Origin of the sequence: Vibrio sp. WZ-1 (assembly GCF_052037695.1) — a bacterium.
Lineage (GTDB): Bacteria > Pseudomonadota > Gammaproteobacteria > Enterobacterales > Vibrionaceae > Vibrio.
The window spans coordinates 346,029-403,699 of record NZ_JBQEQR010000085.1 but is presented as its reverse complement, the minus strand read 5'-3'; the positions used below and the strand labels follow the sequence as shown (position 1 = coordinate 403,699).

Annotated in this window: 48 protein-coding genes and 1 pseudogene (2 of these 49 cut by a window edge); 23 read left to right on the top strand and 26 right to left on the bottom strand. The window is 43.6% G+C overall.

Going from position 1 to position 57,671, the window contains the following annotated elements; all coding sequences use genetic code 11:
• Positions 1 to 329 carry the start of a D-serine transporter DsdX gene (dsdX, locus tag ACTS60_RS22550; protein ID WP_440890063.1) on the bottom strand. Its footprint begins 1,009 nt before the window's first position, so the window shows 329 of its 1,338 coding nt (coding positions 1–329); it begins with the start codon at positions 327 to 329; the stop codon falls past the left edge of the window.
• A gap of 209 nt (positions 330 to 538) precedes the next feature.
• On the opposite strand from dsdX, the gene dsdC reads away from it, so the two are divergent.
• Positions 539 to 1,477, top strand: a complete 939-nt coding sequence (gene dsdC / locus ACTS60_RS22545) for a DNA-binding transcriptional regulator DsdC (RefSeq protein ID WP_440890062.1) — start codon at positions 539 to 541, stop codon at positions 1,475 to 1,477.
• Between the two features lie 57 nt (positions 1,478 to 1,534).
• Here dsdC and ACTS60_RS22540 read toward each other — a convergent pair whose 3' ends face one another.
• From ACTS60_RS22540 to ACTS60_RS22525, 4 genes are all read right to left on the bottom strand, one after another.
• Entirely contained in the window at positions 1,535 to 3,469 is a 1,935-nt protein-coding gene (locus ACTS60_RS22540; RefSeq protein WP_440890061.1) for a sensor domain-containing diguanylate cyclase, read from the bottom strand.
• Positions 3,469 to 4,638: a sugar ABC transporter substrate-binding protein gene (locus tag ACTS60_RS22535; protein ID WP_440890060.1), complete on the bottom strand. Its 1,170-nt coding sequence runs from the start codon at positions 4,636 to 4,638 to the stop codon at positions 3,469 to 3,471. The genes ACTS60_RS22540 and ACTS60_RS22535 overlap by 1 nt, the downstream gene beginning before the upstream one ends.
• Before the next feature lie 159 nt (positions 4,639 to 4,797).
• Positions 4,798 to 5,892, bottom strand: a complete 1,095-nt coding sequence (gene serC, locus ACTS60_RS22530; RefSeq protein WP_440890059.1) for a 3-phosphoserine/phosphohydroxythreonine transaminase — start codon at positions 5,890 to 5,892, stop codon at positions 4,798 to 4,800.
• Between the two features lie 161 nt (positions 5,893 to 6,053).
• On the bottom strand, positions 6,054 to 7,316 hold the full coding sequence (locus ACTS60_RS22525; protein WP_440890058.1) for a DUF945 family protein: 1,263 nt from the start codon (positions 7,314 to 7,316) through the stop codon (positions 6,054 to 6,056).
• Between the two features lie 186 nt (positions 7,317 to 7,502).
• Here ACTS60_RS22525 and ACTS60_RS22520 point away from each other — a divergent pair, with 186 nt between their 5' ends.
• From ACTS60_RS22520 to ACTS60_RS22510, 3 genes are all read left to right on the top strand, one after another.
• A complete protein-coding gene (locus ACTS60_RS22520; RefSeq protein WP_440890057.1) occupies positions 7,503 to 9,446 on the top strand; it encodes an ATP-binding protein in 1,944 nt (647 codons plus the stop codon).
• On the top strand, positions 9,439 to 9,936 hold the full coding sequence (locus ACTS60_RS22515; RefSeq protein ID WP_440890056.1) for a response regulator: 498 nt from the start codon (positions 9,439 to 9,441) through the stop codon (positions 9,934 to 9,936). The genes ACTS60_RS22520 and ACTS60_RS22515 overlap by 8 nt, the downstream gene beginning before the upstream one ends.
• A 207-nt stretch (positions 9,937 to 10,143) precedes the next feature.
• Entirely contained in the window at positions 10,144 to 10,692 is a 549-nt protein-coding gene (locus ACTS60_RS22510; RefSeq protein WP_088880623.1) for a hypothetical protein, read from the top strand.
• A 160-nt stretch (positions 10,693 to 10,852) separates the two neighbouring features.
• Here the strand turns inward: ACTS60_RS22510 and ACTS60_RS22505 are convergent, their stop codons facing one another.
• On the bottom strand, positions 10,853 to 11,434 hold the full coding sequence (locus tag ACTS60_RS22505; RefSeq protein WP_440890055.1) for a TfoX/Sxy family DNA transformation protein: 582 nt from the start codon (positions 11,432 to 11,434) through the stop codon (positions 10,853 to 10,855).
• A 370-nt stretch (positions 11,435 to 11,804) separates the two neighbouring features.
• Here ACTS60_RS22505 and ACTS60_RS22500 point away from each other — a divergent pair, with 370 nt between their 5' ends.
• The 5 genes from ACTS60_RS22500 to ACTS60_RS22480 all read left to right on the top strand — a co-directional run bounded on the left by ACTS60_RS22500 (position 11,805) and on the right by ACTS60_RS22480 (position 17,296).
• Positions 11,805 to 12,725 carry an HDOD domain-containing protein gene (locus tag ACTS60_RS22500; RefSeq protein WP_440890054.1) on the top strand — a complete coding sequence of 307 codons (921 nt, stop codon included), beginning with the start codon at positions 11,805 to 11,807 and terminating at the stop codon, positions 12,723 to 12,725.
• Between the two features lie 64 nt (positions 12,726 to 12,789).
• Positions 12,790 to 13,695 carry a lysine exporter LysO family protein gene (locus ACTS60_RS22495; RefSeq protein WP_440890053.1) on the top strand — a complete coding sequence of 302 codons (906 nt, stop codon included), beginning with the start codon at positions 12,790 to 12,792 and terminating at the stop codon, positions 13,693 to 13,695.
• A 156-nt stretch (positions 13,696 to 13,851) separates the two neighbouring features.
• Positions 13,852 to 14,364, top strand: a complete 513-nt coding sequence (locus tag ACTS60_RS22490; RefSeq protein ID WP_440890052.1) for a hypothetical protein — start codon at positions 13,852 to 13,854, stop codon at positions 14,362 to 14,364.
• Between the two features lie 119 nt (positions 14,365 to 14,483).
• A complete protein-coding gene (gene panP / locus ACTS60_RS22485; RefSeq protein WP_440890051.1) occupies positions 14,484 to 16,130 on the top strand; it encodes a pyridoxal-dependent aspartate 1-decarboxylase PanP in 1,647 nt (548 codons plus the stop codon).
• Positions 16,131 to 16,441: 311 nt separating this feature from the next.
• A complete protein-coding gene (locus ACTS60_RS22480; protein ID WP_005444542.1) occupies positions 16,442 to 17,296 on the top strand; it encodes a MurR/RpiR family transcriptional regulator in 855 nt (284 codons plus the stop codon).
• A gap of 99 nt (positions 17,297 to 17,395) precedes the next feature.
• Here the strand turns inward: ACTS60_RS22480 and ACTS60_RS22475 are convergent, their stop codons facing one another.
• Complete coding sequence (locus ACTS60_RS22475; protein WP_440890050.1) at positions 17,396 to 18,634, bottom strand: iron-containing alcohol dehydrogenase; 1,239 nt, start codon at positions 18,632 to 18,634, stop codon at positions 17,396 to 17,398.
• A gap of 367 nt (positions 18,635 to 19,001) precedes the next feature.
• Between ACTS60_RS22475 and ACTS60_RS22470 the strand changes: the two genes are divergently transcribed.
• Both ACTS60_RS22470 and ACTS60_RS22465 read left to right on the top strand, forming a co-directional pair.
• Positions 19,002 to 19,268, top strand: a complete 267-nt coding sequence (locus tag ACTS60_RS22470) for a GrxA family glutaredoxin (RefSeq protein ID WP_010448562.1) — start codon at positions 19,002 to 19,004, stop codon at positions 19,266 to 19,268.
• A 182-nt stretch (positions 19,269 to 19,450) separates the two neighbouring features.
• Positions 19,451 to 21,133 carry an aspartate:alanine antiporter gene (locus tag ACTS60_RS22465; RefSeq protein ID WP_440890049.1) on the top strand — a complete coding sequence of 561 codons (1,683 nt, stop codon included), beginning with the start codon at positions 19,451 to 19,453 and terminating at the stop codon, positions 21,131 to 21,133.
• A gap of 109 nt (positions 21,134 to 21,242) precedes the next feature.
• Here the strand turns inward: ACTS60_RS22465 and fabV are convergent, their stop codons facing one another.
• The 8 genes from fabV to ACTS60_RS22425 form a co-directional block, all read right to left on the bottom strand.
• Positions 21,243 to 22,445, bottom strand: coding sequence for an enoyl-ACP reductase FabV (fabV, locus tag ACTS60_RS22460; protein ID WP_440890048.1), 1,203 nt, complete (start codon positions 22,443 to 22,445; stop codon positions 21,243 to 21,245).
• Positions 22,446 to 22,625: 180 nt separating this feature from the next.
• Positions 22,626 to 24,908 (bottom strand): acyl-CoA dehydrogenase, encoded by a 2,283-nt coding sequence (locus tag ACTS60_RS22455; RefSeq protein ID WP_440890047.1) that lies wholly within the window; start codon positions 24,906 to 24,908, stop codon positions 22,626 to 22,628.
• Positions 24,909 to 24,976: 68 nt separating this feature from the next.
• On the bottom strand, positions 24,977 to 25,603 hold the full coding sequence (locus ACTS60_RS22450) for a TetR/AcrR family transcriptional regulator (RefSeq protein ID WP_440890046.1): 627 nt from the start codon (positions 25,601 to 25,603) through the stop codon (positions 24,977 to 24,979).
• Positions 25,604 to 26,077: 474 nt separating this feature from the next.
• On the bottom strand, positions 26,078 to 27,250 hold the full coding sequence (gene nhaA, locus ACTS60_RS22445; protein ID WP_440890045.1) for a Na+/H+ antiporter NhaA: 1,173 nt from the start codon (positions 27,248 to 27,250) through the stop codon (positions 26,078 to 26,080).
• Positions 27,251 to 27,579: 329 nt separating this feature from the next.
• A complete protein-coding gene (locus ACTS60_RS22440) occupies positions 27,580 to 28,704 on the bottom strand; it encodes a lipocalin-like domain-containing protein (protein ID WP_440890044.1) in 1,125 nt (374 codons plus the stop codon).
• Positions 28,704 to 31,157, bottom strand: a complete 2,454-nt coding sequence (locus ACTS60_RS22435) for an ABC transporter permease (RefSeq protein ID WP_440890043.1) — start codon at positions 31,155 to 31,157, stop codon at positions 28,704 to 28,706. The genes ACTS60_RS22440 and ACTS60_RS22435 overlap by 1 nt, the downstream gene beginning before the upstream one ends.
• Entirely contained in the window at positions 31,138 to 31,809 is a 672-nt protein-coding gene (locus ACTS60_RS22430; RefSeq protein WP_440890042.1) for an ABC transporter ATP-binding protein, read from the bottom strand. The genes ACTS60_RS22435 and ACTS60_RS22430 overlap by 20 nt, the downstream gene beginning before the upstream one ends.
• A 132-nt stretch (positions 31,810 to 31,941) precedes the next feature.
• Entirely contained in the window at positions 31,942 to 33,318 is a 1,377-nt protein-coding gene (locus tag ACTS60_RS22425; RefSeq protein ID WP_440890041.1) for an MATE family efflux transporter, read from the bottom strand.
• Positions 33,319 to 33,412: 94 nt separating this feature from the next.
• Between ACTS60_RS22425 and ACTS60_RS22420 the strand changes: the two genes are divergently transcribed.
• A complete protein-coding gene (locus tag ACTS60_RS22420) occupies positions 33,413 to 34,855 on the top strand; it encodes a DUF2867 domain-containing protein (RefSeq protein ID WP_440890040.1) in 1,443 nt (480 codons plus the stop codon).
• Here the strand turns inward: ACTS60_RS22420 and ACTS60_RS22415 are convergent.
• Positions 34,842 to 35,396 carry a NapC/NirT family cytochrome c gene (locus ACTS60_RS22415; RefSeq protein ID WP_440890039.1) on the bottom strand — a complete coding sequence of 185 codons (555 nt, stop codon included), beginning with the start codon at positions 35,394 to 35,396 and terminating at the stop codon, positions 34,842 to 34,844. The two genes, ACTS60_RS22420 and ACTS60_RS22415, sit on opposite strands and share 14 nt — an antisense overlap.
• A gap of 21 nt (positions 35,397 to 35,417) precedes the next feature.
• A complete protein-coding gene (locus ACTS60_RS22410; RefSeq protein WP_440890038.1) occupies positions 35,418 to 36,041 on the bottom strand; it encodes a cytochrome c-553 in 624 nt (207 codons plus the stop codon).
• A 585-nt stretch (positions 36,042 to 36,626) separates the two neighbouring features.
• On the opposite strand from ACTS60_RS22410, the gene ACTS60_RS22405 reads away from it, so the two are divergent.
• From ACTS60_RS22405 to ACTS60_RS22395, 3 genes are read left to right on the top strand one after another with little or no spacing between them, the layout of a single operon-like run.
• Positions 36,627 to 38,888, top strand: a complete 2,262-nt coding sequence (locus ACTS60_RS22405) for an OmcA/MtrC family decaheme c-type cytochrome (RefSeq protein WP_440890037.1) — start codon at positions 36,627 to 36,629, stop codon at positions 38,886 to 38,888.
• A gap of 49 nt (positions 38,889 to 38,937) precedes the next feature.
• Positions 38,938 to 39,912: a DmsE family decaheme c-type cytochrome gene (locus tag ACTS60_RS22400; protein ID WP_440890036.1), complete on the top strand. Its 975-nt coding sequence runs from the start codon at positions 38,938 to 38,940 to the stop codon at positions 39,910 to 39,912.
• Between the two features lie 9 nt (positions 39,913 to 39,921).
• The gene (locus tag ACTS60_RS22395; RefSeq protein WP_440890035.1) at positions 39,922 to 41,904 is read left to right on the top strand and encodes an MtrB/PioB family decaheme-associated outer membrane protein; all 1,983 of its coding nucleotides are present in this window, start codon (positions 39,922 to 39,924) and stop codon (positions 41,902 to 41,904) included.
• Between the two features lie 122 nt (positions 41,905 to 42,026).
• On the opposite strand, the gene ACTS60_RS22390 is transcribed toward ACTS60_RS22395, so the two are convergent.
• The 3 genes from ACTS60_RS22390 to rsuA form a co-directional block, all read right to left on the bottom strand.
• Positions 42,027 to 42,686, bottom strand: a complete 660-nt coding sequence (locus tag ACTS60_RS22390) for a DUF2913 family protein (RefSeq protein WP_440890034.1) — start codon at positions 42,684 to 42,686, stop codon at positions 42,027 to 42,029.
• Positions 42,686 to 43,888 carry a Bcr/CflA family multidrug efflux MFS transporter gene (locus tag ACTS60_RS22385; RefSeq protein ID WP_440890033.1) on the bottom strand — a complete coding sequence of 401 codons (1,203 nt, stop codon included), beginning with the start codon at positions 43,886 to 43,888 and terminating at the stop codon, positions 42,686 to 42,688. The genes ACTS60_RS22390 and ACTS60_RS22385 overlap by 1 nt, the downstream gene beginning before the upstream one ends.
• Before the next feature lie 467 nt (positions 43,889 to 44,355).
• On the bottom strand, positions 44,356 to 45,057 hold the full coding sequence (gene rsuA / locus ACTS60_RS22380) for a 16S rRNA pseudouridine(516) synthase RsuA (protein WP_005529225.1): 702 nt from the start codon (positions 45,055 to 45,057) through the stop codon (positions 44,356 to 44,358).
• A 74-nt stretch (positions 45,058 to 45,131) separates the two neighbouring features.
• Between rsuA and ACTS60_RS22375 the strand changes: the two genes are divergently transcribed.
• From ACTS60_RS22375 to ACTS60_RS22360, 4 genes are all read left to right on the top strand, one after another.
• The gene (locus ACTS60_RS22375) at positions 45,132 to 46,883 is read left to right on the top strand and encodes a DEAD/DEAH box helicase (RefSeq protein WP_440890032.1); all 1,752 of its coding nucleotides are present in this window, start codon (positions 45,132 to 45,134) and stop codon (positions 46,881 to 46,883) included.
• A gap of 77 nt (positions 46,884 to 46,960) precedes the next feature.
• Positions 46,961 to 47,389, top strand: coding sequence for a PepSY domain-containing protein (locus ACTS60_RS22370; RefSeq protein ID WP_038886169.1), 429 nt, complete (start codon positions 46,961 to 46,963; stop codon positions 47,387 to 47,389).
• A gap of 31 nt (positions 47,390 to 47,420) precedes the next feature.
• Positions 47,421 to 48,080: a response regulator transcription factor gene (locus ACTS60_RS22365; RefSeq protein WP_005442273.1), complete on the top strand. Its 660-nt coding sequence runs from the start codon at positions 47,421 to 47,423 to the stop codon at positions 48,078 to 48,080.
• Positions 48,070 to 49,419 (top strand): ATP-binding protein, encoded by a 1,350-nt coding sequence (locus ACTS60_RS22360; RefSeq protein ID WP_440890031.1) that lies wholly within the window; start codon positions 48,070 to 48,072, stop codon positions 49,417 to 49,419. Before ACTS60_RS22365 ends, ACTS60_RS22360 begins: the two co-directional genes overlap by 11 nt.
• An 83-nt stretch (positions 49,420 to 49,502) precedes the next feature.
• Here the strand turns inward: ACTS60_RS22360 and ACTS60_RS22355 are convergent.
• Both ACTS60_RS22355 and ACTS60_RS22350 read right to left on the bottom strand, forming a co-directional pair.
• Positions 49,503 to 49,655 (bottom strand): annotated as a pseudogene (locus tag ACTS60_RS22355) (LssY C-terminal domain-containing protein); the annotation flags it as partial.
• The gene (locus ACTS60_RS22350) at positions 49,643 to 50,356 is read right to left on the bottom strand and encodes a glycosyltransferase family 2 protein (RefSeq protein ID WP_440890030.1); all 714 of its coding nucleotides are present in this window, start codon (positions 50,354 to 50,356) and stop codon (positions 49,643 to 49,645) included. The gene ACTS60_RS22350 and the pseudogene ACTS60_RS22355, both read right to left, overlap by 13 nt.
• Before the next feature lie 418 nt (positions 50,357 to 50,774).
• On the opposite strand from ACTS60_RS22350, the gene rplY reads away from it, so the two are divergent.
• Positions 50,775 to 51,053: a 50S ribosomal protein L25 gene (gene rplY, locus ACTS60_RS22345; RefSeq protein WP_010449038.1), complete on the top strand. Its 279-nt coding sequence runs from the start codon at positions 50,775 to 50,777 to the stop codon at positions 51,051 to 51,053.
• Between the two features lie 226 nt (positions 51,054 to 51,279).
• Here the strand turns inward: rplY and ACTS60_RS22340 are convergent, their stop codons facing one another.
• Together ACTS60_RS22340 and ACTS60_RS22335 are read right to left on the bottom strand one after the other, a co-directional pair.
• Positions 51,280 to 51,795: a GNAT family N-acetyltransferase gene (locus tag ACTS60_RS22340; protein WP_029561008.1), complete on the bottom strand. Its 516-nt coding sequence runs from the start codon at positions 51,793 to 51,795 to the stop codon at positions 51,280 to 51,282.
• Between the two features lie 14 nt (positions 51,796 to 51,809).
• A complete protein-coding gene (locus ACTS60_RS22335; protein ID WP_440890029.1) occupies positions 51,810 to 52,514 on the bottom strand; it encodes an N-acetyltransferase family protein in 705 nt (234 codons plus the stop codon).
• Between the two features lie 350 nt (positions 52,515 to 52,864).
• Here ACTS60_RS22335 and ushA point away from each other — a divergent pair, with 350 nt between their 5' ends.
• Both ushA and ACTS60_RS22325 read left to right on the top strand, forming a co-directional pair.
• Positions 52,865 to 54,580: a bifunctional UDP-sugar hydrolase/5'-nucleotidase UshA gene (gene ushA / locus ACTS60_RS22330; RefSeq protein WP_440890028.1), complete on the top strand. Its 1,716-nt coding sequence runs from the start codon at positions 52,865 to 52,867 to the stop codon at positions 54,578 to 54,580.
• A 439-nt stretch (positions 54,581 to 55,019) separates the two neighbouring features.
• The gene (locus tag ACTS60_RS22325) at positions 55,020 to 55,241 is read left to right on the top strand and encodes a hypothetical protein (RefSeq protein ID WP_010449052.1); all 222 of its coding nucleotides are present in this window, start codon (positions 55,020 to 55,022) and stop codon (positions 55,239 to 55,241) included.
• 124 nt (positions 55,242 to 55,365) lie between these two features.
• Here the strand turns inward: ACTS60_RS22325 and ACTS60_RS22320 are convergent, their stop codons facing one another.
• Entirely contained in the window at positions 55,366 to 55,614 is a 249-nt protein-coding gene (locus ACTS60_RS22320) for a DUF1289 domain-containing protein (RefSeq protein WP_010449053.1), read from the bottom strand.
• Positions 55,615 to 55,834: 220 nt separating this feature from the next.
• Here ACTS60_RS22320 and ACTS60_RS22315 point away from each other — a divergent pair, with 220 nt between their 5' ends.
• The gene (locus ACTS60_RS22315; protein ID WP_038887289.1) at positions 55,835 to 56,281 is read left to right on the top strand and encodes an META domain-containing protein; all 447 of its coding nucleotides are present in this window, start codon (positions 55,835 to 55,837) and stop codon (positions 56,279 to 56,281) included.
• 79 nt (positions 56,282 to 56,360) lie between these two features.
• Here ACTS60_RS22315 and ACTS60_RS22310 read toward each other — a convergent pair whose 3' ends face one another.
• On the bottom strand, positions 56,361 to 57,671 hold the 3' portion of the coding sequence (locus tag ACTS60_RS22310) for a SulP family inorganic anion transporter (RefSeq protein WP_440890027.1). It continues 180 nt past the right edge of the window; only the last 1,311 of its 1,491 coding nucleotides appear in the window; its start codon lies off the right edge, out of view — the gene reads right to left on this strand; the stop codon is at positions 56,361 to 56,363.

The window sequence follows — 57,671 nt, the reverse complement described above, 5'->3', positions numbered from 1 at the left end:
AGGCCAATCAACACCATGATGACTTCAGGTGAAAGCCAGCGAATTTTTTGAAGAGTAATCCCTATTCGCTCTGCAGCCCCTGACACTTCCATCATTTTGCCCAGGATAGTGCCCAAACCAATGACAACGGCAAGAAAACCTAACGTACCACCGATGCCACTTTCAATTGCACTGACCATCTCTAATGGCTGCATGCCCATCATGCCGCCAACATAAAAACTGGCGAGTAACAGAGCTAAAAAAGGGTGGAGCTTAAACTTAACGATAGCAAAAACGATCATCAAGATGCTCGATATGAGGGTTGCGATAACCCATAGATTGGATTCCATGTTCAGACCTATGTTTTTGTTTTAATTGCGGTCAATTAAACGAGGAATCAGCAGCGCTGACAAACGATCAAAACTCACCTTTAGATGAGCTAATTTGAAACAAAAACGTGATTAAGGCGACATTTAGCAACTTCTAAAGCAAATAAGTGAGTCTAGGTTAAACAACAGTATTAACATTGTATCTATCAATAGTTAAGTCGTTCTCCGTTATGTACACTAAAGACAATATTTTCGCCAAAAGCCAGCGTATCAATAGCTTTCAACTTTCTAAACTTCATACCTTCGAAGTAGCCGCCAGACACAGCTCGTTTTCCCTTGCGGCAGAAGAACTGTCTATGACACCAAGTGCCATTTCGCACCGTATCAACAAACTTGAAGAAGAGCTCGGTATAAGCCTATTTAGGCGTTCTCATCGAAGAATAACGCTGACAGAAGAAGGGGAACGTATTTATATTGCATTAAATCGCACGCTCAACGAGCTAAATCAAGAAGTGATGGATGTTAGGAGCGGTGAAGTATCCGGAGAGTTGACGATTTACTCTCGACCTTCATTTGCCCAATGCTGGTTAGTTCCACGCCTTTATTCATTTAAGCAGCTTTACCCATCCATCGAGTTAAACATTTTAACTGGCAATGAGAACATCAGCTTTCAAGGTTATGGCATTGACGCAGCTATTTATTTTGATGAGCACATTCCTGATAAACTATGGTCTCAGGTACTTATGGAAGAAAGCATACTTCCTGTATGCACGCTTGAATACGCAGATAGGTTTGATCTGATCGGAAAGCCTGAGAACTTAAAGCACGCAACCCTTTTACATGATAACCAGGCTTGGGAATACAATTCACACCATGATGAGTGGACGTTATGGGCAAATGAAAACGGCGTATCAGGTATTGATGACATTCCCAGTATTTCATTTGATCGCTCAGATTTAGCGGTAACTGCGGCCATGCATAATGCAGGGGTTGCGATGGGGCGGCTCTCTTTAGTAAATAAAAGACTGGCTTCCGGTGAGCTCATTACTCCGTTATCCAGCGCTGTCCTCAAGTGTAAACAAAAGTATTACGTAGTCAGCGCAAGCCAGAAGCCTTCCCAAAAGCTCGAGTTATTTATTTCCTGGTTAGTTGAAGAGATTGAGAAGTAGTTAAGAGAGTTCGTAATACCCAAGTAATCTCAAACTACTTGGGTATCGTTTTGCAAATCAAACCGAGTAGAACTCTCTTTTCTTACAGTACATGGCTTCATCGGCAATGGATACTAGCTTATCCAATGATACGGTTTCACTTGAAGCCCCTCCTACAGAGAACTGAATAGGGTGGCGGTGATTATCTGATAACTCTATCCATTTATCTTCTTGAGCCAATTCTAGTGAGCTTACCAAACCATCCAGTCGTTTTACTCCACAGTTTTTTGCAATAACAGTAAACTCATCACCACCAATCCGGTAGAGTTTAGAGTCATCGCCTAGCACTGTACGAATCAACTGAGTGCTCTTTGAGATCAACAAGTCACCTCTATCATGGCCATAGTTGTCATTGAGCACTTTCAGTCCATTAATATCGACAACAAGAACCGACATCGATTCCCACTTTGAACGTACTACCGACTGACAAGCATATTCAAAATCTTCATCAAATGCTTTTCGGTTCGAACACTTAGAGAGTTTATCTCGCCTAGCAAAGTCTTCTAACTCTAGCCATGAATAAAGCTGCTTCTTAAACAACTCAATCAAAATTATTTCATCTTCATTAAGACTGCTCTTGCCGTAGTTAAAATACCCCAGCGTAGCCCCGGTTGAAGAGCGCATGGTCTTCACCCTTTCACCTATCACTTTATAAAAACTAAAACGCATTTCAGTGCCAGGAAATAGCTTGTCTAAGCCCGTATTTATCACCTCCGGTATCGCGTGATATCCAATTCCCGCGTGGCTAGTAGCAAAGTTGATCAGCGACATTAGCTTCGTTTGATAGGCTTCTTCTTTTGCCAGCATGTCTCTGAGCTCTGCGGTTTTCTCTTCAACTATTAGCTCTAGTCCTTGGTTGAACTCAGCCAACTGAGCATTAGAATCATGAACTTGTTGGTTTGCTTGACGAAGCGCTCTGTTGCGTATTTCAAGCTCTTCCATATTCGAACTCAACTGGCACCACATAGAATCCAGCAATGACATTAGCTGTTTGAACTCTTTAAACTGATACCTATTTGATTCTAAATCAGGTCTTTGATTGTTCTTAAAGCTTCTTACAACCCGCTCCATTTCTCTAATAGGCTGCGTTAACCAACGGCTCACCAATATCGCGATACACAAAGTCACAACTAACGTAGCGATGATGATATTAAGCAGTTGTTGCTTTGACTTGGTTAACTCTTGATTCCTCGCCATATCGGAAAATGTATGCACCATAGTTACCGTCAAAGGTGTCACAAAGCTATCTGTGTCGATCTCTATTTGGCTAAGGTTTCGATTCGCTTCCCCTTTTACCTTTTTTAGGCTTCCATAATGAAAATCAACACTCTCCTGCGCAAATAAGAATGGTTGAGACACTTTCATTAGGTCTTTATAAGAAACAAGAACCACTAAATACCCTTGGGGCTCATACTCTGAATTCGGTAATAAGGTATAAGGCAGTAAAGGGCTTACTAACGCGATGCCTGCTTGCCCGCCTTTCATCACCAAGCTCTCATCAAAGTATGTAGTGTGGTACATTTTCCCTTGTTTATAAATGGCCTGTGCAGATCTTATTTTCTGAAGTAATTTACTGTTTTCTATGTGATAAACCGAACCATTACTCTCATACATGGGTTTCCAGTTTTTGTCGATAATATAGGTAGCGCTTACATTGGTCGCCAACTTTTCAAACGTTTGAATCTTCTGCCAAATGATGCTTGAGTACAGAACATTATCCATACCTTGAACCAAGAGACGATCTTTCGAGTACCAACGAGTAAGGTTTGCAACAAATGTAAGGTCGTCTTTGACGGTTTTTCGAATACCTTGGTTACTGTTTTCAAGTTTTACTGCTTTTTGTTTTAGCAAGTCTTCCTGGTGCTTTTCGATCATGCTGGTACCCACCCAATAGGCGGGTAACAATGACCCAATCACCACAATCAGGGTTAAGATGCTTCGCAAACTGACCATTACTGTGACTTCCTACTCTGATGAATGTGTTGAGAGTGTTCGTTAATAAAGTTGGCAACAAACTGAGCTGACTCTTTGGCTGGCATCCCTGCTTTATAGCGTTTGTAGCCTCTAATAAGTGCTTCCCAAGTAACGGCCATCTCTACTGAACTTGGCATCGCGTAAGCAGGACTCAATTGTTTATAAAGATCACTGTAGTAAGTGTTCTCATTGTCATACCATTTGCGATTGATTGAACGATTAGTCGAAATCAAATTCTGATTAATGATCACGTCTTCAATAAATGCGGGCTTTTGAACAATTATCGCGAGTGTACGCATCGCTGTTCGCTTTTCAGGATTAGCCATAGCCTCCGCGTTGAAAGCTAAAACTTTACCACCACTCAATGAATGCATGTGATGGTTGTTATAGGTTGGTAGGCTACTGACTTTGAGCTCTTTGCCAAAGTTCTGTTTCAGTTCTCCCAACGCCCAGTCACCATCAATGAGGTAAGCAACCTCACCATTGATAAACTGTTTGCGAGCTTGTTCTTGGCTGCACTGGTCTTTCACAATCCCATTCGTTGAAAGTGCCCCATAGAACTTTAAAGCAGCCGCCAACGCTCCGACATCAATATCCGTGACCGATGGTGCCCGAACATCGGAAAACATCGGAACAAACGACATCAAGAAGTACATATTTGGGTATTGCATCGCCAATGGAAAATTACCTCGCTTAGCATCTTCCAGTAGGACCTCCCAAGTTGGTTGAGTATCTTGGGTTAGCTTGGTGTTCACATACAGAACGAGATGATTACCCAAACCTAGCGGCACACCATAAATACCATCATCAACCGTTACAAGTTCAAGAGCTTTGGGCTCCATACTTGCTTCATCAATCCAGCTTGTTGGAATTTTTGCCAAATCGAAATAATCGTGTAAACCTAAAAAGTCGGAAGGTACCCAAATAACATCAGGTAAAGTGATACTGGTCTGCTTCGCTAGCAACAGTTCTGAGCGAATATTATTCACATCGAATTCTCGAATTGCCAACGTGTTTCCCGTCTCTGCTTCAAATCGTTCTTTGATCTCAGCGACCGTTGAATACTCAATACCGCTCCACACTTGGATCTCTTGAGCGTGAACGATAGAAGACAAGCAAAATAGAATTGTCAGAAAGAGGTTTTTCACTAAGGTTCTCATAAGTTGACGGTGCCACAAAGATAGCGAACCGATGGTAGTTGTTCAAAATTCACACATTAAAATGTGGAGGTGCTTCCATGAGATTACTCTGAAAAGCAAAAAGCGCCGCAATAGCGACGCTTTTTAAAATTATATCACAGCTCTTAGTTAAGCGTACTTTTGTTCAAACTCACGCATGAAGTCCACTAGGGCTTGTACCCCCTCAAGTGGCATCGCGTTGTAGATTGATGCTCGCATACCACCTACCGCGCGGTGACCTTTAAGCGCTTTCAAACCCTTCGCATCGGCCAACTCTAAGAATGTCCCATCAAGTTCTGGCTTCGCCAACTGGAAAGGCACGTTCATTAAAGAACGGTTCGCAGAGTACACACCATTACGATAGAAATCTGACTGATCGATGTAATCGTACAAAAGCGCAGCTTTTTCTCGGTTAACTTGCTCAATCGCTTTTACGCCGCCCTGCTCTTTTAGCCATTTGAACACTAGGCCTGATAGGTACCAAGCGAATGTTGGTGGCGTGTTAAACATTGACTCTTTTTCTGCCAACACTTTGTAGTCAAGAATACTTGGTAGTACTTCTTTCGCCAAACCAAGAAGATCGTCGCGAACAATCGCAATCGCAATACCAGAAGGACCGATATTCTTTTGGGCACCTGCGTAAATTACGCCGTATTGAGATACGTCAATTTCGCGAGAAAGAATGGTTGACGACATATCTGCAACGATCGGCTTATCCGTTACTGGCAAATCATTGATTTCAATACCATCAATGGTTTCGTTCGGACAAAAATGGACGTAAGCCGCATCTGGTGAGATTTTCCATTCCATCGCTGGTAGAACCGCAGCCTTACCGTCAATAACCGTTTTCGCGTTGAACACGTCAGGTTCGCAGTACTTTGTCGCTTCCGCTACTGCGCTCTCTGCCCAGTAACCGCCATCAATATAAGTCGCAGTTTCCGCATCACCCAGTAGGTTTAGTGGTACAGCGGCAAATTGAGCACGAGCACCACCTTGGCAAAACAGTACTTTGTAGTTGTCTGGAATGTTCAGAAGATCACGAAGGTCTTGCTCTGCTTCTTCCGCAACCTTGATGAATTCTTTGCTTCGGTGACTGATTTCCATCACTGAAGTACCAAGACCTTGCCAGTTGATTAGCTCCTTTTGTGCTTGCTGCATGACTGCTTTTGGCAGACCTGCTGGACCTGCACTGAAGTTAAATACGTTGTCCGTATTTTGTTCCATGATGCTCATTGCTCCTGCTAAGTAAAGATTACGAAATTAATATCACGTTTTTGCAGGGATAAAAACAAGAAAAGAGGTCTTACGACCTCTTTTTAAACTGAAAAAGCTAAAAACTTACTTTGTAACCCAAGTGGCTTGAAAATACTTGAGTATCAGCTTGTCTATTGCATCAAGGCAGGCATCAACAGTGCGATTAAAGGAAACTCTTGTCCGTTTTCAAACTTTAATTTTCCATCAGAGATTTGAGCTTTTAATTCATAACCATGTTCTGTCTTATCTAAAAGTTCCATCACCATCAGCTCATCAACGCCCTCTTGAATAAACGGGTATAAGTTAACCAGTTCATCAGAAAAATAAGTGTTTAAAGAACCAGTGGTAGCAGTAACCAACTTCATCGGGTCTTGCGTAATGTTGTCAGTTCCTTGAGGAATAGACAGTTTCCACTCATTACGGAACTTACCTTCGCCAAATGCAAGAGATAGCTCATTGACTGAAAGGTTAAAGCCTTTACTAAACAATGTATCGACATGTGGTAATAGTTTTTGGATCTCTTGCTCACCCAACATTGGTGAGTTTTGATACATGGACATAATCTGGTCGAATGATTGACTATCAACATCACCGATAGCGAAATCTAGCTTGAAGTTGTCCACACTAGTGCCATCTGTGAGAAGCATTTTTTGCGCACCCACCACAAGATTGGTACTCAGCTTATCACCCACTTCATTGAGCGATGTGTAACCACTGTAGTTTGCATTTTCAATGAGAAACATCGGAGCAAGCGTAGCATCAACGACATCAAGTTTTTCTAAGGAGAAAGACTGTTCCCCTAACCAATAACCTTTTGCTTGTTTGCCTTTTCCTTGTCCTGTGAGTTCAGTTAGGTGAATTTCTTCACCATTTTCAAAATCAACTTGAACAGATGGAACTGAAACCTGGTAATTCAGATCGCCAAGCACAGTAACATTACCGGTTATCTGTGCGGGACTTGAGGACAGGTGCATCCCTTGCGCCTCATTTTGATAACTCCAACTTGCAAGGTTAAGAGTGAAATCCGTATTACCGTTCAGCTGAGTTGTACTGTGCATGGTTAACGGTAGAAACTCTGCATCAACTAACTTTGAGTCTGCTGTTAGGCTAGTTAAGCCATGAGACAGGTCACTTGTAACATCAAACGCAGTTGGTAGGCCGTCACGCTCAAGCTGGCTTTTTATTTCAGGGTCAACCACCGTATAGCGAGTGAGCACAACGGAAGAAAGGTAACCACGATCGTATTCGACGATTTCGCCTTTCACCATGTCATCATTCATGTTCGCGATACCATCTTCAATGATCGATTGGCCGATCTGACCAACGGCTAATGGCCAACATAATGCCAAAGAAATAGCACCACCAATGGCACCGAATTTTTTTAAGTTTTGCATAGTGTCTTTACTTGATGTGTTTTAACTCAGTCTAACGCAAACACTAGCCAGTGGAAACATTGAGATAAATCAGACTATTGAGGCTTAGCAACGACGATTGCACTATAACCATACATAGCTCCCAACCGTATTAGTAATTTATTGATATTGTGTTAATGCCAAGTTTTAGTTGGAGCCTTTAGCCTAGTGAATCGATACGCCGTACTTTGTCTAGATAACAACCCTATTAGTGCTGAGCAATTTCGCTTAGAACTTTCTCCTTTCGCTAGTAGGTTTGATATTCACTCTGTCGAATCCATCGAAGACGCACGGAGTGCTTTAGAGTATCTTGAGGAAAAGCAACAGAGTGTCGCTCTTGTTATAACCAGCCACCATGCAAATTTAGATGGGGTTGATTTCTTAATTGGACTTTCTCGTTCAGCGCACACCGAAAAAGCAAGGAAAATACTCATCAGTTGCTCCTCTGATATTGATGCGATTCTCACTGCGGTGAATGAAGGACGTCTCGACCACTGTCTGACTAAACCTCTACCAGACCAAGTACTGTTTAACACCGCACAGAAAGAACTGACTCAATTTGTATTAGAGCACGATCGAGATAACTTACTCAGCTACAGCCAAGTACTTGACCAACAAAAGCTGCTCCGTGCGCACATTGAAACCCAAATGAAAAGTTATCAAGCGGGCTTTCTGAATGACTACCATGCGCTATCTGATTTTGATCTTGCAGAGCAAGTTATTGGTGCACTGCAGAGCTTTTTCACTGAGAAAGATGAGTCAAATGCTTTTCGTACTTACTCTCCTGAACATTTACTAACGGTAGAAGGTGAACCAAATACTTTTTTGTGGTTTATCACCAGTGGCGAAGTTGCTCTTTACAAGCGCGATGAATTAGGAATGCAGAGAGAGGTTGTTCGTCACAGCAAAGGCAATATAGTTGGTGGTATGTCTTTTGTTACAGGAGAGAAGTCCTTTTCTACAGCGTTAACACTAACGACGACCAACGTCATTAAACTGGATCGGAAGGAATTTCGACAGGTTATGCAATCAGACTCAAACCTGCTTCCTTTGTTTACAAACCTATTATTGAGACACTTTAATCGGCGGCTTCAACGTAGCATCAACACAAAATTGGAGCTACAAAAAACACTCGAATCATTAGAGTCTGCGCACCAACAGCTCATTGAGAGAGAAAAAATGGCGATGCTAGGCCAACTTGTCGCTGGCGTCGCTCATGAGCTCAATAATCCCATTGCAGCAATATTAAGAGGGGTAGAAAACCTCACAATAACACTGGAAAAATTGCTAACTCAATCACCATCGCAATCAGAAAGAGATAAGGGGTTTGCAATATTGCATGACGCACAAACCTCTAAACCCTCATCTACAGCTGAGCTTCGCTCGCGAGTGAATCAGCTTAAACCACAGGTCGTCGACAGAAATATCGCCAAGAAGCTAGTCAGCTTAAACCTTGATAATGATTGCTCTATGCTGGACTCTTTAGCATCCACACCAGCCCAAGCCGTCGATACACTCAACTTACTCGAAAGCTACCATCAAACCGGCACCACTCTACGCTCAATAAACGTTTGTGCTGCACGTATTGCAGATATGGTTAAGAGCCTAAAAGGATACGCTCGTTCAGATGATGAAATAATGCACTCTGTTGATATTCACGAAGGTATTGAAGACACATTGGTGATCTTTGAGAACAAACTCAAAATGCATACTTTAACTAAGGATTATGCCAACGTTCCCGAAATTCTTTGCCAACCTATTGCGTTACAGCAAGTTTGGACCAACCTTATTTCCAACGCGATCGATGCCTTCCCAGAGAAGGGAGAACTCAACATTACCTCTCAGATAAAAGAAAAAGCGCACAAACAATATATCGTCGTATCTTTCCAGGACAATGGCGCTGGAATACCTGAATCTCAACAAAAAGCCATATTTGAGCTCAACTTTACCACTAAGAAAGAAGGTAACTTTGGGCTTGGGATTGGTTTATCTATATGTCAGCAAATTGTATCTGCTCATCATGGATGGATAGAAGTAGATTCCAAACTCGGTGAGTACACCACCATGACAGTGTGGCTACCGATTGATTCAAAAGGAGAAGAACATGTCTAAGTATCTAATTTTATGTGTTGATGATGAAAGAGAGGTCTTGGATAGCGTACTTCAAGATCTTGCAGTGTTTGAAGATAGCTTTGTGATTGAAGGCGCAGAATCTGTTACTGAAGCCAAAGAAGTGATCGCAGAAATGAAAGACGACGGTGTCAAGCTAGCTCTTATCTTATGCGACCATATCATGCCAGAACAAACCGGTATTAGCTTCTTGATTGAACTTAATCAAGACGATGACACACGCGTTGCTCGCAAAGTACTACTAACCGGTCAAGCGGGATTAGAAGACACCGTTGAAGCCGTCAATCACGCAAGCTTAGATTATTACGTAGCTAAGCCTTGGCGAGGTGACGAGCTCAGATCTGCTTTGGTTCAGCAACTAACCACATTTATGATTCAACACGATGATAACCTGCTCTCTTGGGTTTCAGTATTGGATTCTGAAGCAATACTAAATGCGATGTCCGAACGAAGAACCAGTTTTGGTGAGTAAGTTAACTTTGAACCACCTCACACTAGAATCAGGTTTGAACTATATCACTGGCACCTTATTTGCTTAGCTATTAGCAAAATGACAAATATTCGACACAATTTTATTGGTCGTAGAGCCATGTTTTGATTATGATGTCGAACAATCTAGATAAGGTTCAATTATTTATTGGACCAACGGAATGACAACTAACAAGGTTTATCGTTGATTATGCGTAAAACACTTTTAGCAGCAGCACTTCTGCTAGCATCAAGTCAAGTAATGGCTTATGAAGATCGTGATAGCTCAGCTACCATGAGTAACTTTAGTTACGACTATTTCGAAGCGCGTATTGGCGCTAGCCCTGTTACTTTTGGTGCGGGCTTCAGCAAGTCGATCCACCCAAATGCGCATGTTATCGCACGTATCGATTCTGAGTTTGACGGTGATTTTGATTCAGCGGCTGGTTTCGGCTTCCACTCTCCAGTAAACAACTGGGCAGACTTAACTGGTGCAATGCTGATGCGAGTTGTTCAACCTTCATCTTCAAGCAGTGCGGATGTTGGCATGGAATTGAACTTAGGTGTTCGCCAATGGTTAGGCCCTCAACTAGAAGTTGGTGGTAAAGTTGGCTACGTATCGATCGATAACGACGATGATTGGATGGGTTCTGCTTACGCTCGCTTCCATTCAACAGAACTGTTCTCTCTCGGTGCAGAAGCAAGAATCAACGATTTCTATGGTGACCAATTTATGTTCACTACTCGTTTCAAGTTCTAACGCTCTGCCATAAATAACAAAGCCGAGGTAAATTCTACCTCGGCTTTTTTGATCTATTGCAGTGAAGTGGCTGCGTACTTAAACATCCTTATCAAGACGCGGCTCTAATCTATTTATTGACTCGCTAACTCCACTTAAAATCAATAAAATCAATAACTAACTATTGACAAAGAGACAACAGCTGTTTTTTCCTAGGCTCTTGGATAAGTTTCCAGTGAACGCCATCCACCGCACCAGCAAACTTCCAAAGCAACTTCACATCCACATCACTTCCATAAGCTGCCCGCACTTTATTGAAAACTTCTACAGGCCCTAACGCTAAGAATGTTTCAACATCATCAATGCCAGCTTTCTTAACCATTCGCTCAAGCGTAAGTTGCATATTAGGCAGATCACGTAGCCTTCTGCTGGCAGAAGATTTTTGGAACTCTCGCTCCTGTACAGAATATGCTATTGATTTAACGACGAGTTTATCCAACTCTGGCGCGCGGGATTCAAATAATTCTGTAACATCGTAGTAATTTACTGTAGCTGTTGTTTGCTTTTTAACGTGTTTGTATTTCTCACACTCCAATTCGACAAATATTTGGTCTAGTTCTTTTCCGCCGCGAAGATAGCAGCAGTCGTTGCTCACTAATGCAAACATGGCATCGTCACTAAAAAGCCCTATACCACCGAACATGGAGCGCTTCTGGAACGATTTAAATTTTTTTATGTAAGTAAAAAAAGCTTGGTCTGTCATTTCCTTTGACCTCTTAATCTGAATAAATTACCCCGATTAGCGATGTCACCAGATAAAACAGCAGCTTATAGCGAAAAATTGTCAGTTTGTTGGCGATATTTTGTGATTTGTGCTCACCAACTTTCCTAATCATACTTAACGTTGAAAAATAAGTTAGGATCTGTGTCACAGATAGAAAAGTATAAATACACAATACGTGATTGGTTTCACAATACACTTTTTGTAGCGATGTTTTTTTGACACTTAATAAAACAAAAAGCCGACAAGTTGGTGATTTAGCATCCAAATACACCGAACCAATTACGCAATCAATTGATAATCGACTTTAGTCGAGGGTACACTGTACGAAAGCTCTCTAGCACCGCACTTTATGGAACATTTATCATTTTACTGGCTACCGCAAAACAAAGAAAAACTAATAAAATCTCTTGAAAGCGATTTTTCACATTTAGTTAAGCAATCAATTTCGACAGGAAAAATATCACTCCCTCCCATTCCGGATGTGGTATTGAAGATTCAACAGCTTTGTACTGAAGAAAATACCGCGATCTCTGATATTGCTAATTGCTTAATAGAAGATCCTGGACTAGCCGCCGTAGTTCTAAGAGTTGCCAACTCTGTCATTTTCAACCGACGTAACATCACCTGTAACGATCTGACCACAGCAGTATCTAGACTCGGTATCCTTCGAGTCCGTGATATTGTTACCGCACAAGCAATTGAACAACTCAAACACTCCGTCAACCTGACTAGTGAATGTAATTCAATCCTAAGAAAAAGTGCGGCCGTGTCACGTGAACTTGGTGCGACAATGGTTCTTATCGTGCAGCAGTTCAAGAAGCACGAACCTGAGTGTTACGCCTATTTAGAGCAAGAGAAAGCCTTACTTGTCGGTCTGCTAGCAGATATTGGCCTGTTCTGTTTGGTCAATGAATACCACCTCTACTTAGACCGTGGAAACTACCTTGACAGTGATATCGCTCTTCAAATTTTCCAAACCCGCTGTTCAGCAACCAGCAAACTTGTTTTGGAGAAGTGGGGGTTCGACAACGATTTTAGTGAAGTTTCTTCCAATGAAAAACTGACCTGGCACCGCCCAGAGGTAAGCTACCTTGATGTTGCTCGTATTGCGAATCACCTTCTTATGTTCCGAAGCCAGGATGAACGGATTGACGAGCATGAAGTTGAGTTTAATTTGACCGGAGCAGAAGTCTTGTTTGAGTTGAGTAATACCAGCGACGACGATTTCCAAAATATGATTAAGGAAGTGCTTCACGCAAGTGGTCTTTAGAGACATATCACACTACAATACGCTCAGTTTACTACTTCATAATTACTAGGAAATTGAGGGTTTTATGTTCTCAGGGATGTTGTTTATATTCGCCCCTCTTGTTGTTGGCTATTTGATTCCAATTTCGCAAGCTTCGTTGCTCACTAGAATCAATGCCGCTACGTCACATCTGATCTACGTCATTCTCGCGCTGATGGGGCTTAGCCTTGCAGCGCTTGATAATCTCAGCAGTAACTTACAATCTATACTGCTCTATGCCGGCACATTCTTCGTCTGCTTGAGCACTTGTAACCTTCTTGCTCTTCCACTTATAGATAAGCTACTTCCTCTTAAAACGGACGCTCAGCACAAAGCACTACCTTTATCATCGATGGCAATGGAGTCTGTTAAGCTAGTCTTAGTTGTGGGAGCAGGACTGCTAGCTGGTTTAGTATTGCCTATTGGGCTCGGATGGGTGGATACCGCAAGTGAATGGATTCTTTTCCTTCTTCTGTTTTTTATTGGCATCCAGTTACGTAATAGCGGGCTTACTCTGCGTCAAATTTTACTTAATAAGCAAGGGATGGCCATTGCTTCTCTGGTAATAATAACATGTATGCTAGGTGGCATAATTGCTGGAGTTATATTGGATATTCCTCTCTATCAAGCCCTCGCGATGTCGTCAGGCTTTGGTTGGTATTCATTAGCAGGAATCCTTATGGGAGATGCTTTTGGTCCGGTATTTGGCGGCGCCTCTTTCCTAATTGAACTGATGCGAGAACTTGTCGCCCTTGTTGCTATCCCTCTTTTAATCAGAAGCTATCCATGTACTTCCATCGGATATGCGGGTGCGACCGCTATGGACTTTACCCTTCCTGTGATTCAAACGACCGGTGGCGTCCGTTGCGTACCTATCGCAATCGTCAGCGGCTTTATTCTCAGCCTATTAGTCCCAGTCATGATGCTGTTCTTTGTGTCACTTGCTAGCTAGATCTCAGGTTTTTTCTTTAACATCTATTACAATGCGGCAAAATATTATAAAACTCTAATACTTGCCGCTAAGTATCTCAACTGAGATAAGAATGTGAATTCATGGCATGTATGCCAACTAAAAGTTGGTCAATGCAACAGCCCAAAAGGAAATAGAATGAAACGCTTTGTCGTAGCAGCCTTGCTTGCTTCTTGCTCAGGCTACACTTTCGCTGCAGATCAGCAATGTCTCACTGAAAAATACGATTCATATATCGATGCTTCACTACAATGGTATCAGGACTTAGTGGACCTAACAGTGACTCAATATCCCGACCTAGATGAGGTGAGTAATTGGTTTTTAGAGGGACGTAAGCATCACTTCGAGCTAAACCGACAAGCCGTGCATTATTTTTTGGAAAATGACCCTAGCAGAGTAGCAACAGGCCAACCCGTGGAAGCGTGGCTTAAACTAGAGCAACAGGATGTTAAACAGCTTGCGACACGAAACGATGAGCTAGGTCAGGCAGCTAAGAAAACGTTTTCTGACAGACAGTCTGCAAACCATGAGAAGAACTATGATCTTCGTTCCGCATTTGCAGATCTTCTTAGTCATCCAAAACAAATTGATGCAGCACTCAACAAATACAATCAGTCCATTAGTAAAATCGAAAAACAGAAGTGTGATTAAACACCACCTGTTTTTCATTTTAGCAAATTGGTTTTCAACAATTAAAACGGGACTTTGCTCCCGTTTTGGTTTAGATTGTTGCGCTCGTCTTACTAATATAATTACAAATAATTCTTGCCATGGTTAAGGAACAAAAAACCGCAGACGTTAGCTTTGAGAGCCTGTTAAAGATCTTCACTATTCCTGAAGGGCCAGACTCAACGTTAACTAAAATCGAAGAGAGCTTGTCTCAAAATCTAAACCAGTTTCTACGCGAGCATATCGTGGCAGAAGAAAAGCCTTTGCGTGAAATTGAAAAAGACTTTTCTTCTGCTCAGATTCCTGAGCAGCCGGAATTCGTCTCTGATCATACAGAGCATTTATTAGATACGCTTGTCTCACACTCCGTACATACCTCTGCACCTAGCTTTATTGGTCACATGACTTCAGCGCTGCCGTATTTCTTAATGCCGCTGTCGAAAATCATGATCGCCCTGAACCAAAACTTGGTCAAGATTGAAACATCAAAAGCATTCACTCCGCTTGAGCGTCAAGTTCTCGGTATGCTGCATCGCCTTATATATGGCCAGGACGATAAGTTTTATCGCAAGTGGATGCACAGCGCGAAGCACTCTCTTGGGGCGTTTTGTTCTGGTGGTACTATCGCGAATATCACGGCTCTTTGGGTTGCTCGCAATAAAGCACTGAAAGCTGACGGCGCATTTAAGGGCGTAGAGAAAGAAGGTCTCTTCAAAGCGATGAAACACTATGGCTACGACGGTTTAGCTATCTTAGTTTCAGAACGTGGTCACTATTCGCTGAAAAAAGCGGCAGATGTTCTCGGCTTGGGTCAAGAAGGCCTTGTCGCAATTAAAACCGACGGAGCCAATCGTATTGTTCCGTCTGACTTGAAAGCGAAAATTGCTGAGCTAGAAGCTCAGAATATAAAACCAATCGCTGTAGTTGGTGTGGCTGGTACAACTGAAACAGGCACGATAGACCCTCTTGAAGAAATCGCACGGGTATGTAAACAATATGATTGTCATTTTCATGTCGACGCGGCTTGGGGCGGTGCGACATTAATGTCAAACCACTATCGCGGGCTATTAGCCGGTGTTGAGTTAGCAGATTCAGTAACCATAGATGCGCACAAACAGCTCTATATCCCTATGGGCGCTGGCATGGTTCTATTTAAAGACCCAGATGCGATGAAATCTATTGAACACCACGCTCAATATATTTTACGCAAAGGTTCAAAAGATCTCGGTAGTCATACCTTAGAAGGCTCACGCTCAGGCATGGCAATGTTAGTTTACGCTGCAATGCATATTATTAGCCGTCCAGGCTATGAATTACTGATCGATCAGAGTATTGAAAAAGCACGTTACTTTGCTGATTTAATCAAAGAACAGCCAGATTTTGAGCTTGTTTCCGAACCAGAGCTGTGCCTACTTACTTACCGTTACTTACCTGAAAGTTATCGCCGTGCCCTAGAGCAATCAGATGGTATTCAGCGTGAAAAGCTCAACGAGTTAATCAATCAACTGACCCAGTTTATTCAGAAACGTCAGCGCGAAACTGGTAAGTCATTCGTATCTCGGACTCGACTGAACCCCGAAAGATGGCAACGGATGAATACCATAGTATTTCGTGTAGTTCTTGCGAACCCTCTGACAAGCAGGGACATCCTTTCATCGGTACTCGATGAACAACGTGAGATTGCGACGCAAGCTCCGACTCTTACCGGAAAGATTCAAGAATTAGTCGATAACGTATTGAATCCATAATGCTCCAATTGAGTTACATTTAACTGAAATTTTCTTTCTTTTTGATGTAACTCAAACATCATTATTGTGCTACTTGACGCTAATCCCCTTCCCTCCACATTCAATTCTGTAGTTTTTACAAAATTTTGTTTGAGGCTTGTCAAATTCTCACTAAATAGTAACCGTATTTGTTTTAGCCAGATTGAGGATCGGGTTTATACTAATTTTATGGCGCTGGTAGTTTTCGTTAACGCCTCAGTACAGATTTGAAACTGACGTATTTCTTGCCGTTAACAGAGCCAGCGAGTTGTTCTCTTACCCTCGTGAACACTATGAATACATTAGAAAAAATTCAGAAAAACCTGGAGAATTTCAGTAAGTCGGAACGCAAGGTTGCAGAAGTAATCATGGCGTCACCACAAACTGCGATTCATTCAAGCATTGCAACGTTAGCCAAAATGGCCGACGTAAGTGAGCCCACTGTAAACCGTTTCTGTCGTCGTCTGGATACCAAAGGTTTCCCAGATTTTAAGCTTCACCTTGCACAAAGCCTTGCTAACGGTACGCCTTACGTAAACCGTAATGTGGAAGAAGACGACGGCCCTGACGCTTACACTCATAAGATTTTCGAATCAACAATGGCGTGTCTAGATGTCGCTAAGAACAGCCTTGATGCGATGCAAGTTAACCGCGCAGTTGATCTTCTGACTCAAGCGAAGCGCATTTCATTCTTCGGTCTAGGTGCTTCTTCTTCTGTGGCGCGTGACGCTCAAAACAAGTTTATTCGCTTCAATATCCCAATTACTTGTTTCGAAGACATCGTAATGCAACGTATGAGCTGCATTAACTGCAGCGACAATGACGTTATCGTTTTGATTTCTCATACAGGTCGCACTAAGAGCCAAGTTGAGATTGCGAACCTTGCTCGTGAAAACGGTGCGACGGTGATTGCCATCACAGCGAAAGACTCGCCGCTAGAGAAAGCAAGTTCATTAGCTATCACGCTAGATGTACCTGAAGACACGGACGTGTACATGCCGATGGCAAGTCGCGTAGTGCAAATGACGGTCATTGATGTACTGGCGACTGGTTTTACCTTACGCCGAGGAACTGGTTTTCGTGAAAATTTGAAGCGTGTAAAAGACGCTTTGAAAGATAGCCGTTACGACAAGCTCTCTCAGTACTAGACAAACTCTCTGTACTAAACATTACGCATAGAAAAGGGAAGCCGATGCTTCCCTTTATTATTGCTAGAGCAGTTTAATCACCCTAAAAATATTCACCGTTTAGTTATCTACACGGCTTAAACTATCTATTGTATCGAGCACTTCAACAGAACTATTGTGCTGCTCAGCAGCTTTATTGCACTCTCCACTACAATCACAAACTTGTCGCAAGATATAAACCAACCGCTCCTGGGTTAATGGCAGCGGGTTGCCCTTTATCGCAATAGACATTAGTGCGTCATCCGCGACTTTCTCAAACGAAGTCTGGCAAACACCAAACTTTCCTAGGTGTGGTAGATCGAGTTTGTCTAAGACCATCTTAACCCACAAGACACCATCGTTTTCATTCGCATTAACCCGACCAGTGACAAGTTGGGCAAGCTTTCGGTACCGGCTAAGAACATCTCCACGCCCAGCTAATCGGGCTGCTTTTATGTTTTCTTGCATCACGTGGGGAGCGAGCCTTGCTGTAATAACGCTATGTGGTGCATCAAGCTTACCCCCTAGTGCAGAAGCAAGCCCATGAGCAGCACCTAACTTTGCATTGGTAATAGCCATACCACCCAACATTGCCGCAAATGATAAGTCTGAACGTGCTTTGTGACTATCTTGTTTACACCCTGCGATAACAGAATCACTCAGACGACGTAGACCTTCCTCGCACACCATGTCTGTCAATGGATTAGGATCACCGCAAACATAGGCTTCCATCAAATGAGTGAACGCATCCATCGCTCCACGTCCGGAGGTATACTGATCTGTGCCATACGTTAGCGTAGGGTCAACTATCGCGACATCCGCGAGCATATCAGGGCTTCTTAGGCTTACTTTGACTTGATCTTGTCCAGATTTAAGAACTGCATTTCGCGTAACTTCTGAACCAGTACTGGCCGTGGTAGGGATAGCAATAAAATGAATAGGTTTGGTTTTCAAAGGGACATTTCTTCCCACCACTTCGACGTAATCATAAACGTCACCCTGATTTGGAATGATTGCGGCTAACGCCTTGCCCATATCAATGACACTCCCTCCTCCAAGAGCTATTACCATATCAGGCTGAAACTTGCGGCCAATGATCGCCGTTTCTTCAACCATAGTAATATTGGGCTCGCCTCCAATAGCAACATGCTGATAACGCATATTTTGCGCCTTGAGGTAGTTAATTACTGGCTGTGCTCGCTGCTTTTCCCTCCCTGTTACTAACAAGACGCTATAACCAAATTGATTAATCACAGACAGCGAAGATTGGAGCGCTCCCTCGCCGAAGATGATCCTTGTTGCAGTCATAAACTGAAACATACTCTTCCTCCCGAAAACAACTGCCTTTAGCTTGCTATTTATCGTTCAAAAAAAAGTTGACCCAGGGCACTTTGCCGTCATTAACCACACAAAAAACATGACTTTTATGCGTTACTTCACATGCTATTTTATTCATTGAATGGCTATTTATCTCTCCTTCCATTTAACCTTAGACAATCACTTTAATTTCAGGGGAGCAAACTTGCCTATCTTTTATACGATAGATTTGGCCTATCGAAACAAGAGGTAATTGCTGCTTTATTTCCGGATCTGGATCGGGCATAGTTAATCGAAACAACGAAAGTGAATTTGGGCATAAAGCCTAGACTCGTTTTCAACAAGAATAGATTTTAGGAGAAATAAGTTTATGTTCGTAGTTATCTTCGGTCGCCCAGCTTGTCCTTTCTGTGTTCGTGCTAAAGAGCATGCAGAAACACTAAAAGCAAAACGTGATGACTTCAACTACCGTTACGTTGATATCCATGCGGAAGGTATCTCTAAAGCAGATCTAGAAAAAACCGTTGGTAAGCCTGTAGAAACGGTACCTCAAATCTTTATCGATCAAGAGCACATTGGTGGTTGTGATGACTTCGAAGCTTATGCAAAAGAGCATCTAGGTCTATTCGACGAATAAGATCTACCAACGATTTTTTAAAGCCGCATATTGCGGCTTTTTCTTTATTCGTAAGCCACAATAGCACCCCTAGTGCAACTAATAGAAAAAGCTAAAAAAATTCACTTATCTTTTTGCTATATTTAGTTACAATTCGCCTTTCATAATCTTTCTATTTGGCACTCACTTTACCGAGCCACACCGTGAACATAGACGTCGTACACCTTCTCGATCAAAACCCTATTCTCCTAATCTTCGTTGTTTTGGCGATTGGCCTTGCAATTGGCAAAATTCGCTTTGGTAACCTCCAGTTAGGTAACTCAATTGGCGTACTGATCACATCCCTGATAATGGGCCATTTAGGGTTCTCCTTTAACGCCGAAGCGCTAACAATTGGCTTTATGCTATTCATATACTGTGTGGGGATAGAAGCCGGGCCTAACTTCTTTGGTATCTTTTTCCGAGACGGGAAGCACTACTTCATTTTAAGTATGACTGTGTTGGTCTCTGCTGTAAGCTTGACCTATTTTTGCAGCCATTACTTCGGGCTGGACTTTGGTCTGTCTGCCGGCATGATGGCCGGAGCCCTAACCGCAACGCCAGTTTTAGTTGGCGCACAAGATGCGTTGAACTCAGGTCTTGCAACTATTCCACGCAACATGGATTTTTCTTTAGTTATCGAGAATCTTTCTGTTGGCTATGCGATGGCCTATTTGGTCGGCTTAATCAGTATGATCATGTTCGCCAAGCTATTGCCTAAACTACAAAAACAAAACCTTTCTGATTCGGCACAACAAATTGCACAAGAACGTGGATTAGGAAACTCTAGCCAACGTAAAGTGTACCTACCGATCATTCGAGCTTACCGTGTCGGCCCTGAGCTGATTGATTGGACTGATGGTAAGAACCTACGAGAATTGGGCATCTACCGTCAAACAGGTTGTTACATCGAACGTATTCGACGTAATGGTATTCTTGCCCACCCAGATGGTGATGCAATCCTTCAAGAAGGCGATGAGATTGCACTAGTAGGTTTCCCGGATAGCCATGCGCGTCTTGACCCGAGCTTCCGTAACGGTAAAGAAGTATTCGACCGTAACCTACTTGACCTTCGAATCGTAGAAGAAGAGATCGTCGTAAAAAGCGATGCGATTGCGGGTAAACGCCTTTCGGATCTTAACCTATCTGAATACGGTTGTTTTCTAAACCGTGTTGTTCGCGCTCAAATAGAAATGCCGATGGATCTGGATATCGTCCTAGCAAAAGGTGACGTATTGCAAGTCAGTGGTGAGAAGAGCCGTGTTCATGGCCTTGCTGAGAAAATCGGTTTCATCTCAATCCACAGCCAAATGGCAGACCTACTAGCATTTTGTAGCTTCTTCATCCTCGGCATTATGTTTGGTTTGGTCACCATGACATTTGGCCAAGTATCATTCAGCCTTGGTAACGCAGTCGGCCTTTTGCTGTCTGGTATTACACTGGGCTTCCTTCGTGCTAACCACCCTACTTTTGGTTATGTACCACAAGGAGCCTTGAACATGGTTAAGGACTTAGGTTTGATGTTCTTTATGGTCGGTATCGGTTTGAGTGCTGGTGGTAAAATGTTTGAACATTTAACCCAGGTTGGTCCTCAGGTTATTGGTCTGGCGTTTATCGTCAGTGTTGTACCTGTCGTTCTAGCATACCTAGTCGGCGCATATGTGCTTAAGATGAACCGAGCGTTGCTCTTTGGTGCGATCATCGGCGCTCGTACATGTGCTCCTGCGATGGACGTAGTAAACGAATACGCGAAATCAACCATCCCGGCATTGGGTTATGCTGGTACGTACGCGATAGCCAACATCTTGATGACTCTCGCCGGCACGATCCTAATTATTCTAAGTTAACACCTTTGAATAAGCATTACTGACTAAGAAGTGCTCTCTATTCATCGCCAATATTTAGGACATAAAAAAGGCGCTCGTTGAGCGCCTTTTTCAATTCAATAAGAAACGATTAGATTTGCGTAAAATCTGTTTCTACTGCTGGGTTCACGTCTGCTTCGTAATCCACACCGTCAACACCAAAGCCGAATAGCTTCAAGAACTCTTCTTTGTACTCAACGTAGTCAGTCAGTTCTTTTAGGTTATCAGACGTGATTTGTGGCCATAGGTCACGACAGTGTTGTTGGATGTCTTCACGTAGTTCCCAATCATCTAGACGTAAACGGTTCACTTCATCTACTTCTGGAGCGCTACCGTCTTCTTTGTACAGACGTTGGCTGAACATACGGAAAATCTGTTCCATACAACCTTCGTGTACACCTTCTTCACGCATTTTCTTAAATACCATTGCGATGTACAGAGGCATTACAGGAATTGCAGAACTCGCTTGAGTCACAACAGACTTAAGTACCGCTACATTTGCGCTACCGCCAGTTGCAGACAGTTTCTCGTTAAGTGCTGCTGCTGCACGATCTAGGTCCATTTTCGCTTTACCTAGTGCACCATCCCAGTAGATAGGCCATGTTAGCTCAGTGCCGATGTAACTGTATGCTACAGTTTTACAACCGTCAGCTAGAACACCCGCTTCTGCTAATGCATTCATCCAAAGTTCCCAGTCTTCACCGCCCATTACGGTTACTGTGTCTTGGATTTCTTGCTCAGTTGCAGGCTCTACACTTGCTTCAATGATCACATCTTTGTTGGTATCAACAGCTGTAGATGTGTATGTTTCACCGATAGGTTTAAGTGCTGAACGGATTACTTCTCCCGTTTCTGGCATTTTACGTACTGGAGAAGCCAGCGAGTAAACCACCATATCTACCTGACCAAGGTCTTCTTTGATCAGGTCGATTGTTTTCTGTTTTGCTTCATTTGAGAAAGCATCACCGTTTAGGCTTTTCGCATATAGGCCTTCTTCACGAGCTAGCTTTTCAAAAGCTACCGAGTTGTAAAAACCTGCTGTACCTGGCTTCTTCTCAGAGCCTTCTTTTTCAAAGAAAACACCGATAGTTGAAGCACCGCCACCAAATGCCGCAGCGATACGAGAAGATAGACCGTAGCCACTAGATGCACCCACAACAAGAACGCGCTTTGGTGCGTTTTTAATTGGGCCTTGTGCTTTGGTGTAAGCAATTTGTTCTTTTACGTTAGCTTCACAACCCACTGGGTGCGTAGTAGTACAGATAAATCCACGAATTCTAGGTTTGATGATCATATTCAACTTCCTTTAAAAAACGTTGTTAGGATAAAAGGTTCGACACAACTTCGCACCTAATTTCTGTAAAAATGCAGCGAAATAGCAAGTGGTTGGAGCACTCCTCAGTTCATTTCATTAATTCTACGACAAAAAAGCACCTCACAAGAGGTGCTTTAGGACTGGCATAGGAAATTTCGTCTATGCTGCAGGATTTAAGTGAGACTTCTTCGGGCTATTGGTGCGAACTTCCGAAAAATCGTGGCTAAAGTGATCAACTTGAATCGCTTTGTAACGCAGTTTGTCTGCTGCCATAATTTGGTCAATTTCTTGTTCAGTTAATACATCAGCTTCAAAAGCCTGTTGCAGACGATCATGCAGTAGGCCTTTGCGCGCTACTTTGCCATCTTTAGCAGCCTTCATCAGCTTGCGCTCTAGCGGCTTAACGTCATACATTGCTAAAAATGCATGCTCCATCAGGCCAACACTATCATTCTCATCTTGGCCGATGTAACAAAGGTGAGTCATACGATCGCGTTGTGCTCCAGGTGTCATCATAGCCTCAGCTAGGCTTACACACAGTTCATCACTTGGTGCTTTGAAATGATTTCCCAATGGGAACAATAAGCCTTTAAGAACACCACCTACGTATTTCACTGGAAAATTAGAATATGCCTCGTTTAGTGACTTCGATGCGTTGTACAAACAGTGCTGCACAGCGTAGTGAACAAAGTTCAGGTCACCTTGCTGTCGACCTTCATCCTCATACTTTTTAAGCGCCGCTGACGCCATGTACAAATAGCTTAAGCCATCGCCTAGGCGAGCAGAGATCATCTCTTTACGTTTCAAGTCTCCGCCTAAAGTTAACATTGCGAAGTCTGCACTTACTGCCAGCGCGCGACTTAAGCGCGTGATGTCTTTGTAATATTGCTGAGTTGGACCACTCATATGCGCTTTCACAAAGCGAGAGCCTGTTAGCGCAGCACCAAATGCACCGAAGGTGTTAGCCGTCGCATGCTTGATGTGCTTGAACAACAGTGCATCAAACTCTTTTGCACCTTCTTTTGCATCTGGGTTCGCTGCTGCTTCCATCTCTTTCAGTACGTATGGGTGACAACGCGTTGCACCTTGACCAAAGATCATCAGGTTACGAGTAAGAATATTTGCCCCTTCAACAGTAATCGCAACTGGAATACCTACGTAATGTTTCGCTAGGTAGTTCATGGGACCATCTTGAATAGCGCGCCCTGCATGAATATCGAAAGAATCGTTCAGAATAGTACGAGCCATTTCAGTCATATGGTATTTGGCAATCGCTGTCACAATGCCTGGCTTCTCCTTCATATCCAGAGAAGTGGTGGTTAGCGTTCGAGTCGCTTCTAGTAGATAAGTTAAACCACCGATGCGCCCCATTGCCTCTGCTACACCTTCAAACTTACCAATCGACATACCAAACTGCTTACGAACGTACGCATAAGCACCCGTAGTGCGTGTTGTAAGGTGACCAATCGCGGTGCCTAATGCAGGAAGGGAAATACCTCGTCCAGCTGATAGACATTCCACCAACATACGCCAGCCTTTACCTGCATACTCGGATCCACCAATCAACCAATCCATAGGAATAAACACATCGTTACCACGTGTTGGACCGTTCATGAATGCAGAACCTAGTGGGTCGTGACGCTCACCAATTTCGACGCCCTCATGGCCAGCAGGAATCAGTGCGCAAGTAATGCCAACATCTTTCTTATCACCAAGTAGACCGTCTGGATCTTGAAGCTTAAATGCTAAGCCAAGTACGGTAGCGACTGGCGCTAGAGTGATATAACGTTTATCCCAACTAACACGTACACCCAGTACCTCTTCACCTTCGTGATTGCCGTAGCACACCACGCCTAGGTCTGGAATGCCACCGGCATCAGAGCCCGCCTCGGGGCCTGTTAGGGCGAAACATGGAATGTCTGTACCATCCGCTAGGCGCGGCAGCCAGTAATCTTTTTGCTCTTGCGTACCGTAGTGAGAGAGCAACTCACCCGGACCAAGAGAGTTTGGCACCATTACAGAAACTGCCACACTAATGCTTCGAGTTGCAATACGAGAAACGATAGTTGAATTGGCAAGCGCAGAAAATTCACGACCACCATACTCTTTTGAAATAATCAGTGAGAAGAAACGCTCCTTGCGTAAGAACTCCCATACTTCTGGTGGTAGATCTCGATCGTCTTTTACAATCTTTTGATCATCCAGCATTGCTAGCAACGTCTCTAGTTCATTGTTCATGAAAGCTTGCTCTTCAGACGTTAGAGTAGGCTTCGGGTAATGATGCAATGTAGTAAAGTTCGGCTTACCTGAAAACAACTCAGCATCCCACCACACACTGCCAGCTTCCATTGCTTCTTTTTCGGTACTAGACAATGGGGGCAATACTTTCTTAAACATTTTGAATGCTGGGTCACTAATCCATTTTCTTCGTAGAGAGCTCATAGTTCAGATCCTTTTGTTCACGTTACCGCTCGCGGCTTTAACTTATATTTTTATTGATTTTATATGGTTTACTTAGCGGACATTCCTGCCGACAAGTATGGAATCAGTAGGTCAACAACGGACTTCGCATCAACCTCTTTATCAAACTTACTTTCGGCAATCTCGGTCAACGCTTGGCTTGATGCCATAGTGAAAACACAAGTGCCAAGCGTGAAGTGTAATCGCCAAAACAGCTGTTCTTCTGTCAGTTCCGGGTTCGCTTTACTGATCGAGAACATAAATAGCTTTAGTACCTCGTCATACCTTGTACTGATAAACCAACGTAAATGACCTTGTACATCAGTGTAGCCTCTGCCAATCAGGAGCATAAATAGTTCGGTTCCATTTGGTCTTACATTATTCAAAGCTCTTAACGGCAATCGCAGTGATTCAAACACTTCGTCCATGTTGTACTCATCGCGTGTATTTAACTCAATTAACGAGCTTTGGATGCTTGGCATTAAAGCCTCTAGGTATCGATCTAATACTGCGCGAACTAATGTCTTTTTATCGCCAAAGTGGTAGTTAACCGAAGCAAGGTTCACATTTGCTTTGCCAGTAATGGTTCGTAGTGATGTGTCATTGAAACCGTATTCTGCAAACAGTCCTTCTGCTACATCGAGTATTTTCTCTTTTGTTGTACTTCTCGGTGCCATTTCAATCACTCGTATTAAACAACTGTTTGAAATATACCCCCGAAACTCAAGATTAACAAATGATTAACATCACACTTTCAACCATTGGTCAGACCAGACAATAAAGGTCTGTACTTAAGGGGATGAATTTAAAGTGAATATTGTTTTGCGAAAAAAATTTCTAAAAAAAATGGAACTGTTTGGAATGTCCCGGGTCTTAATTACTGTAACAACTAGGGCATTTTAAGTTTTACTGGCCGTCAGACTTGTTTCTTTCTAGTTGCTACATTGCTGCTTTTTCTTATTAACTCCTATGTTTGTATCCGCCCAAGCACTTTTTAGCTTGGGCTTTTTTTCGTCTGCATTTCCTTGATTACGTAATACCAATTCCGTTAATTAGATGTTCAAAAAATTGCGTCGGTAAAATCACATTACGGCTAAACGCAAAGAAGCCTCCCAAGTGGGAAGCTTCTTCGTTATTTTAGATACTTACGACTATGCTTTTTCAGCGGTCACTTCTTCTGCAGCCTTCTTTGGTAGCGAGAAGTGTAATAATGCATAGCCAATTACTGCAGCTGTGGTTGAGCCCATCAAGATACCCAATCGAGCATATGTATCAAACTCTGGGCTTACGTTACCAAACGCAAGTGAAGAGATGAAAATCGACATGGTGAAACCGATTCCGCACAATACTGACACGGCAAAGATATGTACGAAGTTAACACCTTGAGGTAGTTTCGCGATACCTAACTTCACTGCAGCCCAACTAAATGTGAAGATACCCAGTGGCTTACCAACCAACAGACCCAGTGCAATACCTAGAGGTAGCATAGAAGTCAGACCTGACATCGATACGCCTTCTAGCGAGATACCTGCGTTTGCAAAAGCAAATAGAGGAAGGATACCGAACGCTACGTATGGGTGAAGTGCGTGCTCCATGTGTTTCAGTGGAGAATGCTCACCCTTCTTGCCTTTGAGTGGGATAGCAAAGCCGATCACTACACCAGCTAGCGTTGCGTGCACACCTGATTTTAGTACCGCAAACCAAAGGATCGCACCAACAATCATGTATGGCGTTAGCTTGGTCACTTCTTTCGCATTCAGCATGAACAGAACACCCGTCATGATAAAGCCGACAATAAGCGCCATTGTTGATAGGTCACCGGTGTAAAACAGTGCGATGATAACAACTACACCAAGATCATCAATGATAGCCAAAGCTAGAAGGAAGACCTTCAAGCTGATTGGCACACGCTTGCCAAGAAGCGCCATGATACCAAGAGCGAATGCAATGTCTGTTGCGGCTGGGATTGCCCAGCCAGAAATAGCTTCTGCATCACCTGCATTGAAAGCAACGTAGATAAGTGCTGGTGCCAACATACCGCCTACCGCTGCAATTGCAGGGAAGATCGCGGTTTCTTTAGACTTAAGCGCGCCTTCAAGTAGTTCGCGCTTTACTTCAAGACCGATTAATAGGAAGAACACGGCCATCAGACCATCGTTAATCCAGTGAGAAACTGACATACCAAATACATAAGTATGCAGCATTGCTTGATAACTTTCACCAAGCGGTGAGTTTGCAATAGTCATAGCGATTGCTGCTGCAATCACAAGAAGGATACCGCCTGCGGATTCCATTTTGAAAAAGTCACGAATGACATCGTTCATGGTTTCGCCCTTATATTTATTATCTTAATAAACGATTAACAAAGAATGGTTAGAGTGTATAGCTATCGAAAATTTAGGAATAATCGCTTGTTCAGAGTATAAACCTCGAAATTTCCGAAGTTAACTATACGATACATCGTTTTTTTCTTAAGTATGCTCTTCAGTTATTACTTCCATGCCTGCCTGATATCCAAACTTGTTATTCCATAGATTACTATTAACTTAGTTAAATATCGTAGTCATTTTCGTGATTCGCAAGCTGTTTCTTGATGAAAACTATGTGTTTCTGACACAAAAAAACCACCATATAGGTGGCTTTTTTTCAGAAACTAGTATCCCGTCAACTGCATAAATCCCCAAGCTTCATTGGATCCAGATGCTAGGGTCGGCCCTTCCCAGTAGGGAATCACAAATGGTAACCACATATCAGACTTTGTAATTCTTGTAGTCAGGTTAATGCCATATTTGGGTACGTTGATGATCCATTGTAGGGGTAAACGCCTGCCATTGGATAAGCCTGTGACTTGAAGAGGCGTAATGGTAAAGTCATTTTCGGTCAAATTAACCACTTTACCGGACCGAGTAGATAGCGTACCAAACAAATGTGGCAACTGCCCGTTGTGACGATAACGACTTACTGTTAAAGCCCTACCATCATCCAAGTTAAAAATAAACCAATCCCAACCTTGCTGTCCGTCTCCGATCAGACCACTTCCCCACTCTTTTTGGGTCCATGCATCGCCCGAAACAGCTATATCTTTGCCATTGAGGTTTAATGTTCCCTTTACATTTAAAAATGGTGCGCTAAAGCTAAACGAGGCAACGGATTGCAGCGCATGTTTAACTTGGAATCCTCGCTCACCATTAAGAACAAATGGTCCACTTGTGGTGGTATTAAGTTCAATGCCAAACGTATCGGTAGATACATCTAGTTTGCCAGGGAAAGGCGTCGAGCCCAAAGAACGCCAGTTCCAGTTATCAATCCATAACCGGAAAGGGTGATTAGTCATACCAGCTTGACCAATACCACCTCGCGCGACGCGCTGCTCTCGCCAGACCTTATTACCCCGACTAACAACAATATGAGAAATATAAAGCTGTGGGCTTTGCCACCCCCTCATTTCCCGCTCATCGGTCGCAACTCTAAAGTAGCTCCACTGAACATTGTAAACAGTACCATGCTTATCTTGCAGCCGAGCAAAATAGTTCCACCATTCATGTTGATATTCAGGGTGAAAGCGAAAATCTTTAGGAAGTGATACATGTTCGTCTGGTAGTACTGGCTCGAAGATCGTTTTGTCTTCTCTCTTCAGCATCGCGTTAAGTTCATTGTCCTCAGTCGCCGTTGCTACCGCCCAGTAGGTCATATATACAAAAAAGCCCAAAGCGAATATCGTAGCAACAAGCACTAATAGAGTAATAGAACGGGTGCGATTTTGATTTTGCTCTTTCATCACAATGCATCCCTTAGCGACTTCATTGGCGTACTCTTAATCATTCGGATTACAGGTAAAGCACCGGCGGCAATAATTGCAATCATCGCCCAGCCAATGGTTTGTGCGTATTCCCAAGGGATCAATTGAAGCTCCAGTGACCAACCAAACGATTGTTTAATAATGATATCAACGATCAAATGAGCAAGGGCGAGCCCTAGTGGCACTGCGATAATGGCAGAGATAGCACCAAAGACAAACAACTGCATTCCTCCGAGCGCTACGAGCTCCTTACCAGAAACCCCCATGCAGCGTAGTAATGAGAAATGCCGCTGCCTTGATAACTCACCAGCTAAGGTAGCAAAGAACAAGCCAAACACCGCAATAATCAAAGTAATGTTACCCAACGTATCGGCAATCGCGAAAGTATGATCAAATACCCTCATTGCTTGATTATAAATATTGTTGTTGTCAAAGATTCGATCTTGGGAAAGACGGAATACATTTTCTAATCGGCGCTTCAGCCCTTCACTCTTAACGTTATCTTGTAGTAACACGCCTAATGCGACGTTACCAGTACCTGCAAACGCATACAGCCAATTACGATGCGAGACCATTACCTGGTTGTAAGGGTTGCCATAGTCATAGTAAATACCTACGACTTGCCACCCACCACCTAAAGGCTTAGCCAAATCAATATAGTCACCAGGACGAATCCCTAACTTTAGTGCCATGGATTCACTCACCATCAAACTTTTCGAGTGATGTAAGTGGTACCAATAATTTGGTACACCTAGTTTTACAGTAAGTGAATCCAACTCACCTTCCGATGAACCAGTACTCACCACTTGCAGGGCTCCACGATCGGTCGGCAAATCTTTTTCCCAACGCCACCATACCGCGTCGACTTCTGGCTGCTCTTGTAGCCATGAGCTCATTCTTGCTGCTGAGTTATTGGTCGGGTAAATGTAGATGTCCGCTGCAAGTCGTTGGTTTAGCCATTTATCAGTAGTATCTCTAAAACTACCAACCATAGTTTCCACGCCAATGTTCGCTGCTAGCGCCAACATAAATGCCATCGTAGCGACACCTCTGTAGCTCATGCTAGCTGCAGCATCAGCAAAGAACCAACGAACTCGTACCCAACGCAAAGAATAAGAAAAACTTTGGAACATGTGCCACATCAAAAATGGCGTAAATAGCGCCACGCTAATTAGCATGAGGGCAATAATGGTGAAGCCAGACTCCTGCGTTTTTGGAGCTTGGTATACCGCGACAGCAGCAACGCAGAATGCACATGCAGCGAAAGCTTGCCAAGAGAACTCTCTACCAGCAAATCGCATCAAAGATAAACGAGATGAAAGTCTAATTGGCTGAGATTTCAACAAGCGGATAAGTGGCCATAAACAGGATATTAACGCCCCCACCGAAGCCATAGCCAAGCTGTATAGGCTCGACTCCCACGACCAACCAATGCTCAAGCCAACGTTAGCATCATAAAGATCGCTCAAGCTTGCTGACACCGCTGGAATGAGTTCATTCGCCAGAATCAGTCCAAAGAAATTACCACACCCCCAAGCTACGAGAACAAGGATGGTTAACTCCAGAAGTAACGCTTGAGCTAACTGGATGCCGTTGACACCAGTCTGACGTAGGATGCCAACCAAACGTTGCCTCTGGATAAAAGACAACGACATGGCTTGATAGAAAATGAATAAGCCAACTAAAAATGACAGCATTCCCATCGCAGTTAAGTTCATATGAAATGCTTTGGTCAAAGATTCAAGCTCAGAACGACTGTTACGAACCAACGTCATTCCATTAGGCAGCATATTCTTGAGCGCGTTTACTTTTTCCTCTGGCATTTCGCCACAAGCGATTGCGGATAAGCCTGAGCTACGTTTGAGCATACGTAACAAGGATATGTCCGTGACTAGACGCGTCCCTGATAACAACTGATCGGTATCAACTTTGATTGGCCCTAATTTACTGCCATCATTCAAGCGGATAAAGTCACCAGTTTGCCATTGCATATGTGCCGCTAAATCTTGACTAACCAGTATTGGATAAGGAGGTTTCATCAGACTCAGCATAGGTAAATCACCCAAAGATTTGCCTTGGCGCAATGGCAACATAGCGACGGGGTCAATACCAACAAGCATTAAACTGAGATCTGATTGTGTATCTAAATGAAGAACATCAAACGGGGCACACTGGTTAAAACCCGCGCGACGGAGTTGAATATAAAATCCTTGAGGAATTTTGTTTGCTGAGTGTTTGGTGCGGATACGATAAGGTAATGGATTAGAAAATAGCTTTTCACCTGTTTCGTAGCTTTGTCGAGCATGCTGGTTTATTGAGGTAACACCAACCAAAAGGGATACACCTAGTGTAAGCCCAAGCCAAACTAAGATAATTTGTAAAGGATAGCGGCGGTAGTGACCAAGTAGTGCCTTAACTACGGGCCATAACATGCAACTGTCCCCCTTGCAGGCGAATTCGACCTTCCATATGTTCAGCTACTTTCTCACTATGGGTTACCAATAGCAGCGTGCACTCTAATTGACGAGCCAAAGAGGTCAACAAACGCATTACCGCCTCTGCATTACGCTCATCCAAGCTCCCCGTAGGTTCATCAGCAAGTAATAGCTTTGGTTCCATATATAAAGCTCTAGCAATGGCTGCACGTTGTTGCTGACCACCAGATACTTCTTCAGGGTAGCGGCCTAAAAGTGGCATTAGGTCTAGAGCCGAAAGAATCTGACGCCACAGGCCTTTATCTTCAGGCAAACCTTTCAGTTGACGACAAAAACGGATGTTGTCTGCAATATTTAACGTCGGTAACAAGTTGAACTGTTGAAATATGTTACCGATGTTATTGCGACGATATAGCGTACGCAAATGCTCAGGGGCATCATGCATAGCGAAATTAGGAAAGGCGATCTCGCCTGAGTCAGCTGTATCAAGGCCTGCGATTAAGTTCAAAAGTGTACTTTTACCTGAGCCACTTTCTCCCATTAATGCAACTTGCTCGCCCTGCTGTAATGTTAATTCTGCCCCTTGTAAAACAGGATGAAATTCTCCCCCGTCTACATAGCCTTTGCATAGGTCTGACAGTTTCAACATTGATTTTGCCGCTCGAATGGTGGTATGAAAATTTGGGTTCCGAATCTACACTAAAATCTTGTTGGTAGGAAGTATTTTGATTCCTCGATCACATTTTGGATATCTAAATACAACCAATTACTCACCTAAACATCATGATTCGATCAAATTTTTCATCCATTTTTTACTGGTCATCCGCATAAGCGATCCTGCCCACTTGACGACCTCTTCAGTTAAGAAAAACAAATACACCCATTGGGGCTCTAGTCCTAATTTGATAGCCACAAATGCAGCCAAAGGAATGCTTATAAGCCATTGTGCTACAAGGTCTTGGTAGAGGCAGAACTTAACATCTCCACCCGCTCGCAATACCCCCACAATCGCCATCATCGGAATAGAACGGAGTATGACACCAAACGCTAGGATTAACAAAAATTGCTCAGCCAACTTCCTAGTTTCTACAGTCAAAGCACTGAACGCGTCCAAAATTAGGTGATTAGCAATCAGAAGGGCGATAGCAACAACAATAGCAATCAACAAGTTAAGAACGACGGTCGCCCAAGCTTGATAGTAAACAGGCTCAAAATTCTTAGCCCCCAACTGATTCCCAACAAGTACTGCTGCAGCATTAGACATACCTATCATCATAGCCAACGCTATGGATTCAACAGGTGTCATCACCGAAAGTGCCGCCAAGCCCTGAACACCTGCTTGCCCCATAATGGCATGATAAGCAAAAAGTCCACCGGCCCAAGCAAGGAAATTAAACGTTGTCGGTAGAGAAAGCTTAAGAAAGCGTATGATCTTATCAACCACCAGAATCGCGACAAGGTCACTCAAGCCAAACGCAATAGTGTGTTTTTTACGCCACAAGTAACCAAACAAAAATACCACTTCGATTCCTCCGCTGATAACGGTAGCAATGGCTGCACCTTTTATACCGAGCGCTGGCATGCCTAAATGGCCAAAGATCAGCACCCAGTTCAGAAAGATATTGGAAGCGATGCCAATACCACTAAAGAAGGTACTGGTACCAGGTTGATGCATAGCGCGTAGACCGACAGCCATACTTGCCACACAAGCAACCGCAAACATGCTTACCGATGTAATAACTAAGTACTCGGCCCCTAGACTTATTACCTCTTGGGAGTCAGTCGTTAAGCCCATAATGGCTTCAGGAAAAGTGACAAATAGCAAAACCGTAAAAGCAGCAAAAACCATGGAAATGAGCCAAGTTAAAGATGTACTTTGTCTTACTCCCTCTTTATTTCCCGCTCCCCAATACTGCGCGGTGAGCAGCGCCCCACCAGTTGTAACACCCACAAGCATAATCGTAGTGACAAATGTGGCACGTGCCGCTACGCCGACAGCAGCAATCTCAGCTTCACCCAGTTGCCCCAACATTAGGACATCGACCAAACCTCGACTGGAAAACATTATGCTCTGTAACGTGATTGGCAATGCGATGGCGACTAGACGGCGTAAGAATGCTTTATCAGCATGAGTCATAACTTGAGATAAGAACGTCACGATAAACCACTCACAACTTATTGATAGAAGGGGAAAAGTATTCCATGATTATACCTAGCGGTGATTATTCCACCAGCAAATTAAAGGGCTTTAGATGAAAAAGATTTTGGTACTAGGCGCATCCGGTTATGTTGGCTCACAGCTTATCCCTTTACTACTTGCTCAAGGACATCATGTCACTGCAGCAGCCCGCCATATTGACTACTTGAGTTCTAGAGTTGAAGCTCACCCAAACCTTAACTTGATCTATCTTGATCTTGCCGACATAGAGCTTACCTTAGAAGTGGTCAATGACTTTGATCTGGCCTTTTTCCTAGTGCATGGAATGGCGCAAGGACATGACTTTGTTGAATATGAATTAAGCCTCGCTGAGAACTTCAAGCAAGCACTTGAGCGAAGCCGTATCCAGCACGTTATTTACTTAAGTGCGATTCAACCGCAAACTGGTAACTCTCAGCACCTAGCAGCACGTAAAGCGACAGGTAAGATTATTCGCCAAGCAGGTGTACCCGTTACAGAGCTTCGAGCCGGCGTGATAATTGGACCCGGCTCAGCAGCATTCGAGATCATGCGCGACTTCGTCTATAACCTGCCAATTCTGATTGCGCCTAAATGGGTAGACTCCAAAGCCAATCCAATTGCGCTACCCAATCTCAATCACTACTTGCTTGAATTAGCACAAGCTCAACCGACCGCGAGCGAGATCTACGAGGTTGGTGGCCCTGATACATTAAGTTACCGTGAGCAATTTGAAGTCATTTGTAACATCACAAAAAAACCATATCGCCTTTGGTCGACACCATTATTAACACCTAAAATGGCATCTCACTGGCTCGCATTAGTCACATCTGTTCCTGCCAATATTGGTAAAGCACTACTCGCAGGTTTAGAACACGATTACATTGCAGATACCAAAGCGATTCAAGAACGCTTTCCACAAAAACTCATTAGCTACCAGCAATCTGTCTCGGCAACTATTGCAACTGAGGGGACTTTCGTCCGTAGTAATGTGTGGGGCTTCGAACCCGCAGCACTTAAACGTTGGCAACCGGGCTACGGCTATTATCCCAAACAAGCAGGGGCAAGCATTAAAACAAAAGCCTCAGCAGAGTCACTATGGAAAGTAACTCAAAAAATAGGCAGTCCAGAGAAAGGCTATTACTTTGCCAACATTCTTTGGCGGACGCGAGAATGGCTAGATATTTTCTTTGGTGGTGGCAAACCTATTCGGGTTTCACCTGAGGGGCCGAAACTAAAAGTGGGTGATTTCATTGACTCGTGGAAAGTCATTCGCTGTGAAGAAAACCAGTTCCTCTCGCTATTTTTCGGTATGAAAGGTCCAGGACTGGGCCGATTAGAAATTACAATTAGAGACGAGGGTGATGAGAGAGAGTTTGATATCACTGCATGGTGGCACCCAGAAGGCTTCCTCGGGCTACTCTATTGGTTTGCGATGATGCCAGCGCACTTGTTCATCTTTAAAGGCATGGTCAAGGCCATTGTAAAGGAAGCCGAAAACTCAGCTAATCTTGAATAGGAAGTTTGTGCGCAATTCCTGCGTGACAATCTATGCAAGATTGACCTCTACTTTCCATCATCTGGTGTCTTCGAGCGACGGTGCGACCTTGTTCTTCAAAGTCCATCTGCTCAATAGCATGACAGTAGCGGCATTGCCTTGATTTGTTGCTAACAAACTCTTCAGTGACCGCCTTCGCTAAGCGAGGCCGGTGCTCTTGTTCAAAGTTTTCAAGGGTAATATCTCCCTTCCACTTATGATAGATATCAGCAGTTGCACGAATTTTAAGCTCTATCTTCGCCAGAAACTCTCTTGGCACATGGCAATCGCTACAAGTGGCTGCAACTACACCCTTGGAGTTTTTGAAGTGGGATGATTGTTGATATTCCTCAACAATCGTATCCATTCCAACATGACACTGATAACAAAAAGTGTTGCTATTGGTATATTCCATACCGACGTGGAAACTCACCACTGCGATAGCGCCGATAACAAAGGCTAATAGCCCACCAATGGGTATTCCGAACATCCACTTCTTGTTAGGTTTTTGCCATAAGCTCATGCCCAAAAACTCCAAGTCTACTTAACGAAAGCTCGCATAATATTCACTAAGAGCAAGTAAGTCGTCCGCACTCAAACCCTTAATCGCCTCGTCCATTTTCTTATCTACTGAACGCTTACCTTGATTAAATTGTTGTAACGTTGTTAGGAGATAACCTTTTTGTTGACCGGCTAAGATAGATGCTTCATCAAATGGATCACTCCCTCCTTCTGTGTGGCAACTCTCACACCCTTTTTGATGAATTGCTTTCCCTTTTGCAGCAAGCACCTCATCAAATGGTTGTTCCGCTCGGACAAAGTCGATTTCAGAGTAATACTTAGCAATTTGCTCTATCTGGCTTTCACTCAAGGATTCAACAATACTAACCATATCGCCTTTTTGACTTGTATCTCCATAAACGTAATGAACCGTAGCTGCAGGCCTTCCCTCTAAGTATCTCAACATTTGATCGATTTGATTAAACTCTGGTATCCCCGCAATAGAAGGAATATTAGTATTAGAACTCACCCCTTTTGGACCATGGCAAGATTCACACTGATTCTTAGCAATTAATTTTTCTGCGGACGCAAAACATAGAGAAATAAACATCAAATTTAAAGTTGATGCTGTCAATATGTTTGAAGTCATCTTTGAAAAGAAAACCATTAATTCAATCCTCCATCCATTTCAGGAAAAGAATTAGCCTATCTATATTTTTATTTATAGATTAGGAAGTTATTGAAAATAACATAGAAGCCTATATTCACTTGGCCAAACACCCGAGTTGACAGTACATATCAAGTAGCACGAGTAAGCTTTACACAGTGTACAACCCGCGTCTTTAGAGTAGGTGCTCAGCAAAACTCACTCATCAACTAGTGCGAAACTAGCGCTCTCTATTACTGGTAAGTATTATCTGCAACGCCGAAATGTCTATTATTTTTGTTTTCTTAACATCTACAATAAAAGAAGACTATATTTAAGTCTATGTTTTAAATATCAATTAAAATCTAAAATAGATTTACACCCACAAAAATTGTGTATTATTCCTTTCATATTTTCCTTTCCGTCTATACTTTTACCAGATCAGTTGATTTCTATTTCTTAAAAGCACATGAATATATACCACAGTAACCTCGAAATGCTTGGAAATAGAAGCTTAAATTCGGCATAAATAATAAACCGATCAGTAGGTTGTATTCTCATTACAATCACAATCCCACTTACTTTAAGGAAGAATCGAGAGGGACTATGGACTGTCTAAAGCCGATCATTATCGTAATCCTAACAACGCTGCTCATTGCGTGTGGGCCAAACAGCAAAAATGACCAAAATACTCCTCCTCCTAACTTGGGTAATTTTCAAGTTACTATTCAACGCCCTACCCTAGTTACCCTTGATAGTGGGGAAACAAAGCTTGCGATTGAGTTTTCAGTTTATGATGGGAACGGGGAACTTTATGCTCTTGATGAAGCAAAAGATTTTCGCATCGCTTTATTAAAAGCAATGCCACCTCGCAAAGACACCGAAGACACAAACGATCCCGCTTTTAGCTTTAATGGACGACATGGCAACACCTATTGGAAAAGCTTCCATCATTCGAGCAGCGCCCCAAATAATCGCGCCAGAATGGAAAATATTTGGGAAGGTAGTTTGCAGGAAATGGAAGGTGGATATCGATACACATTCTCTATTGCAGATCTGTTAAAAGTTGAAGACCCCTACCCTAGTGACTCAGCCGATAACGATGGTTACATTGCATGGGATGACGATAAGTTGCACCGAATTGTGATGGCCTATGGTGACAAAGAACTTGGTTTTACTCATACCTATGAGTGGATACCTGATGGGAGCCAGGAAGCATCGATTTCACGAAATGTCATTGAAGAAGGAAAATGCGAAAGCTGTCATATGGCCGAACCTCTCTTCCATGGTCCAGGCTACCGTTCCATTGACAACAATATTGCGGTGTGTACAGCTTGCCACAATGACAGCAATCCCGGAGCTGCTCCTGCCCGACGCCCGTTAGCTGCGATTGTTCATCAGTATCATGGCAACGTTTTTAAGCTCGGCAGCGATAGAGGCGACATCACCACATACAAACAACCGGTCGACGAAAACAATATGCTGGTCACTGACATTAGTAGTTTAGTTGTCGAAGGTAATTCATTCCCTCAAGATGCTCGCAACTGCACGACTTGTCATTCAGCAGATACCACCCAAGCATCCGATGCCAACAATTGGTTTGAGCATCCAACGCAAATGGCCTGTGAAACCTGCCATTTATATCGCGATCGTGGGGCTCATGATAATCAAGTTGGTAACGTATGGTTGCGCAATGGCGAACCACAAAATACTTGCTCTGGCTGCCACCGTCCCTATGAAAGAGACGAAGATGGCAATCCAATTATTGGCGAAGATGCCAGTCGTAGCGCAAAAACCGTTCACCTTACTCGTTTAGATAACCTCGCTACCGCCCGAGATTCCTTAGTGATCGATGTGAAAAGGGCTAGCTTTAGCGACAATCATTTTGAGATTGAGCTCAACATTTCAAAAAGTGGCGTAGGCGTCGCATCAATTGCAGAACTATCCCCTTACATCAACGAACCTGGGCACATAAGCCTATTACTTAATTGGGATAATGGCAGCGGCCCTGTACTAGCGTACAACAGCTTAAATCTTGCTGGTGATGGCCAAACAGGTGATGGTTGTATTGCCCAAGGCGAGGGATCATTTCTTTGTCATAAGGATTTTGCAAGCTCACTTCTACAACCAAATGCTACATCGCTGCTCACCGTAAACCTTGCTGATGCACCACTTTGCGCAGAAAGAAAAACGGGTGAACTCGCAGATTGTCATACCTTCGAAGGAATCGATCTCATCAATTCACCTTTTGTTATTTCCTCGAGTAATACCTCTGCGTCTTTCGATATTTCAGGAACCGAACAACAACATCGCCTACCAACTGGGGCGGAGATAACTTTGTGTAACGACTGTCACAAAGAACTGTCAGTTCATCGACTCGGTCAACACCCTCATGCTGCTACGGATTTTCAGCAATGTAAGAACTGTCACAACTCAGAGCGTTCTGCATTTTATCCTGGTATGGCAGCAGACCTAAAATACCATGTGCATTCTTTCCATGCCTTCGGCTCAAGACGTACAGATAGAATTCAATACCCAGGAGCATTAAACAATTGCGAAGCGTGCCATAGCAAGTCGCAATACAACTTACCTAGCCAGGTCAACACTCGTCCATCATTAGCCAGTGGGAAATACTTTAGTCCCGCACTAGTGACTTGTGGTGCGTGCCACCTTGAATCCTCGCTGGCAAACGCTGATCCCAATAATATCGCCGGTGATGCAGCCCTCAACCACATGCTAAATCATGGTGCGATTTGGGGAGCAGATACCGCGTCTGAAGCGACGGGAACAGAGCAATGTTCAACATGCCATGCTATTGGACAATCACAAGGAGTTGATATCGTTCATAGTGTTTACGACTACCGTTAGTTAAAGCATTGATAATCAAGAATGATTAAAAATGAGGAAAGGAATTCTTATGAAAACAACGATTCAGCGGTGGTTTTTAACTGGCATATTTTGCATTGGATTAGCCTTTACCGGGTATGCAAATGAGACAGGCAAATCTGAAGTCGATACATTAACTCAAGAAGATATTGAACAGATATTGGATAAGAAGTTTTCCGAAGGAAAATACTCTCGCCGTGGCGCTGATGGCTGTTTACGTTGCCATGACGATGCCTCAGATAAACCCGCCACAGGTATTTTTGACAACATACATGGAAAATCTGCCAACATCCATGGCCCTATGGGTGACAAACAGTGTGAAGCATGCCATGGCCCCGAAAACAACCACGCACGAAACCCACGTAAAGGACAGCCTCGTGAACCCATGATTACATTTGGCCCGGACTCTCCTACCCCTGCGGACAAGCAAAATAGTGTGTGTTTATCCTGCCACCAAGAAGCTGAGCGCACAACGTGGCATAGCAGTGAGCATGCTTTCGAAGGTCTGTCCTGTTCTAGTTGCCACCAATTGCATCAAAAAGAAGATCCAATGATGGTTGCTGATCTGCAAGCAGAAAAGTGCACCAACTGCCATGTAAAAACGAAGTCAGATATTCACAAACGTACTAGCCACCCCATCATTGATGGCGTCATGACATGCTCAAGCTGTCACAACCCTCATCAAACAATCAATGAATATAGCTTGAAATGGCCCTCTATCAACGACTCTTGTTACGAATGTCACGCGGAAAAACGTGGACCATTTTTGTGGGAGCATGAGCCTGTTTCCGAAGACTGCACTGCCTGCCATAAACCGCACGGGTCGATTAATAAAGCACTGCTTAACAAACGATTGCCAATGCTGTGTCAGGAGTGCCACCGAGTACCTCATGCAAACGTCTCTATACCAAACAATGACCTTAGAGGGCGTGGCGGAAGCTGCATGAATTGCCACAACCAAGTACATGGCTCCAACCACCCACGTGGCCAGACGCTAAGCTATTAGGAGGAAAGCATGAAACGGAAGCAACTCTATATAGCCATTTGTTTAGTTCTTCCCCTGCAAGTACAAGCCAGTGACTACTCACTTCAAAACAGTAAGCCTGCTGACACCAGTCGTTGGCAGTGCACTGAGTGCGCCAGCGTTGGGGATTGGGAAGGTAATGTTAGCATTGGTTTGGGCTACCTCGACAATGGTGGCTCCTCTCGATTCTATAATTGGAACCCACCTATATATGGTGCTGCAAATGACAACAAACATTTTAATGGCAGCCTAAATGTCGATATGACGCAGTACAAAGATGAGGGGTTCTTCCAGCGAGTGATGGCAGAAGATCTCGGTTTACAGCGTTTTTTACTTCAATGGGAAATTGGTCAGTTCGACGGTTTGCAGCTTCAGACTAGCTACCGTGAAACACCCTACTTTTGGAATCGCTCGTCATTAAGCGCATATCACGATACTAACGACGCACTCACATCGGGTGACCTATCTGAGTATAAAAATGAAGTAACACGTAAAACTCTCAAACTGGAACTCAAATATACACCACATACGTCTTGGCAACCTTATGCATCAATGAAACATGAACGCAAAGAAGGCGATCTATTATTGTATTCACCAACCGTTCCAAATCTTTTCAATGCACCTGGCTTCATCCCTAAAACCATCGACAATGAAACACTGAACACAAATGTGGGTATTAGCTACATCAAAGATGATTGGCTTGTTGATGTAGCCTATCGCGGATCATTCTTTCGCAATGAAAAAGCAGCACTCTATTACGGTAGTGCCAACAATCCGTATGCTAATCACATCGCATTTGAACCTGATAACGACTTCCATCAATTAAGCGCGTCTGGTAACTATCGACTAGACCAACATACCGTAAGTGGTCGAGTTCTGTGGTCTCAAAGCTCTTCAGAAGGGGGACTCAATCCTTTCCCTCAATCTCCCGTCAATTCGGATACATTTAACGGTAAGGTAAACGCCTTACATTTAAGCGCGGATTATCACAACAAGCTCTCACGACAAAGTACATTTGCTTTATCGGTAGATTATGTGGACAAAGATGACAAATCAGATAAAAACACACTTATTGGCGTAACACGTGAAGAATACGATCGAAGCAAAACAAAACTAGAAGGCAAACTTGCTCACCATTTAAATAGCGATATCAATATAACGGCGGGCTATAGCTATAAACAGGATAAGCGCGAATATGCCGATAGAAAACAAACCAATGAACATCGTTTTTCACTCGGCTCACAATATAGACCAGAAGCGCCATGGTATGTTGGAGGGAGAGTTTCTTATTCTCTACGCGACGGCTCCGATTGGAAGTCAACAGGCGATGATGCCCCTAATCTGAGACAGTACTACTTAGCAGACAGGCAACGTCTAGAAATACGAGGTGATGGTTACTACGACATCAACGACAATATACAACTCATCGCAGAAGCTTGGTACGCAGATGACGACTACCCTAAACCAGATATTGGCTTGAGCGAGGGAGACGACTACGGCTATGATCTCAGTATCAACTTCTATCTTTCTGATGGGATTAGCGGGCATGTTTTTTACAATCAGCAGACCATTCGTTCAGAGCAGCAACTCGCTAATTCAAGTGTTGTTGGATGGGATCGTTACACGATAAAACAAAGAGACGATATCACCACTGTCGGCTTCGGTATCAGCAAAGATCAACTTCTTGAAGACAAATTATCACTATCATTTGATTACAGTTATCACCAAGGTAAAGGGGAATCGTCGCCGTCAAACGATGGATATCAATATCCAGACAACCAGTCAACATCATACCGTTTTGAGGTTTCTGGAGACTACGAGGTATCAGAGAGTCAGAGTGTCGAATTCAACATCCGCTATGAAGACTATTCTGAGGAAGACTACCTATTCAATAACGAAGCTGCAAATATGGGAAGAGTTCTACAAAATTACGAAGGCCTATACGGTTCGATATATTGGAAATATCGTTTTTAACATCAGCATGGAAAATGCAAAAAATCAGGTGAATATAGTTATCTAAGTTACCTCAAAAAGCACTGTTCGCTGTTTCTTGAGCCAACTAAAATACATCACCTGATGCCTTCCAAATGATGTTCTTAAGCTTGGAAATTCAGAGGGATCTCCGCCAACTGATTACCTTCATTTGCAGGGAAGATAAGGTACTCACCGTGGTATTTCACCATCGATTTATAGTCTGTAACCTTATGAACCATGTAACCCGCCTGTGATGCTTTCTCAACGAACTCGGCGTGGTTACCACGAACAAACCAGCTCATAGGTTTGACTAACAACTCACCATCAAAACAGCTCTCACATTGGTCTGCACACAAGGCTAAAGAGTTTTGACCTTCTGTAAAGATTTGTACTTTACCGCAGCCAACCAGTTGCTCAGAAGTTGAGACTTCCCAACCAGCCTGCTCCATAAGATCCAAGAACGCTTCGATGTCCGAGTCTTTGATTACTTTAGGCTCTTCCCCTTCTGGAAAGAACTGCCCGTAGAAAGCAGAGATGCGTTTGAAGATAAACATCAAGCCTGCGTCGTTGCCTTTTGAACGGCCAGCCTTTTGCCAACGCGTAAGGTCATCACCGACAGTTCGCCCAAAGCGTTGTGATTTCAGCGCTTTTGATACCCAGCGAACCAAGTAATGGTTATTAGCGACTGGCGCATTGGCCAATTTTCCTGAGCGATGTTCCTGATCCAGGTCTTCCAGAGCAGAGTTAACTAAATTTTGAATTTCTTTGGTGTAATTAGACATTACGCCTTTCTTCCTAAAGTCCAATAAAACAGTGCAGACAGCACTGAACAAGCAAACATAACGATGATCATCGGCCACGCAGCCCCACCTGGCATTGCTGCCACCAGCGCGCCAATCAGTGAACCAGTACCGAAACGCAACGTACCAGCAAGTGATGAAGCGGTACCAGCCATGGTAGGGTAACCACTTAACAACAGTGCCATCGAGTTACTACCAATGGTAGACAAAGTCCCAATAAACAACACAACAAATGGCACAATGCCCCACAATCCAAGATCAAGCATCCAGCCGACGAACAGACCGATTCCAGCAATCAACTGCACGGTTAAGCCGAAACGCAGCATGAAGTGCGAACCGACCTTTTTCACCATGCGGCCATTTAGACTGGTCATGATGATCATCGCTACGATGTTCAAACCAAATAGATAACCAAATTGGTCAGGTCGAACACCGTATAAATCAATATAAACAAACGAGCCCGCCGTCAGGAATGCAAACATACCTGAGAACGAGAACGCACCTGAAAGCATTAAGCCCAAAGCTTCAGGATTAGAACACAAACGCGCATAGTTGCGAATTGTGGTTCTGAATCTTAGTGGCTGACGATTTTCTGGTTTCAGTGTTTCTGGGATCATCCACAGCACAAGCAAAATGACCACAACGGCGAAGATAGCGAGTACCCAGAAGATAGAGCGCCAGCCGAACCAAATTGCTAGGTGACCACCAATCATTGGCGCCACCAAAGGGGCAATCGTGATAACCAAGGTGACGAATGACATTGCACGCGCGAAGTCTTCACGGTCAAACATATCACGCACAACCGCTTGGATAATCACAGCTGCGGCAGCGCCGGCGAAACCTTGCGCTGTACGCACATAAGTAAGCGCATCGATACCGTTAGTGGTTGCACTGACTACTGCTGCCAAACCAAAAAAGAGCACACCTAAAATGAGTACAGGTCGGCGACCGTAGCTATCCGCTAACGGACCATGAATCAACTGACCTATCGCAAAGCCTGCCGTATAAGCCGTTAACGTAATTTGTACCGCACCTGGGGTTACACCAAGATCTTTCGCGATGGTTGGCATAGCTGGCAGGTACATATCGATAGCAAGTGGCGTCAACGCACCAATTGCACCGAGTACAAGGAATAATAAAAAACTGATTTGTGACTGGGGAGCACTTTGGGCTTTTTCTGTCATTGCCTTACCTCTTGTTGTGTCCTCCCATCAACATTCCACATTGATTGAGATAGATGATTGACGCTTCTCTCACCCTGAATCCGCAACAGTCACGAATTACAGCGCATAGTCTCCTTACTATTGAGAAGATCATAAAAGACGAAAGTATACCAAGATGGTCTTGACTAACTCGACGCTAAAACCTGCATGATCAGTATGCAGAACGACAAAGTAACCGAGCTAAAACGAAGAGGCGGTGACGTGAACACCGTCTGTACTTATCGTCAGTAAGAACCAACAAGAGAAAAGGATTTCTCAGACTAAATACAGTTCTGCCTGCGTTTACGAGCGGCGAATAAGCGTCTTACTCAGACACTAAGACTGATTTGGTAGGAAACACCATTCTGAGTAATTTCTCATCAAAAGACTAGTTCCTATCAGGAATTAAACAATTTCCCAGAACAGTGATTATTTCCAACCAGATTGAGTTATTTCACAACTGATTCAACTTCTTCTTCTGTTAAGAAACGGTAATCACCCGGCTCAAGTGCTTCATCCAGCACAATGGAACCAATACGCTCACGGTGAAGATGTTCAACCTTGTTACCGAGCGCAGCAAACATACGTTTCACTTGGTGGTATTTGCCTTCCACAATCGTTAGCAACACTTCGTTTTCGGCTTCGTTAACGATCTCAAGATGTGCTGGCAGTGTTGGCTCACGTTCGTTGCGTAGCTCAATACCCTCGGCAAACTTCTCAACGTAATCAGGTTGAATCGCATCCACTAGCCATACTCGGTACGTCTTCTCACATTTGTGTTTTGGTGACGTAATACGGTGAGACCATTGACCATCGTCAGTAATCAACACAAGACCGGTAGTATCGACATCCAAACGACCAGCAAAGTGCAAGTTTTCTACCTTTGGCTCATCCAGCAGAACGAACGCCGTTGGGTTGTGCCCATCTTCATGCGAACATACAAAGTCCGCAGGCTTGTACAACATGATGTAACGAGGACCAGGAGCACCAACTTCGCGCCCTTCCCATTCAACCACACCACCTTCTGGTACTTTGAATGCACCACTCTTTTGTACTTCACCATCAACCGTTATTTCGCCACTTTTGATGATCTTCGTTGCCTGCTTGCGAGTTGCACCCAGTCCATCACACAAATATTTATCTAAACGCATGAATACCTCTAATGTTTAAGGTCGGGTATTATAGCGATCCTAATTCGAATAGTTGAGCAATTTCACAGATTTTCATGTACACCCTTCGACCATACCAAGCCGACTCTGTAAAAGCGGTGATTCACTATTTTCGTAAACACTCCACACCAGCGGTCATTGTGCTGCCTACAGGTGCGGGCAAGAGCTTGGTCATTGCAGAGTTAGCAAGGCTTGCCAAGGGCCGCGTGTTGGTACTTGCTCACGTAAAAGAGCTGGTGGAACAGAATCACGCCAAGTACGAAGGGTATGGTCTAAAAGGATCGATATTCTCAGCAGGTCTTGGACGTAAAGAAACCGATCAGCAAGTGGTTTTTGCCTCGGTGCAATCTGTGGTGCGTAATCTGGATTCTTTCAAGAACCAGTTTTCTTTACTGGTCATTGATGAATGCCATCGCGTGCCAGACGAAAAAACCAGTAGCTATCAAAAAGTGATCACTCATCTAAGAGAGCTTAACCCTGGCATTAAAGTTTTGGGATTAACCGCGACCCCATACCGCTTAGGCATGGGCTGGATTTACCAGTACCACACCCGTGGACAGGTTCGAACTGAAGAGTCACGCTTTTTCCGTGACTGCATCTTCGAGCTCCCTATTCGTTACTTACTGGATGAAAACTTCTTAACACCTGCTCGTATGATGGACGCCCCCGTCTTATCTTATGACTTCTCGCAGCTAAAGCCAGCCAATACGGGTCGCTACAAAGAAGCCGAAATGGACATGGTGATCGACAAAGCTAAACGTGCGACACCACAGATCGTTGAACAAATCATTCAATACGCCAAAGAACGTAAAGGCGTGATGGTGTTTGCAGCCACGGTTCGCCATGCGCAAGAAATACACGGCCTGTTGCCAGAAGGCGAAACCGCCATCGTCATTGGTGATACGCCAACACCCGAACGTGATGCCATCATTCAATCGTTCAAGAATCGTGAGATAAAGTACTTGGTCAACGTGTCCGTTCTGACCACGGGCTTCGATGCACCACATGTGGATTTAATCGCGATTCTTCGCCCTACCGAATCCGTCAGTCTATATCAACAGATTGTCGGGCGTGGTTTGCGCCTGTCGGAGGGAAAATCGGAATGTTTAGTACTGGATTACGCTGGTAACAGCTACGATTTATACCAACCTGAAGTCGGTGATCCGAAGCCAGACTCCACCAGCGAGATCATCACCATCCCTTGCCCTGCTTGCGGCTTTAATAACAACTTCTGGGGTAAGTTAGACAGCAACGGCTTTTTGCTAGAACACTTTGGTCGCCGCTGCCAAGGGTATTTTGAAGACGATGAAACCGGAGAACGTGAACACTGTGGTTATCGCTTTAGAGCGAAATACTGCGGTGAATGTGGCGCTGATAACGACATTGCGGCGCGTATTTGTCATGAATGCGATGCCACCCTTGTCGATCCAGACAAAAAACTCAAAGAAGCATTAAACCTGAAAGATGCGCTGATCTTCGAATGTACAGAAATGGATTTGTCGGTATTTAAGTCCAATGACGGTAAGTCGCAACTAAAAGTGACGTACTCTGGTGAAACCTATCAAGGCGAAGGAAATGCATTGGTGCATGAGTTCTGGTCACTGAATACCAAAAAACAGAAACAAACTTTTAAAGACCAGTTTGTGCGTCCTCATCTTGCCGACAAACATCGTCCATTTGAAGAAGCATCACCAACGAAAGTGGTAGCAAACCAACATCGTTTCCGTTTACCTCAATTTGTGATTGCTCGTAAATCAGGTCGTTTCTGGAAGTTACGCGATAAGATCTTTGACGACGAACTAAGATAAGCGAATGCTCACTAATTCACTTTCTGTTCATGTACAGCACGATATAATCGTCGTAACTCATTGAAAAAGGCTTTGCCATGTCTATCTCCTTCACTCCGCGCAAACTTTCCGTGCTGCTAGCTATATTTCCGCTTTTATTGTCTGCACCAAGCTTTGCTGATCACCACGATCACAAAGACCATCATGATGACAAAGATGGTCACGCTATCGTTCGTGACGTCGAAAAACCGGGGACACGAATTGAGTTCGATGAAGATCAGGACGAAGTCTACCGCGCCGTTCAGAAAGGCTATATCCGCCCGTTCTCTGATATGTACGCAGCAGTGGAGAATGATTTATATGGGCGTATTATTAAAGTTGAACTTGAAGAAGACGATGACGAATGGGTTTACGAACTTAAGATCTTGTTCAATGACAGTGTGATAAAGGTGGAATACGATGCCGCTACACTAGAAATGCTCGAGATAAAAGGACGTAACTTCAATAAAGCTCTTAAACCGCAGTAATCGATATCCAAACATAATTAGAAGAAAGAATATGAAAATACTTGTTGTCGAAGATGAACCTCGCCTAGGCGAACAGATTTTAGAAACGCTGGAAAACAATGGCTGGGTACCAGAACTTTCCCAAGATGGCATCGACGCGCTTTACCGTGCGACCTCTGAAGAATGGGATGCGATTGTGCTCGATCTAGGTTTACCAAAACTAGATGGTCTAACGGTCCTTAAAGGTATTCGAGACGAAAACATTAATACGCCAGTTGTTATTTTGAGTGCCCGTGACACATTATCTCAGCGTGTTGAAGGCTTGAATGCTGGTGCAGACGACTACCTAACCAAGCCATTTGAAATGGTTGAACTAACTGCACGCCTTCGCGCTCAATTACGCCGCGCTTCAGGTAACGCCTCTCCTGTCATGCAGATTGGTGATTTGAGTTTAGATACACGCTCCTCAAAAGTACTGTGGCAAGGACAAGCGGTCAGCTTAACCGCATTGGAATATAAAGTTGTCGCCTACTTTATGCACAACCCAGAGAAAGTCATTTCTCGTACCGAGTTGGTAGAGCATATCTACAAACAAGATTTTGACCGTGATTCAAACACCATCGAAGTGTTCATCGGTCGTATTCGTAAGAAAATTGCACCGAAAATCATTAAGACAGTTCGTGGACTCGGGTATCAATTGAATGCGGAATAAAAACAAACTTCCAATGCACATTCTTAAGCGGCTGAGTATCAAAAGTCGCTTAGTACTCGCGGCGGTCGTTTGGCTCACAGCGATGATCCTCGCCGCTGGGGTGACAATCCCAACCCAAGTCTACGTCTACATGGTAGATGACACTCGATCACAATTGAATGTCTACATGGACGAGATTGCCGCCCAACTCGAAGTCGACAGCAAAGGCCAACTCACCCTGCCTACTCAACTTTCCGATCCTAGATTTAATCGTCCATACAGTGGTCTTTACTGGAGCGCATCGACGGACACAAGCCTAGAGCGTTCGCGCTCCCTATGGGATAAGAAAATCGAGTACAAAGGGTTAGATAAAGACGCCTTTGGTGCTCGAGATGAAAAACTGATCACGTTGGAAAAGACCCTTTATCTGCCAGATTATGATGGTCCCATTAATGTCATCATCGGTATTGACGAAGACCCAATTGAAGGCACAATCCAGTCTTTAACAGGGCAGCTTTGGATCATTTTAGGATTGCTGTTTGCCGGTGTTCTTGCGGTTATCTTGCTACAAATCGCATGGTCTTTAAGCCCGCTGACCAAGCTGCAAAGAGAATTAGCCGAGCTTAAATCAGGTAATAAGAAAGGCTTGGAAGAAGAGTACCCTAAAGAAATCTCACCTTTAATTTCTGACCTCAATGCTCTGCTCTTTCACTATCAAGAGTTACTTGAACGTGCACGAAATCATGCGGGAAACTTATCTCACGCGCTAAAAACACCACTTTCGGTTTTAAAAAACGAAGTGCAAAACTTCACACCTGAAGAACAAGAACGCTTGAACGCACCAATCACACAGATCCAACAACACATCGATTATCACTTGGGTCGTGCTCGTATGGCGGGTTCAATGAACATCCTTTCGGTGAAATCGAACCCTTCAGAGCGTGTTGATGCCATATCAATGGCGTTTGACAAGGTCTACTCACATCGTGACGTCACACTGATTAACGAGCTTGATTCTGATTTGAATGTTGCGGTAGAGAAAACCGATCTGGATGAGATGGTGGGTAACTTACTGGAAAATGGCTACAAATGGGCGAATAGCATCATTCGTGTTCATTCAACGCTAGATAAAGACAATATTCATATCATAGTTGAAGACGACGGCCCCGGGATCCCTGCGGAGCAATTATGCCAAGTGATAAAGCGTGGTTACCGACTGGATGAAACGACGCCGGGTTCCGGTTTGGGCTTAAACATTGTCAGTGAAATGGCGCACAGTTACCGCGGTCAGCTTGAACTATCAGAGAGTAAAATGGGCGGTTTAAAAGCCACATTGATTCTGCAAAAGAGCCGCGCTTAAGTCGCTTACATCAGCCACTCACAGTAACGCTTTAAAATGGCACTTATCGATTTATTCGCTAGGTGCCATTTTTGTATCTAGATTTAGCTCTGGCTACTTAAATTTAGAGCTAACGACGGCTCGCTAATCAACAACACGTTTCCATCAGAGTAATAGTCATGTTGACTGCCCATTGCGACAAACTGTGCCAGCGAATGTAACTCCCACATTAACGCTAAATGACTCACTTCAATTTGTATTCCATTTCGTTGTTACGCATCTCACCAAAGAAAAAGCGATGCACATTAGCTTTGAAATACGTTATACCCATCTTCATGAAACCATCTTGTTCCAAACGACGTGGGTCAAATTCGAATGTCATTGGTAAGAAGCGAAAACGCCAGGTTTTTGAAGCGCGCTTAACATAGTCACAATCCTCGCAAAGCGTTATGGACTCATCAAAGCCATTTATCTCTTTATGCGCACGTTTTGTAGAGAAAATACAAGCCCCTACCGCGGTTGGGAATACATATTGAGTAATGAACAAACCTGCGTTAAACATGCCGTAGGCTAACTTATGCGCCATTGGCAAACCTTTTGACCCCATGTAAACACCCGCAACTTCCAACTTTGCATCTTCCAACTTACTCATTGCGCGACTTAGGAAATCACGCGGTAAGCGCACGTCCGCATCGAGGAAAAGAATACGTTCGTATTTAGCAAGCTCTGCTCCCGTGTTACGTCCTAAACTAACACCTCGCGCTTCCATGTGACAGACAGTAAGTTTCGGTAGTGAGTTCTCGTAAGCTTGTGCCACTTCTCGTGTCGAGTCTTCGCTATTTGAATCCACGACGATCACTTCAAAGTTCTGGTGCGTTTGCTGAGTTAAATCTTCAAGTAGTCGACCAATACGTTTTTCTTCATTCAAAGTAATAATCACGACGCTGACTGAATTCATAATGTGCTCCATTAAGGTTATCTGCTTACTTTAAGAAGGAGAATAGAACCGACTGACTTAACAGTTACTGAGGTCAACATTCATTTCGCGTTCACTTTGTTAATGGCAAATGTCGCAGTTACCATTCAAAGAAATGAAGTTCGTCTAGAAGAGGAAGAAAAGCGATAAGGGAAGAATGGTAAATAGGTCAAAATAAGCACAACTTGAACAAAGCGTTACCTAACTTACAAAAGCCACACCAAAATTGAAGAAGAATCGCTGTCTTTTTGGCAATTTAGGTATGATTTGGGTTGCTGAATGCATCGTGGGATGATAGTATCCGCGCTCGCTTGAACAGTTCCTGTTTCAAGCTTTACCACGAACACAAGGTCGCATTGTGTCGTGAAGTTTATTTTTTACTAATTTGAGAGTAAATACTATGAAATTCGAAGCAGTAGTACGTACTGAACTAGGTAAAGGTGCGAGCCGCCGCCTACGTCACGCTGGCAAATTCCCTGCAGTTGTATACGGCGGTGAAGAAGCAGCAGTTGCTATCGTTCTTAACCACGATGACATCGTTAACCAAATGGACAAGCCAGCGTTCTACGAAGGCATCGTTCTAGTTATCGACGGCGCTGAAGTTAAAGTTAAGCCACAAGACGTTCAACGTCACGCTTACAAGCCAAAAGTTGAGCACATGGACTTCATCCGTATCTAATTCCCTACCAAGGAATTAACGGATAAAATCCAAACCTTTTGCATAAAGATTATCGGACTTACCAACCGAGATATCTAAAAAATTCAAAACCCCGGAGACTTACCACCTCCGGGGTTTTACTATTTAGGCGAAAAGTAAATTTCCCCTCTCTTTTCTCAATCATATCTTCATTGCCAATAGCCTACTCTACTAAACACTGCACAGCATATTTTTCAACAGTAAGTTATTACGTTCGTGCTATGTACTTCACTAACGTTACGTCGTTGAGTGTCATCTCATCAATGACTTCCGACTCCTCCTCTCCAGAACGTACAAAACCGCACTTCTTGTAGAAATTAAGCCCTTGCTTATTGCTATCCAGCGCCTTAAGACTGATTTGCATCACTGGAGTTGAGAGCAAGCGAGTTTCTAATTCATCTATCAGAGCGCTGCCAGCACCCTGTCCGAAGTATAAGGGCGATACATAGCAGCAAGTCACAATCGCCGTTTTATCTTCACTAGAGTGATTAGGCAACTCATAACTCAAAAAGCCGACAATCTCCTTCTGTTTCTCTACAACAATGAGATGCGCCAGTTGCTCCGTCATGACCCGAGTCCACATTCGCTCTCTACGCTCTCGAGTAAATTGGTCGATGTAGCTTTGAGGCATTAACCCTTTGTAAGCGACTTGCCATGAATCGACGTGTATTTTGGCGATCTGACCCGCTTCATCTCTAATTGCATTTCTAACTGTATATTCCATTGCTTGACTTTCCATTACTCCGGAGTAAACACCCTTTGACGACTGTACGCTTCAAACCCAAAAGACTGGCAAAGCTTTATCGAAGGCGTATTTTCGATATTTACTCGATACCTGATTTTACGCTCCCTCGACTTCACTTCCTTGATTAAATGACTAAGTAGCCTTTTCCCATATCCTTTCCCTCTAGCGTCAGGAGAAACTAATATGGATAACGACTCAAACGGTTCTTTTCCTTTATAACAATAAGACGCCAGCACCGCGACCAGCTCGTTTTTGTCGAATGTGCCATAAAAAAAATGGCTATCTAGGTCAAAGTCCGCTTTGAGAATATCTTCTTCGCTTATTCGGCTTACAAAAGATTCAAGTAGAGCAAGATCAGACTCAATAGAAAGTGAAATTATCGCGTCGTTTTTGTTGTTATTATTGTCATTAAATAAATAGTAGTCGACATCATCAAATTCACAGAACAATTGCTGATCATTGAGTTTTCTCTCCAACTCACTTGGTTGAACATGTTTAATTGTTTCCCATAAACTTTCTGGGCAAGAAATAAAGGTGACGGAATCCGATTGGTATAGAAATACAGCGCAGAGATCAGAGAACTTTTTCCAATAGTGCGGGTCATAAGAATAGCCGTTGTACAGATTGCCACTCACATTGAACAGCTTTTGCCATGAGCAATCGATTTCTGCGGCAAGCGTGGTTGTTTTTTTGAGCATCCCTTCCTCTCAACACAGCGTACAGAAAAATCTTAACTATTTGTTTCACAGAGAGTATTAAGACATTAATCTGATAAAATAATCACCAAAGTTTGCTTCATATCTCACCAAAATGCGTATTGATTCAAATTAAAAAAATGAATTCAATTAAGTTACTCACAGAACAAATATTTAAATTCAACATCCAACCACAAAATACCATTTCTGTTTATTTGTAGACTTAGGTAGCAGCCTCATTAATTCCTTTCGTCGACAGAAGTATAAATAAGACGTTGATCACTAAAGTTTAATAATTTTTCCGTATATTTCACGCCGTAACTAAATCAAAATCACACAGAAAGGATCCCCCTATGAAGTTTTCCAAATCTCTTTTGGTGCTTTCAGTCGGCGCAGCACTAGCAGGATGTGGCTCAGACAGCGATAACTCTCCAGTTACTTGTGAAACGGCAGATTCATGTACTAAGTTCACTGTTCTACATACTAACGACAACCACGGTCGTTTTTGGGAAAACAGTAAGGGTGAGTACGGCATGGCAGCACGTAAAACTCTTATTGAGTCAATTCGTGCAGAAGTTGCAGCAAATGGCGGTGAGTCAATCCTACTTTCAGGTGGTGACATCAACACTGGTGTTCCTGAGTCAGATATGCAAGACGCAGTGCCAGACTTCGTAGGTATGAACCTTCTTGGCTACGATGCAATGGCAGTAGGTAACCACGAGTTTGATAACTCTCTAGATGTCCTAGACATGCAAGCAGAACTTGCTGACTTCCCAATGCTAGCAGCAAACATCTATAAGAAAGATGCTGACGGTAAAGTAACAGACGAGCGTTACTTCGCTCCTTACAAAGTGTTTACTATCAATGGTCTTAAAGTTGCAGTAATCGGTCTTACTACAAAAGATACAGCGAAGTTGGTTAACCCTGACAATGTAGCAAGCATTTACTTCGAAGACCCACAAGTTGAAATCCAAAAAACACTTGCAGAAATCGAAGCTAACGAAAAAGTTGACCTAGTATTTGCGACTACGCACATGGGTCACTACCAAGACGGTAACCACGGTAGTGAAGCTGCAGGCGATGTAATGCTGGCTCGCTCTCTTGAAGAAGGTGAGCTTGACGCAATCATCGGTGGTCACTCACAAAACCCTGTATGTATGGAACCAGGCACTAACGAATACGCTGATTTCAAACCAGGCGACGATTGTGCACCAGACCAACAAAACGGCACTTACATCATGCAAGCGCATGAGTGGGGCAAATACGTTGGTCGCGCAGATTTCGAATACTACGACGGTAAACTCCACCTAGCAGATTACGCGCTAATTCCAGTAAACCTAAAAGCGAAAGATGAAAATGGTGATTACCAGTTCATTACTGAAGAAATCAAGCCTGATGCAACAGTGAAGTCGATTCTTCTTCCTTACCAACAGCAAGGCCAAGACCTTCTAGACGTTAAAGTTTCTGAAACTGATGGTAAGCTGGAAGGCGACCGTAACGTAGTTCGCTCACAGCAAACTAACCTTGGTCACCTATTGGGTGAAGCATACCGTACTTACAACCTAGTAAATGCAGATTTCGGCGTGATGAACTCAGGTGGCGTTCGTGATTCAATCCAAGCTGGTGACATCACTTACCGTGACGTTCTAACAGTACAACCTTTTGGTAACTTTGTAACGAAAGCGACCATGACTGGTGCAGAAGTGAAAGAGTACCTAGACGTAGTAGCAACTAAGTCTGCAGGTTCTGGTGCATACGCTCAACTAGATAACATTAAGCTATCTGTTGACTGTGATGCTAGCGACGTAACAATCACTGACATCAACGGCAAAGGCTTCGATCTTGCAGCAACTTACACATTCTCTGTAATCAGCTTCAGCGCAGCGGGTGGTGATAACTACCCAATCATCGACGTTGAGTCTACACAGATGACAGACGCTTCTGTTCTACGTGAGTTCTTTGTGAACAACCCTCAGATCTCAGCTGAAGACTTCAATAAAAACTTAGACAACATTCAGTACTTCAGTAACGGTCAAGCTGTTAAAGGCTGTCCATCTGCAAGTAACTAAACAAGCATAATTGCTTTAACTTGTTGTCGACGTCCACTCAGTTAGTTAACAACTGAAACAAAGGTCGTCAGACTGACCCTAAGATCAACCGGAGCCCTAAAGGCTCCGGTTTTTTATTAGCGCTAAATCTCTGATAAAACACCACCTTCACAAATCGTTCAAAAAATGTTCATTTGTGTTGTTGACGCCTCTGTGTAGGACTTCTATGTTTGATAAGGTCTTTCAAAGATACAGATTCATTAACTGTGATTTATGACTCTTTTTGATTCACATAGCTAATGATTCTAAGAAAGATGCGAATGGCGTTACAAACACTGCTCTCAAACAATTTGTCTCTCAGACTTCAAACTAAAGCGATGGGCTTCTACGCTCCCGCAAACGAGCAGCCACCTGAACGCCAATGTGTTCAAACTGCTGCCATCGAGTTCTGGAGGTCAAAATGAAACGAGCCAGCAACAGCTATAGACTGCAATTAATTAAAGAAGTGGTCACTCGTAGAGAGCGCGAAGCGTGTACTGATCCTATGGCGAGATACATACATCAACTAATGGATGAATTGCCAACCAGTAAATTAGACGTGGAACAAAATCATCGCTTTGCAGGTAGTCACTTCGACGAACAAGCAGGAGGCTGGGTAAGCGACCAATGGTCTTTAAAGTAACGCCAAACGCTCATATCTTTGGGCGAGAAAATGGATAGGAAGTTCCCGGCTCTTATGGATAAGAATTTCAGACTGGGCCGGGAATCGTTATGGAGCGAGAACAATCAAAATAGAAATAAAAAAGCTAGAACAGATCTTGTTGTGGTGATGCATCATCGCGAGGCACTTCTTTTTTACCCTTCCCTGCTAACACCTTTCTTCTGTATCGTTGTCGACACAGCTTAATGACGTGCAACTGCTGCGCAGGAGTAAAGCTCAGCCAATTAAACCGCTCTTCTCTTTTACGCATGCATCCCTTGCAGTAACCTTTTTCGTCAGAAGTACAAACTCCGACACAAGGACTTGGGACGGTAAAAAACTCCAATTGCTCCATGCTCAACCCGTTCTTCCGCTCACTTATTTAAGTCCGATACGTTTATAATCAAATAACCATAAGAAATTTCGAAGTTTTCGGTGAATTTCAATACCGAGAATGGGATCTCTGTTATAAAATACGCCGTGTTTAAAAACATACGAAACCATAACCGTATGCTGACAAAAACAGTGTTTTATTACCTATACTTACCACGTTTTCTAAAAACGGAGTCAATAAAATGAAGCTTAGCCTAAAAACGTTAGTAGCAGCAATCTCACTTCCAGTTCTAATGACTGCATGCGCTAGCAATGGTGACAATGTGAAAGAAATTACGGCTCAAGATCTACAGCACCATAACTGGCAGTTGGTTCAAATCGATGGCAATAACATCGAACTGAAAGAGCGTCAAAAAGCACCTCGCCTAGAGATTGGCGAAAACCTGACGGCAAACGGCAACGCTGGTTGTAACAACTTCTTCGGTCAAGCTGAACTGAAAGACAACCAACTACGCATCGAAAAAATGGGTATGACCATGATGATGTGTATGGATGACCAAATGAAGATTGAAAAAGTAATGTCTGAAACGCTTTCTGATTGGAGCAACATTACTCTGACTAACGAAGGTCTAGTACTGAAAAACGCAGACCACGAACTAACGTTCGAATTGCGTGATTGGGTAAACTAATCCCATATTCGTTTCGAGGCAATCGGTCTCTGACAGAATAAGTCTCTAAAAAAGCAGCCAATGGCTGCTTTTTTTGCTTCTAGTGTCCCATACCTTGTTTAGCAAGCTTTTCTGGATCGTCATAAACCGCATGGCGATCAATCATATCCAACGTCGCTTCGTTCATTCCGGTCACAGCGACTATCGAGCCCCCTTTTCGGAACTTAAGAATCGCTTTATCCAATGCCGATATCGCGGTGATATCCCAAAAATGCGCATCGGATAAATCAATCGTGATGTACCTTGTCGTATTGTCGAAATCAAACATATCGGTAAAGCTGTAAGCGGAAGCAAAAAAGATTTGCCCATGAACTTTGTGAATCGTATGGTCGTTATCGACAATGACTTCATCCGAAACCTTCATCAAGGTGCGGCTTTGATTCACATAGAAAACACACGCTAATAAAACACCCACCAACACACCTATAGCAAGGTTGTGGGTGGCAACAACCGCAATCACAGTCGATAGCATGATAAGGTTTGTCGACAAGCTGTGTTTACGCATTTCTGCAATGGAGTGCCATGAGAAAGTGCTAATTGCTACCATGATCATCACGGCAACGAGTGCCGCCATTGGGATTTGCTTGAGGTAATCTCCCAAAAACACCACCATGATCAGCAAAAATACACCGGAGCAAAGCGTCGATAAACGTGTTCGACCGCCAGACTGGATATTGATCATCGACTGACCAATCATTGCGCACCCTGCCATACCACCAAACAGCGATGCGACCATATTCGCAATCCCCTGTCCTTTGCACTCGTCGTTTTTCTCACTCTCTGTATCCGTCAACTCATCGACGATAGATGCGGTCATTAATGATTCAAGTACACCAACAATGGCTAATGCTAACGAATAAGGGAAAATGATTTGTAGAGTTTCGCGGTTGAAAGGAATATCGGGAATCATGAACACAGGGAGCGCGCTGGGCAGTTCACCCATGTCGCCAACGGTGCGAATATCGATATCAAACATCAACGCAATCACCGTCACCAAGATAATGCACACCAATGGAGAAGGCAGCATTTTTCCGATTTTCGGCAGGTATGGGAACAAATAGATGATGGCTAAACCTAACGCGGTCAAAGCATAAACTGGCCAAGAAACGTCAGTCAGTTCAGGCAGTTGAGCCATAAAAATTAGAATTGCCAAAGCGTTAACGAACCCTGTCATAATCGACTTGGATACAAAACGCATTAAATCCCCTAGCCTCAAATAGCCGATTAACAGTTGCAGCACGCCAGCGAAAAACGATGCGGCAAGCAAGTATTGCAAACCATGATCTTTAACTAAGGTGGTCATCAATAACGCCATCGCTCCAGTTGCCGCGGAAATCATTCCGGACCTTGA

Bases quoted from the DNA above. Each gene is read 5' to 3' on its own strand.
- dsdC (WP_440890062.1), top strand. From the start codon at position 539: ATGTACACTAAAGACAATATTTTCGCCAAAAGCCAGCGTATCAATAGC.
- ACTS60_RS22540 (WP_440890061.1), bottom strand. From the start codon at position 3,469: ATGGTCAGTTTGCGAAGCATCTTAACCCTGATTGTGGTGATTGGGTCA.
- serC (WP_440890059.1), bottom strand. From the start codon at position 5,892: ATGGAACAAAATACGGACAACGTATTTAACTTCAGTGCAGGTCCAGCA.
- ACTS60_RS22525 (WP_440890058.1), bottom strand. From the start codon at position 7,316: ATGCAAAACTTAAAAAAATTCGGTGCCATTGGTGGTGCTATTTCTTTG.
- ACTS60_RS22515 (WP_440890056.1), top strand. From the start codon at position 9,439: ATGTCTAAGTATCTAATTTTATGTGTTGATGATGAAAGAGAGGTCTTG.
- ACTS60_RS22510 (WP_088880623.1), top strand. From the start codon at position 10,144: ATGCGTAAAACACTTTTAGCAGCAGCACTTCTGCTAGCATCAAGTCAA.
- ACTS60_RS22505 (WP_440890055.1), bottom strand. From the start codon at position 11,434: ATGACAGACCAAGCTTTTTTTACTTACATAAAAAAATTTAAATCGTTC.
- ACTS60_RS22500 (WP_440890054.1), top strand. From the start codon at position 11,805: ATGGAACATTTATCATTTTACTGGCTACCGCAAAACAAAGAAAAACTA.
- ACTS60_RS22495 (WP_440890053.1), top strand. From the start codon at position 12,790: ATGTTCTCAGGGATGTTGTTTATATTCGCCCCTCTTGTTGTTGGCTAT.
- ACTS60_RS22490 (WP_440890052.1), top strand. From the start codon at position 13,852: ATGAAACGCTTTGTCGTAGCAGCCTTGCTTGCTTCTTGCTCAGGCTAC.
- panP (WP_440890051.1), top strand. From the start codon at position 14,484: ATGGTTAAGGAACAAAAAACCGCAGACGTTAGCTTTGAGAGCCTGTTA.
- ACTS60_RS22480 (WP_005444542.1), top strand. From the start codon at position 16,442: ATGAATACATTAGAAAAAATTCAGAAAAACCTGGAGAATTTCAGTAAG.
- ACTS60_RS22475 (WP_440890050.1), bottom strand. From the start codon at position 18,634: ATGTTTCAGTTTATGACTGCAACAAGGATCATCTTCGGCGAGGGAGCG.
- ACTS60_RS22470 (WP_010448562.1), top strand. From the start codon at position 19,002: ATGTTCGTAGTTATCTTCGGTCGCCCAGCTTGTCCTTTCTGTGTTCGT.
- fabV (WP_440890048.1), bottom strand. From the start codon at position 22,445: ATGATCATCAAACCTAGAATTCGTGGATTTATCTGTACTACTACGCAC.
- ACTS60_RS22455 (WP_440890047.1), bottom strand. From the start codon at position 24,908: ATGAGCTCTCTACGAAGAAAATGGATTAGTGACCCAGCATTCAAAATG.
- ACTS60_RS22450 (WP_440890046.1), bottom strand. From the start codon at position 25,603: ATGGCACCGAGAAGTACAACAAAAGAGAAAATACTCGATGTAGCAGAA.
- nhaA (WP_440890045.1), bottom strand. From the start codon at position 27,250: ATGAACGATGTCATTCGTGACTTTTTCAAAATGGAATCCGCAGGCGGT.
- ACTS60_RS22440 (WP_440890044.1), bottom strand. From the start codon at position 28,704: ATGAAAGAGCAAAATCAAAATCGCACCCGTTCTATTACTCTATTAGTG.
- ACTS60_RS22435 (WP_440890043.1), bottom strand. From the start codon at position 31,157: ATGTTATGGCCCGTAGTTAAGGCACTACTTGGTCACTACCGCCGCTAT.
- ACTS60_RS22430 (WP_440890042.1), bottom strand. From the start codon at position 31,809: ATGTTGAAACTGTCAGACCTATGCAAAGGCTATGTAGACGGGGGAGAA.
- ACTS60_RS22420 (WP_440890040.1), top strand. From the start codon at position 33,413: ATGAAAAAGATTTTGGTACTAGGCGCATCCGGTTATGTTGGCTCACAG.
- ACTS60_RS22415 (WP_440890039.1), bottom strand. From the start codon at position 35,396: ATGAGCTTATGGCAAAAACCTAACAAGAAGTGGATGTTCGGAATACCC.
- ACTS60_RS22410 (WP_440890038.1), bottom strand. From the start codon at position 36,041: ATGGTTTTCTTTTCAAAGATGACTTCAAACATATTGACAGCATCAACT.
- ACTS60_RS22405 (WP_440890037.1), top strand. From the start codon at position 36,627: ATGGACTGTCTAAAGCCGATCATTATCGTAATCCTAACAACGCTGCTC.
- ACTS60_RS22400 (WP_440890036.1), top strand. From the start codon at position 38,938: ATGAAAACAACGATTCAGCGGTGGTTTTTAACTGGCATATTTTGCATT.
- ACTS60_RS22395 (WP_440890035.1), top strand. From the start codon at position 39,922: ATGAAACGGAAGCAACTCTATATAGCCATTTGTTTAGTTCTTCCCCTG.
- ACTS60_RS22390 (WP_440890034.1), bottom strand. From the start codon at position 42,686: ATGTCTAATTACACCAAAGAAATTCAAAATTTAGTTAACTCTGCTCTG.
- ACTS60_RS22385 (WP_440890033.1), bottom strand. From the start codon at position 43,888: ATGACAGAAAAAGCCCAAAGTGCTCCCCAGTCACAAATCAGTTTTTTA.
- rsuA (WP_005529225.1), bottom strand. From the start codon at position 45,057: ATGCGTTTAGATAAATATTTGTGTGATGGACTGGGTGCAACTCGCAAG.
- ACTS60_RS22375 (WP_440890032.1), top strand. From the start codon at position 45,132: ATGTACACCCTTCGACCATACCAAGCCGACTCTGTAAAAGCGGTGATT.
- ACTS60_RS22370 (WP_038886169.1), top strand. From the start codon at position 46,961: ATGTCTATCTCCTTCACTCCGCGCAAACTTTCCGTGCTGCTAGCTATA.
- ACTS60_RS22365 (WP_005442273.1), top strand. From the start codon at position 47,421: ATGAAAATACTTGTTGTCGAAGATGAACCTCGCCTAGGCGAACAGATT.
- ACTS60_RS22360 (WP_440890031.1), top strand. From the start codon at position 48,070: ATGCGGAATAAAAACAAACTTCCAATGCACATTCTTAAGCGGCTGAGT.
- ACTS60_RS22350 (WP_440890030.1), bottom strand. From the start codon at position 50,356: ATGAATTCAGTCAGCGTCGTGATTATTACTTTGAATGAAGAAAAACGT.
- rplY (WP_010449038.1), top strand. From the start codon at position 50,775: ATGAAATTCGAAGCAGTAGTACGTACTGAACTAGGTAAAGGTGCGAGC.
- ACTS60_RS22340 (WP_029561008.1), bottom strand. From the start codon at position 51,795: ATGGAATATACAGTTAGAAATGCAATTAGAGATGAAGCGGGTCAGATC.
- ACTS60_RS22335 (WP_440890029.1), bottom strand. From the start codon at position 52,514: ATGCTCAAAAAAACAACCACGCTTGCCGCAGAAATCGATTGCTCATGG.
- ushA (WP_440890028.1), top strand. From the start codon at position 52,865: ATGAAGTTTTCCAAATCTCTTTTGGTGCTTTCAGTCGGCGCAGCACTA.
- ACTS60_RS22325 (WP_010449052.1), top strand. From the start codon at position 55,020: ATGAAACGAGCCAGCAACAGCTATAGACTGCAATTAATTAAAGAAGTG.
- ACTS60_RS22320 (WP_010449053.1), bottom strand. From the start codon at position 55,614: ATGGAGCAATTGGAGTTTTTTACCGTCCCAAGTCCTTGTGTCGGAGTT.
- ACTS60_RS22315 (WP_038887289.1), top strand. From the start codon at position 55,835: ATGAAGCTTAGCCTAAAAACGTTAGTAGCAGCAATCTCACTTCCAGTT.